Raw genomic sequence first — 45,127 nt, 5'->3', positions numbered from 1 at the left:
GATGCCGTTAGCGCTATGGCGGATCCACCGCGGATTACGCCGTAACTAGCTTGGCACCCGACCCTTCGCCTCCACGGCAGTCCGAACGACGCCAGATGACCCATCTCATGAGGTCGCATACATCAGCGTGGACGCCAGGCTCCCGCCCCTCAACACACGCACGCCAACTGCTACAACATCCAAACGCCCCCGCACGGGACGTAGACCCCCTATGGCCGCTGAAACACTTGACTCGACCTACAGCCAGCTAGTTGGACGCCAGGCTCCCGCCCCTCAACACACGCACGCCAACTGCTACAACATCCAAACGCCCCCGCACGGGACGTAGACCCCCTATGGCCGCTGAAACACTTGACTCGACCTACAGCCAGCTAGTGGACGGGCGCCTCGTCGGGCGTCCATGCCTGCGGCAGCGCCGGGCTGCCCGGGAAGAGGTAGTCGACGAAAGCCTTTGCGGTGGGCTGTGGCTCGTGATTGGCCAGCCCGGGGCGTTCGTTGGCCTCGATGAAGACGTACTCCGGCGCGGTGACGTCGGGCACCAACAGGTCGATGCCCGTCACGGGGATGCCGATGGCTTCGGCGGCGCGGACCGCGACCTCGCACAGGTGCGGGTTCACTGTCGCCGTCACATCGTGGATGGTGCCGCCCTGATGCAGGTTCGCCGTCCGGCGCACCCGCAAGCTCTCGCCTTCGGGGAGCACGTCGTCGAAGGAATACCCGGCCTCGGCGACCGTCGCCTCGGTCACGTCATCGATCGGGATGCGGGACTCGCCGCCGGTGGCGGCCGCCCTGCGCCTGCTCTGCGTTTCGATCAGTTCGCGGATCGTGTGGTGGCCGGTGCCGAGGATCTCGGCCGGCCGGCGGATGGCGGCGGCCACCACCTTGCCGTCGATCACCACGAGGCGCAGGTCGTCGCCGGGAGCACGCTGCTCGATCAGCACCGCGGGGTGCTCTTCACGGGCCCGGCGCAGTGCGGCGTCCAGTTCCTCGGGGCCGTCGACGCCGACGGTGATGCCCTTGCCCTGTTCGCCGCGGGTGGGCTTGACCACGACGTCGCCGACCTCTTCGAGGAAGGCGTGGTCGTGCTCGTCGAAGGTGGCGAGCCGACCCTTCGGCACCTGGATGCCCGCCTCCGCCACCAGCCGCCGCGTCAGCCGCTTGTCATCGCATCGCGCCATGGCCACCGCAGAGGTGTACTCCGACAACGACTCTCGGGTGATGACGCTGCGCCCGCCGTGGGACAGCCGCATCTCGCCTGCCTCGGCGTCGAGGATCTCGACCCAGATCCCTCGGCGCATCGCCTCATCGGCGATGATCCGCGCGTACGGGTTCAGATCGTCGACGGTCTCGGGCGGATGGGTGAACAACGGTTCGTTGATGGCGTTCTTGCGCTTGACGGCCATCACCGGGACCCGCTCGAAGCCCAGCTTCTCGTACAGTCCGATCGCGGCGGAGTTGTCGTGGGCCACCGACAGATCCATGTAGGCCCGGCCGCGTTCGCGGTAGAGGCTCGCGAGCGCACGGGTGAGCGCAGCGCCGACGCCGGGCAGGCTGGTGGTCGGGTCGACGGCCAGCGTCCACAGGCTCGAACCGTTCTCGGGGTCATCGAACAACCGCTTGTGATCGACGCCGGTCACGGTGCCCACCAGCGAGCCGTCATCGTCACGCACGGCCACCAGATAGTCGAGCGCGTCGCGTTGTTCGCTGTTTTCCCACAGCACCTCCACGGGTGCCGGCACCATGCCGCAGCGCATGTAGACCCGGTTGATCTCCTCGGCCTCTTCGGCCCGTTCGAGGGAGCGAACGGTGAATCCGGTGGGGGCCGGGGACGATGCGTCGTCGTCGGAGAACCTCAGCCGGTAGGTGTGGCTGGGGTCGATGAACAACTCGGCGGGCGCCATCGAGACGAGGACGTGCGGCTCGCGGGCGTAGATGCAGATGTCCCGGCGACCGGGCCCTTCGTGGCGCAGGACCTCGGCGAGCTTGGCCGGATCCGCGAAGGTCTGCCCGAATATCAGTCGGCCCCAACCCATTTCGATGACCACGTCGTCGGCCATGGCGTCGACCAGGTGTTGCGGTGACGCGTCGTGCAGACCGAGCGTGATCGCCTCGGTGTGATCGGGTCCCAACGCGGTCACGCCGCCGACCCGTTGATGCCGTGTCGCTGCAGCCACAGCTCGAGCAGCGCGAGCTGCCAGAGCTCATTGCCACGCAGCGGGGTCAGCCGTCCGTTCGGGTCGGCCAATAGCCGGTCGACGGCCTCCGGCCGGAACAGGCCGCGCTCCTTGGCGGCCGGTGCGTACAGCGCGTCGCGGACCATGTCCAGGTAGGGCCCTTCCAGGTGAGTGAGGGCGGGGACGGGGAAGTACCCCTTTGGCCGATCGATGACCGCGGCCGGAATCACCCTCCTGGCAGCCTGTTTGAGCACACCCTTGCCGTCGTGCGCAATCTTCAGCTCGGGCGGGCAGGTGGCCGCCAGCTCGACGAGCTCGTGGTCGAGGAACGGGACGCGGCCCTCAAGGCCCCAGGCCATCGTCATGTTGTCGACGCGCTTGACCGGATCGTCGACCAGCATGACGGTGGTGTCGAGGCGCAGGGCGCGGTCGATGCCGGTCTCGGCGCCTGGGCGCGCGAAGCGCTCGGTGACGAACTCCGCGGACGGATCGCCCTCGGCGAGGTAGTCCGGGGTGACGAACTCGGCGATGCCGTTCTTGTCGCGGTCGAAGAACGCGGTGCGGTATTTGGCCACCGCGTCGTCCAGGGAGGTCGCGTCGGCCATCGGCGGATACCAGTGGTAACCCGCGAACACCTCGTCGGCGCCCTGGCCGGACTGCACCACCTTGACGTGCTTTGCCACTTCCTGGCTGAGCAGATAGAAGGCGACGCAGTCGTGGCTGACCATCGGCTCGCTCATGGCGCCGATTGCGCCGTCGAGGGCGGGCAGCATCCGATCGGTGTCGATCCGGATCTGGTGGTGGTCGGTGCCAAAACGCTCGGCGACGATGTCGGAGTACTTGAACTCGTCGCCCTTGACGTCGCCGACGGATTCGAAGCCGATCGAGAACGTCGACAGCCCGGTCTGGCCCGCCTCCGCGAGCAACCCGACGATGAGGCTGGAGTCGACGCCACCCGAAAGCAGGCAGCCCACCGGCACGTCGGCGACCAGTCGCCGCTTGACGGCCAGGCGCAGCGCCTCGAGAACGGCGTCCTCCCAGTCGCGTTCGGACCAGTCGGCGGTGTCGGGCCGCCGCCGGAAGTCCGGTTCCCAATAGGTCGTGGTGGTTCTGCGACCGTCGGGCTCGATCGCGATGATCGATGCGGGCGGCACCTTCGTCACGCCGCGCAGGATCGTGCGCGGCGGCGGGACGACGGAGTGGAAGGACAGGTAATGGCTCAGCGCGATGGGGTCGATGCGGGTGTCGACGCCACCACCGGCGAGCAGTGCGGGAAGCGAGGACGCGAACCGGATACGCGCGGAGTTCTCGGTGAGATACAGCGGCTTGATGCCCAGCCTGTCGCGGCCGAGCAGCACCCGGCCGCTGTCGCGCTCGACGATCGCGAAGGCGAACATGCCCTGGAGGTGGTCGACGAACCGGTCGCCCCACTGGTGGTAGGCCTTGAGCAGCACCTCGGTGTCGCTGGTCGAGAAGAAGCGGTAACCGCGGTCGACCAGGTCCTGGCGCAGTTCCTTGTAGTTGTAGATGCAGCCGTTCCAGGCGATGGACAGCCCGAGTTCCGAGTCGACCATGGGCTGGGCCCCGGCTTCGGTCAGGTCGATGATCTTGAGGCGACGATGGCCTAGCGCGACCCTGCCCTGTGACCACACACCGGCACCGTCGGGACCTCGGGGGGACATGGCCTCCGCCATCGCCGACACCGCGGTGACATCAGGTTTTTGGTCGTCGAGACGCACCTCTCCGGCGGCTCCGCACACGCCAACGACATTACCCGCGGTGCCCGTGTCGAAACCTGGGGCGGGTGTGACATGGGTCAATTGCGGCCGCCGACCTGCGGCCTAGCGGTTGTTGGGCGCGGCTCCTACTCGGTATGCCCCTTGAGGATTTCGTCCTCGATGGTGCCGCCGAGCCCCTCGGCCGCGGGGTCGTATCCGTGCAGGCCGCCGGTCACCGCGTACTCCTCTTCGGGCGAGAGCACCAGGCGATGCCTGCCGTAGAACCCGAACACCAGCAGGCCGAACACGTAGAAGATCACGATTGCGATGACCGCGGGCCGGTAGTCCGGATTGACGAGCACGCCGATGAACGTGATCGTCGCGATCACGAGTGCCACGATCGCGCCCCAGTTGCCGGTGGGGCTCACCCACGGGCGCTTCGCATTGGGGAACTTGCGGCGCAGCAGCACGAACGAGATCATCTGCAGGCCGTAGGCCAGGACCGCGCCCCAGACGGCGATGTTGAGGACGACTGCGCCCGCACCCTCGTTGTAGTTGACGATGAGGAGTGCGACGTACCCGATCACCGCACCCGCCAGCAGTGCCACGTACGGCGTCTGACGGGACCCGGTCAGCGACAACGTCTTCGGGTAGTAGCCGGCACGGCTGAGCGAGTACATGTTGCGGCCGTAGGCGTACATGATGCCCTGCAGGCTGGCGAGCAGGCCGATCAAAGCGAACGCCGAGAGCACCGCGGCCAGGTTGGCGGGCAGGAATGCCCGGAAGCCGTCGAGCAACGGTTCGTCGGACCCACCCAGCGCCTCTGATCCGGTGACCGCGGGATTCAGGAAGAACACGATCGCGCCGCAGCCGACGAGGGAAACCAGACCCCAGAGACCCGCCCGCGGAATGTCACGCGCGGGATCATGGGCTTCCTCGGCCGCCAGGGGGAGCTCCTCGATGCCGAGGAAGAACCACATGGCGAAGGGCAGCGCGTAAAGGATCGCGACCCAGCCGAACGGAAGGAACGTCGACGAACCCGCCGCCGCCGGATCGGGCGCGATGTCGAACAGCTTGCTGAAGTCGACTGCGCCGTTGGCGATCGCGAGGACACCGAACAGGACCAGGATGCCGATGGAGATGATCGCCACGACCAGCGCGAACTTGAACGAGATCTCCGCACCCCACGAGTTCAGCCCCACGAAAATCGCGTAGAGGATGATCCACCACAACCACATCGGCAGGGACAGGTTGAACAGGTCGGTGGTGACGGCGTTGGCGTAGGCCGCCGAGAAGAAGACGACCACGGCGGTGGTGAACACGTACTCGATCGTCTCGGCGAAGCCGGTGACGAACCCGCCCCACGGCCCCATCGCCGCGCGCGCGAACGAGTACGCGCCGCCCGTGTGCGGCATGGCCGCCGACATCTCGCCGATCGAGAACAACATGCCGAAGTACATGATCACGATGAGGATCGAGGCGATCGCCAAGCCGCCCCAGCCGGCCGCGCCGATGCCGAAGTTCCAGCCGGAGAAGTCGCCGGAGATGACGGCCGCGATGCCGATGCCCCATAGGCCCCAGAAGCCGGCGGTCCGTTTGAGCTGCCGCTTCTCGAAGTAGCCCTCGCCTGCCTGGCTGTAGGTGACGCCGCCCGAGCTCTTCATCTTTTCGTCGGCCATGCGGGGTGCTCCTTCTAGCGGTTGGGGGGCATACGGAGAATAGACTGCCAAAGGTCTGGCGTCCTACCTTTGGGCGCGACAATTATGGAAAAGACCGGGATGATCACCAGGGTGGGGCAAATTCAATGGTTGACTACTCGTCGTCCCCGTCGTTTCGACCACCGAGGGTCTCGAACGCACTTGAACATTGACGAAGGGCAGGGTCGCTGAGAATGAGCGCCGCTCCGGGCCTCTCCAAGGGCTTCTCTAAAGGCATCTTGTCGCAGGCCGACCTCGGAGGGCTGGTGGCCGCGGGCGACATCGACACCGTGATCGTCGCGTTCTGCGATATGCAGGGCCGGCTCACCGGTAAGCGGGTCTCGGCCCGGCTCTTCGTCGAGGATGTCGCCGAGCACGGTGCCGAGTGCTGCAACTACCTGCTGGCCGTCGACGTCGACATGAACACCGTCGACGGCTATGCGATCTCGAGCTGGGAGACCGGCTACGGCGACATGGTGATGACGCCCGACTTCTCGACCCTTCGGCTGCTGCCGTGGCTGCCGGGCACCGCGTTGGTGATGGCCGATCTGTCGTGGACCGACGGAAACCCGGTCACCCAGGCACCGCGCAGCATCCTCAACCGGCAGATCGACCTGCTGGCCGAAAAGGGACTCGTGCCTTACGTGGGCACCGAACTGGAATTCATGGTGTTCGACGACGGTTACCGCGACGCCTGGGCGAAGGGATACCGCGGGCTGACTCCGGCGACGGACTACAACGTCGACTACGCGATGCTGGCCTCGACGCGGATGGAGCCGTTGCTGCGCGACATCCGGCTGGGCATGGCGGGTGCGGGCATGTACTGCGAAGGCGTCAAGGGGGAGTGCAACCTCGGTCAGCAGGAGATCGCCTTCCGCTACGACCATGCGCGGGTCACCTGCGACAACCACACGATCTACAAGAACGGTGCCAAGGAGATCGCCGATCAGCACGGCAAGAGCCTGACGTTCATGGCGAAATTCGATGAGCGCGAAGGCAACAGCTGCCATATCCACATCTCGTTCCGCGGTGAGGACGGCTCCGCCGTGTTCGCCGACGACTCCGATCCGCTGGGTATGTCGCCGATGTTCCGCAGCTTCATCGCCGGCCAGCTCGCGACGCTGAGGGAACTCTCGCTGTTCTACGCGCCGAACATCAACTCCTACAAGCGATTCGTCGACGGCAGTTTCGCGCCGACCGCGATCGCGTGGGGTCTTGATAACCGGACCTGTGCACTGCGGGTGGTCGGGCACGGCCACGGGATGAGGATGGAGAACCGCGCACCTGGCGGAGACGTCAATCAGTACCTCGCGGTGTCGGCCCTGATCGCCGGTGGTCTCTACGGCATCGAACGTGAACTCGAGTTGCCCGACCCGATGGAGGGCAACGCGTATACCAGTGGCGCAGAACGGCTTCCGACGACGCTCTCCGAGGCCGCGGGGCTGTTCGAGAAGTCCGAGGTGGCACGCGCGGCGTTCGGCGACGACGTCGTCGAGCACTACCTCAACAACGCCCGCGTCGAGCTGACCGCGTTCAACGCCGCGGTCACGGATTGGGAAAGGGTGCGGGGCTTTGAGCGGCTCTAGTTCCGCGCCGAGTTGGGCCAAAAAGGGGGACTCCGCGTTCCCCAGCTCACGCGGGGGCCCAGCTCGCGGAAACAAGGTGCGGCCCGTTCTCGGGTTGACCACCTACCTGCAGCAGGCGCAGACCGGCGTGTGGGACGTTCGGGCCAGCTTCCTGCCCGCGATCTACTTCGAGGGTGTCGGCCTCGCCGGGGGCATCTCGGTGCTGTTGCCGCCGCAGCCGGTCGACGCCGACATCGCCGACACGGTGCTCGACGGGCTCGACGGGCTGATCATCACCGGCGGACGGGACGTGGGACCCGCCAGCTACGGCCAGGACCGGCATCCCGCCACCGACGAGCCGGTCGAAGACAACCGCATGCGCGACGCCTTCGAATTCGCGTTGGTACGCGGTGCGATTCAGCGCGGCATGCCGGTACTGGGCATCTGCCGTGGCGCCCAGGTGCTCAACGTCGCGCTCGGCGGCACGTTGCATCAGCACCTGCCCGACGTCCTCGGCCACACCCGCCATCAGCAGGGCAACGCAGTGTTCTCCACATCGTCGGTGCGCACGATCGCCGGCACGCGACTGGCCGCGATCATCGGCGAGTCGTCGGACGCGCAGTGCTACCACCATCAAGCCATCGACACGCTGGGCCACGGGTTGATCGTCAGCGCGCAGGACAGCGACGACGTGATCGAGGCGGTGGAAATGCCTGGCCACAACTTTGTCGTGGCTGTCCAGTGGCATCCCGAAGAACGGCTGGACGACCTCAGGCTGTTCGCGGCGGCCGTCGAGGCCGCAGCGGCCTATGCGAACGAAAGGGTGGGCGCTTGAGCACCTCCGACGTCATCAACCCCGCGACCGAGGACCTGCTGCGCACGGTGGAGCAGACCGATGAGGCGGGCGTCGACGACGCTGTCGCACGCGCCAAATCGGCACAGAGGCAGTGGGCGCGGTTGGCGCCGGCCGAGCGAGCAGCGGCGCTGCGAGCCTTCGCCGCGGCGGTGGACGCCCACGTCGACGAGTTGGCTGAGCTGGAGGTCGCCAACTCCGGGCACCCGATCGGCAACGCCAAGTGGGAGGCCGGGCACGTCCGTGACGTCCTTCAGTTCTATTCGGCGACCCCGGAGCGACTGTCGGGCAAGCAGATTCCCGTCGCGGGTGGGCTGGACGTCACGTTCAACGAACCGCTCGGCGTCGTCGGCGTCATCACGCCGTGGAATTTTCCGATGACCATCGCGTCATGGGGTTTCGCGCCCGCCCTGGCCGCCGGGAACGCCGTGCTGATCAAGCCCGCCGAATGGACCCCGCTGACGACGATCCGGTTGGGCGAACTCGCAATCGACGCGGGGCTGCCCGCTGATCTCTTCCAGGTGCTGCCCGGCAAGGGTTCGGTTGTCGGCGAACGATTCGTCACCCATCCCGATGTGCGCAAGATCGTGTTCACCGGCTCGACCGAGGTCGGCACGCGGGTGATGGCCGGTGCCGCGACCCAGGTCAAGCGCGTCACGCTGGAACTGGGCGGCAAGAGCGCAAACATCGTGTTCGACGACTGCGATCTGGAGCAGGCGGCCGCGACCGCGCCGTACGGGGTGTTCGACAATGCCGGCCAGGACTGCTGCGCGCGTAGTCGAATCCTGGTGCAGCGCAATGTATACGACCGGTTCATGGAGCTGCTGGAGCCGGCGGTCAAGGGTGTCGTCGTCGGCGATCCACGCTCGACGGACACCGAGATGGGTCCGCTGGTGTCGAAGGCCCACTGGAACACCGTCGCCTCCTTCGTGCCCGATGACGCGCCCGTCGCGTTCCGGGGTGACGCGCCTTCGGGACCCGGGTATTGGTTCCCGCCCACCGTGCTGACGCCGCAGCGTGACGACCGCACCGTCCGCGAGGAGATCTTCGGACCGGTCGTGGTGGTGCTGCCGTTCGACGATGAGGCCGATGCCATCGCTCTCGCGAACGACACCCCGTACGGGTTGTCGGGGTCGATCTGGACGGACAATCTCTCCCGGGCGCTGCGGGTGTCACGCGCGGTGGAATCCGGTAACTTGTCGGTCAATTCGCACTCGTCGGTGCGATACAACACCCCGTTCGGCGGATTCAAACAGTCCGGTCTCGGCCGCGAGCTCGGGCCGGACGCGCCGCTGTCCTTCACCGAAACCAAGAACGTATTCTTCGCAGTCCAGGAGGCCCTCTAGATGGATCTGACTCAGCGGTTGGCCGGCAAGGTGGCCGTCATCACCGGCGGTGCGAGCGGAATCGGGCTGGCATCCGCACGACGCATGCAGGCCGAGGGCGCGACCGTCGTCATCGGTGACATCGATCCGATCGCAGGCAAAGAGGTCGCCGATGAACTCGGCGGAACCTTTGTGCCGGTGGATGTCTCGGACGAAGTGGCTGTGGATACGTTGTTCGACACCGCCGCGAAGACGCACGGGTCGGTCGATATCGCGTTCAACAACGCGGGTATCTCGCCGCCCGAGGACGACCTGATCGAGGACACCGGCCTCGACGCGTGGCAGCGGGTGCAGGACGTGAACCTGAAGTCGGTGTTCCTGTGCTGCAAGGCGGCACTGCGGCACATGGTCCCGAACCAGAAGGGGTCGATCATCAACACCGCGTCGTTCGTGGCGGTGATGGGTTCGGCGACATCGCAGATCTCCTACACCGCGTCAAAAGGTGGCGTGTTGGCCATGTCCCGCGAGCTGGGGGTGCAGTACGCACGGCAGGGCATCAGGGTGAACGCGCTGTGCCCGGGGCCAGTGAACACGCCACTGCTGCAGGAACTGTTCGCCAAGGACCCGGAGCGGGCGGCGCGACGGCTGGTGCACGTTCCGGTCGGACGGTTCGCTGAACCGGAGGAACTCGCCGCCGCGGTGGCATTTTTGGCCAGCGACGACGCGTCGTTCATCACTGCCTCGTCGTTCCTCGTCGACGGTGGCATAAGCGGCCACTATGTGACCCCACTCTGATCCGTGCCCTAGACCATGACCGCGGATCCCGACGTACCACTGGCCAGCGAGGCACTGCTGCGCCCGGTGCGGCCGGGCAATGCGTTCGAGGACACCGTGGGGCGTCTGCTGCAGACCATCCGGCTCGGGGTACTGCGGCCCGGGGAGTCGCTGCCGCCTGAGCGGGAACTCGCCGCTCGGCTCGGAGTCAGCCGCGACACCGTACGCGAGGCCATCAAGTCGTTGGCCGACGCGGGATATCTGCTGTCCCGGCGAGGACGCTACGGCGGCACGTTCCTTGCCGACGAACTGCCCCGGCAGACCGGCGGCACCGACGGAGTAACCCGCGCAGAGATCGACGATGCGCTGCGGCTGCGCGAGATCCTGGAGGTCGGTGCCGCGCGGATGGCCGCCAACCGCACACTGACCGCCGCGGAGCGGGAGGAGTTGTGGGCGCGGCTGTCCGACGTCCGCGGTGCAGCACCCGATGACTACCGGAGGCTGGATTCGCGACTGCATCTGGCGATCGCCGAGGCGGCCGGGTCGCCGTCGCTCGTGCCGCTCGTCGCCGAGAACCGGATGCGGCTCAACGGCTTGCTGGACCAGATCCCGTTGCTGCCGCGCAACATCGCGCACTCCGACGAACAGCACGAGGCGATCGTGATGGCGATCCTCGCGGGCGACTGTGAGGGTGCGGCGTCCGCGATGCGGGCGCACGTCGAAGGTTCGGCCACGCTGCTGCACGGATTCCTGGACTGACCGACAGCTCGGTCTGTGACCCCATTAACAGCGAATTGCCGGACGCGTCTGTCGGTCTGGTGAATCCTGTACGGGATGGCAGTGCAATTCCGGTTACTCGGTGATGTCGAAGTTCTGGTCGACGGGACCCGAATCGATGTGGGGCACGCGCGGCAGCGATGCGTGCTCGTCGCTCTGCTGATCGATGTGAATCACGCGGTGTCCGCCGAACGACTCATCGATCGGGTGTGGGCAGACGAGCCTCCGCACCGCGCGCGAAACGCCATCGCGGGCTATCTTTCCCGGCTACGGACCGCGCTCTCGGTGACCGACGAGGTGGAGATCGTTCGGGGACCGGGCGGCTATGTGCTGAAGGCTGACCCCACCACCGTCGACGTTCATCGGTACCGCGGGCTGGTGGCTGAAGCGCGGGCGGCAAGCTCACCGGCCGCGGCGACCGATCTTTTCGAGCATGCGCTCGGGCTTTGGCGCGGTGACCCGTTCGCGACGCTCGACACCCCATGGATCAACGATCACCGGCGTTCCCTTGAGCTGGAACGACTTTCGGTTGTTCTGGACCGCAACGACGCCGCGCTGCAGGCAGGCCGACATAGCGAGCTGCTGGCCGACCTCACCGCCGCGGTGCACGCCAATCCGCTCGACGAACGCCTGGCGGGACAGTTGATGTTGGCCCTCTACCGCAGCGGCCGCCAGGCCGAGGCTCTCGATACCTACCGGCAGATGCGTGACCGGCTCGTCGAGGAACTCGGCGTCGACCCGAGTGCGTCGTTGCGCGCTGTACACGAGCAGCTCCTCGAGGGCGACCAGGTCAGGCCGCCGGAAACGCCTTCTGCGCCGTCGGTGTCCCAGGTGGTGCTGCCCCGGCGCGCGACGAGCTTCATCGGTCGTCAGCAGGAGCTGTCGATGGTGTCCGAAGCGCTGCGCGACGGCCCGTTGGTCACGCTCACCGGAGTCGGCGGTGTCGGCAAGACCAGGCTGGCACTGGAGGCGGCCGCCGGTGAACGGGATCGCTTTCGTGATGGCGTGTGGCTGTGCGAACTGGCGCCGGTCGAGGACGCCGCCGCAGTCGGCTTCGCCCTCGCCGCGGCGTTGCGGTTGCAGCAACGGCAGGGCCTCGATATCGAGTCGACGATCATCGAATACTTGTGCACGCGTGAGCTTTTGTTGGTCGTGGACAACTGCGAACATGTGCTCGATGCCGCGGCGCACGTCGTCGATCGCATCGTGAAGAACTGTCCGAGGGTTTCGGTGCTCGCGACGAGTCGCGAGTCGCTTGGGGTCGAGGGCGAGCGAATCGTCGCGGTGCCCCCGATGGAACTTGCCGATGCGACCGCGTTGTTCGCCGACCGAGCCAAGGCGGGCCGACCCGACTTCGACCTCGACCGCGAGCCCGTGGGTGCGGTCGCCGAGATCTGTCGTCAGGTCGACGGTCTTCCGCTCGCCATCGAACTGGCCGCGGCGCGGATCAGGTCGATGGGCAGCCTCGACCTGGCCCGGCGGTTGGACGGGCTGCGCCTGCTCAGTGGAGGCGCCCGCGGAGCCTCGCCAAGGCAACAGAGCCTGGCCGCCACCATCGACTGGTCCTATCGGCTGCTGTCCGAACGGGAGCAGTCGCTGTTCACCCGACTGTCCGTGTTCGCGGGCGGGTTCGATCTCGAAGCCGCACATGGGGTGTGCGGTGCGGACCGCGATGCCGAGGAAGACACGCTCGAACTGCTCAGCAGTCTCGTCGACAAGTCCATGGTGACCATGCGCGCAGGCGCGACGACCGCACGGTACTGGGTACTGGAGACACTGCGCGCCTACGGCCGCGAGCGCCTCGAGGCGGCCGGTGGCGATGACCGATGCCATGAGCGCCACGCGCAGTACTACACGGCGCTGGCAGAGCGAACCGCCGCGGGAATGCACGGTCCGGACGAGCAGGCGTGGGTCGAGCGGACATTGCCCGACTTCGGCAACCTGCGCGTGGCGTTCGAATATGCCATCACCGACTCCCACGTCGACCTGGCGTATCGGTTGGTCAGCTCATTGTCTGAGTTAGGCCACCTGCGTGTGGGCTACGAGGCGTCAGGCTGGGCGGAGCGTCTCCTGCGGGTCGCCGAACCGGACCACCCGCTGTTCCCAGCCGTCCTCGGATTCGCTGCGCGTGGTGCGTGGAACCAAGGCGATCACGACCGCGTCCGTGCACTCGCCACACTCGCCGACGGCCGCGATCCGGCCCGCGGAAACGGGCGCGTCGCCTACCTGGGGGACGTCCTCGCGGACGTGGCTCTGTACGAGGGGGATCCGCAGACCGCGCTGGCGCATTACGAGACGGAGATGAAAAAGGCGCGGCGCGACGACGACCCGATTCGGCTGGTGTGGACGCTCTTCTACATCGCGATATGCCAATCCGCGTTGCGCACTCCGGAGAAGGGATTGGCCGCCGCAGAAGAGGCGGTATGGGTCTCCGACGAAACCGGCAATCCGACGGCGCGTTCGATGGCGCGGTACGCACTCGGGTTGGTGCTCAAGAAGTCGGAGCCGGATCGGGCGCTGACTGTTTTCGACGAGGCGGCCGAGCTCGCGTCGTCTGTACAGAACTTCTGGTGGGAAGGCATCGCGCTGATGGAGGCGGCTGCGACCCGGGCGGTTCATGGGGAACCTTCCACTGCGGCAAACGATCTCATCGCGGTGCTGGATCATTGGGACAGGGTGGGGGATTGGAGTCAACAGTGGCTCAACCTGCGGTATGCCACTCGGTTTCTCAAGCGGGTGGGTGCCGCTGACGATGCCCTCGCGCTTCATCGCGCGCTGATCAAGGCGGGGAGAGCATCACCATTGGCATCGGAGCAGACGGAGTCTGACTCCGAGCTCGTCGCAGCGCCGAGTGGAGTGGAGGCGGTGCTCCGCGCGCGTGCGGCACTGGGTCGGTACTGCTGATCGCAGGTGTGAAACTGCTGTCGGCCCGGGGACCCGTTGAAGTGAGAGCGCCTCTGTGTCGTCCGCGCTGGAGACAAGCTGAGTCGTTGCTGGAAACAGCCAGTTCAGGCTGTACGTGCGGTCGCCAGGAGTGCAGGATGGAGCCATAACCGACGCCCGTCACCAGCGGATTTCACGATTCGCCAACAATCGTCAAAGCAAGCCCCGGCACCGTTGGATTCATCACCGAACCGCTCGCCGAGCGGTACAAGCCAGAAGGGTCGGGAAATGACAAACCAAGGCATAGCCGTCATCGAGTCGGGCGGAGCCGACCGTGAGCTCAAAGCCAAGCACCGTGCGCTGTGGGCGTCGGGCGATTATCCCGCCGTCGCGGCCGAGCTGATTCCCTCGCTCGGCGCCGAACTTGTTCGCGCGTGCGGCGTACGTGCGGGCCAGCGGGTGCTCGACGTCGCCGCCGGCTCGGGCAATGCGGCGGTTCCGGCCGCCTCGACGGGAGCCGTTGTGACGGCGAGCGATCTGACCCCCGAACTGTTCGATGTCGGGCGGCGCATCGCAGCCGAACGCGATGTCGAGCTGGAATGGATCGAGGCCGACGCCGAGGCGCTACCGTTCGCCGACAACAGCTTTGACGTCGTAATGTCCTGCGTTGGTGCGATGTTCGCACCTCATCACCAGGTGACCGCCGACGAGCTCGTCCGTGTCGTGCGGCCCGGCGGGACCATCGGGATGATCAACTGGACGCCACAGGGGTTCATCGGCAACTTGTTCGCCACGATGAAGCCGTATGCACCGCCGCCTCCGCCGGGAGCCAAGCCGCCGCCGTTGTGGGGCGATGAGAGCCACGTCCGCGAGTTGTTCGGGGACCGGGTCAGCGACCTCACGTTCCGGCGACAGACCGTGCGGATGGACCACTGCTCGAATCCGCTCGAGTTTCGCGAGTACTGGAAGCGCAACTACGGTCCGACCATCGCCGCCTACCGGTTCAACGCCGACCAACCGGACCGGGTCGACGAGCTGGACCGGGATTTCCTGCATTTCGTGGCCACTTGGGACCAGGGAGTCGCAGGCCGCTCGCACTGGGACGCCGAGTACGTGGTGATCACCGCGACAAAGCGATAGGCCGTTGCTGGGCGGTTTCGGCCGTCCGAGGGATTAGATTTGATTGGTGGCGCAAACCGGCGAGCAAGCAGAGGCCCAAGCGGTCGTGCGGCGCGCTACGTCGGCCCTTGCCGACGTCGACACGTCGGGCTGGGCGCAGCGCTTCGACCTGTTGTCCGATCCGAACCGGCTTGAAATCTTGCTGGCGCTGCACCGGGCGCCCGGGATCTGCGTCGGCGATCTCGCGACGGCCTTGGGGCGCAACGAGAACGCGGTGTCACAGGCGCTTCGGGTGCTCCGCCAACAGGGCTGGGTGTCGTCGACACGCGTAGGTCGATCGGTCAGCTACCGCCTCGAAGATGAGACCGTGCACGATCTGTTGCACTGGATCGGCGCTCGGCACCGCTGATGCGCTAGCCGACCGGCGAATCCGCATCCGCCGGTCGGTCGGGTGTTTCATTCGCCCCGATTGCGGTGGGCGTAATACAACGCCAGCCCCATGATCAGGATGTAGCCGACGCATCCATAGGTCACGATGTCCATCACATCTCTCCTCAGTTCGTAGGCCCGGTTGGCCATCCGGAGAAACGGTGCCGGGCGAACATTCGGCGATCGTGATGCATTTGTGAAATCGCGGGCGACGCGACCGGGCCATCACCGATGTGGGTGACAGCCCCCGTGCCCGCGAGCACATCGCGGCGGACGGATCCGGGATTTCGACCTCGCTAAAAGCGTCTTCACCTGCATATTTCACGATCGCAACAGCACTTCCGAAACCTCGCTTCCGACACTGCTTTCGTCAACCAAACGACCAGGCCGCTCCGTGTCTGGTTCTCAACAGAAAGAGAAAGTCATGAAACATCCACTGTTCAAACGCGCGGCGGTCATCGCCGCGCTGTCGGCCTCGCTCGCGATGCCCGCAGTCGCCGGGATCGCCGCGCCTAGCGCGTTCGGTAAGCCGATCAACGAGAACACCATCAAGACCGAGTGCAAGGCGGCCGGCGGCACCTACCAAACCGCCGTCGCAGTCGACCTGAGGAGCTCGGCGTGCACCTATCGCGCCAGCGACGGCACCACCTACACCGACCACTACAACAACGGCAACTACGTGGGGACGACCGGTCCCGGTGGGCGGCCGGCCTGAGGCCGAGCGCTCGGCGACGGTGGGGTATCACATGGCTAGTACGGACCTGCCCCAGCAGGGCATCGTGCTCGGGTGATCACCCCGCCGTCGCTTCCGATCTCACATCTCGCACGTCGGTCCACGGCTGGCGCGGGCGCGGGGTGCGCTCCGGCCATGGATCGTCTGCGAGATTGAGGCTCGAATGAACATGTGTTCAGCTAGACAGATAACGCACAGCCGCCTAGGGTCGGCATCATGGCCGTCGTCGAGCAGCTGCAGGCATCCCCGTCCACTCGACTCGACAGAAAAGATTGGACGACGATCGCCGCGATGGGCGGTATTGTCCTGGCGCTTCACGTCTTCGGCTGGGGAGTGCTGGTTTTCGGCGTCGCCCCTCAGCACATCACGCTCGGCTCGGCCGGTGTCTTCGGCGTCGGCCTGGGCGTGACGGCCTACCTGTTAGGAGTTCGACACGCGTTCGACGCTGACCACATCGCCGTCATCGACAACACCACCCGCAAGCTGGTCGGGGAGGGCACCCGCTCCCTGACTGCCGGGTTCTGGTTCTCGCTCGGTCATTCCAGCGTCGTGTTCGGTCTGGCGTTCCTGCTGGCTATCGGCGTTCGCGCGGTGGTCGGCCCCGTGCAGGATGAGGGCTCGCCGATGCTGCAGACTCTCGGCCTGATCGGTTCGCTCGTCGCCGGCACATTCTTGATCCTGATCGGACTGTCGAATCTGTTCGCCGCGGTGGGCATCGCCAAGGTCTTCCGCCAAATGCGGACCGGTGACTTCGATGAGGCCGAACTCGAGCGGCAGCTTCAGCAGCGCGGCTTCCTCGCCAGGCTCCTCGGCAGGGTCATGCGCCGCGTGAGCAAGCCATGGCATCTCTACCCGGTCGGGCTTCTGATGGGGCTGGGATTCGATACCGCCACGCAGGTGGCACTTCTTGTGCTGGCCGCGGGTACGGCGGCATTCACATTGCCCTGGTACGCCATCCTCGTCTTGCCAGTGTTGTTCGCGGCCGGGATGAGCCTGTTCGACGCGCTCGATGGCATCTTCATGGCGAGGGCCTACGGCTGGGCGTTCCTCAAACCGATCCGCAAGGTCTACTACAACCTGACCGTGACGGTGCTCTCGGTGATCGTTGCCCTGGTCATCGGCGTCATCGTGCTGACCGGCCTGCTGGTCGAGCGCCTGGGAGTCGAATCCGGCCCGATCGCCGCGATCGGATCTGCGAACCTCGAGTCCGTCGGGTTCATGATCGTCGGCTTGTTCGTCACAGCCTGGTTGATCGCCCTCGCCGTCTGGCGCTTCGGTCAGGTCGAGAAACGCTGGGTGCCCGCCGACTGAGTCAGTGCCGCTTCGAAGGGGGCCAGGGCGGTTCGCCGCAGATCGCCAGCAGCGCATTCTCGATCACCTCGGGCAACGCCGGATGAATCCAGTACTGGCCGCGGGCCATGTCCTGGGCGGGCAGGCCGAAGTTCATCGCCTGGATCACCGGCTGAATCAGTGATGACGCCTGGTGCCCCATGATGTGTGCGCCGAGGATCAGGCCGCTGTCGTCGTCGACGATGATCTTCGCGATCCCCGTCGTGTCCTCCATCGCCCAGCCGTACGCGACGTCGCCGAAGTCCTGAATCTTCACCTTGATTCTGAAACCCTTTGCCCGAGCTTCATTTTCCGTTAGGCCGACGCTGGCGATCTGCGGGTCGGTGAACACCGCGGACGGCACGTTGCGATGGTCTGACGGCATCAGCGCGTCGGTGTCGTCCCAGTCCTGCAACAGATTGTGTTTCACCCTTCGGGCCTCGTGGTTGGCCACATGCTTGAGTTGATAGTCCGACGACACGTCGCCGAGTGCGAACACCCCGCGCGCGGTGGTGCGCTGGTACTGGTCGACCACGACCTGGCCGTTGGCGTTGACCTTCACCCCGGCAAGTTCGGCGTCGAGCCGATCACCGTTGGGTATGCGCCCCGTGGCGACCAGCAGGGCGTCGCCGCGCACCTTCGTGCCGTCCGTGCACGTGATCTCCACGCCGTCGCCGACGTTGTGTGCGTCGGCCAGCTCGTGGTGGTTGCGGATCTCCCATTTCCTCGACGCGATGTCGGTGAAGCGCATGGCGATGTCGTCGTCGTGGCCGCGCAGCAGGGTGCCGCCGCGGATCAGCAGCGTCACATGGCTGCCGAGAGCCGAAAAGATATGGGCGAACTCGCATGCGATGAAACCGCCGCCGATGATGACCAGGTGCTCGGGCACGTCCGCGATGCGCATGATGGTGTCGCTGGTGTGGTAGTTCACCCCGCACGCCGTGACGGCCTCCGGCACGACGGCCCGCGAGCCCGCCGCGATGACCACCTGGTCGGAGGTGAACTCATCGCCGTCCTCGGTGCGAAACGCGTAGCGGCCGTCGGGTTTTGTCGGCGTGAAACGGGTGTGGCTGGCGAAGACCCTCACGTTCGGCGATGACCGACGGTAGTTCTCCCCGCCGGCGGCGATCGGATCGATGCGGCCGAACACTCGCGAGACGATGTCGGCCCAGCGAATCTCGTCGATGTGAGCATCGATGCCGTATTGCGACGACTCCCTTATCTGTTGAGCGACACCGGCGGAGTACACGAACATCTTCGTGGGGATGCAGCCGACGTTGAGGCAGGTCCCGCCGAACACCCCCTGCTCGCAGATCGCCACCCGCTTGTCCTCGTACCGTTCATCGAGGATGGAGTTGCCCGAACCGGTGCCGATGATCGCGATGTCGAAATGGTCCATGATCTCACCCTTTGTTCGGGTTGTGTTGGCGCGCAGGAGGTTCGGAATTCTTCGCGCTCTCGGAAAAATTGGTGTCGAGCCAGCGATCGAGTTCGTCGTAGGCGGCCTGTCGCGCCTCGGGCACGGATAGGAACACGTCGTGCTTGGCGTCGACTATCGGTACGACGGTGGTCCGGTTGCCGATGCATCCGGCCCAGCGGGCGATCTGTTTGACGTCCAACACGGCGTCGCCGCGTTGGATCGCGTCGGGATCCTTCACCTCGCGCACGCTGCGATCGGAGCGCAGGATCAGGTTGGGCACACCGACGTCGAGCCCGCGGTGCAGCCTGGCGTGTCCCCGCCGGATCGCGTGGATCCAGCCGAACGTGACCGGAAACCCGCCGATCGGCTTCCATCTGAGGTCGTATTCGAATTCGCCGTAGTAGTCGCGGTGCAGCGTCGTGCCGTAACCGCCAGGGGTGGGCGAACGCACGACGGACAGCTTGCGCATCCGTGACAGCGCGGCGATCGCGGCGCCGGTGGGTTTGGCGCGAAGCACCGAGGGGCCCTGAAGATCCAGCCAGGGACTGTTGAGCACCAGTCCGCTGACGCGTTTGCGCTGCGTCAGGCCGCGGCGGTGCAGCCGGTCCAGGTACAGCGACACGATGAGCCCGCCCGCCGAGTGACCGTAGACGAGCACGTCGGCGCCGGTCTCGGCGTTGATGATGTCCAGTGCACGCGTCAGCTCGTTGTCGTAACGGGCCAGGTCGGTGGTGAAGTGCGGCGTCTGGCCCTCGCGCCACGATCGACCGCATTTATGCAGGTCTAGTGCGTAAAAGGCAAACCCGCGATCGGCGAAGTGATCGGCCAGCTGGGTATGGAAGAAGTAGTCGGTGAAACCGTGCACCACCAGAACGGCGTGGCTGGCCGTGGGACGCGCCTCGCCGCGGCGCACCAGGGTGGCGACGAGGTTTCCCTCGCCGTCGGGATCAGGCCCCAGGTCGAACGTCTGCTGCCGGTAACCGGCCAGCACGTCTGGCTCCCACTCGGTCACGAGAGCCACCTTAGTCGTGGGCCGCAGCCGACCTGGGCCAACGTCGGGGGATGCCAGCGGGATAACCTGAAACCCGCCAAGCCGATACATAACCGACCACGGAGGGTGATCGAACGGGTGTCTGACCCGCAGGTAGCCATGGACCGGGGTGTCGCGGACCGCGTTCGGCCGGTGAGCGCCGGATGACGGTTGCGCTGCGCCGAAGCTGGGCCAAGGACCTGGACGCCGAGACGCTCTACGAACTGCTCAAGCTGCGCGTCGAGGTGTTCGTCGTCGAGCAGGCCACCCCGTACCCCGAACTGGACGGACGCGACCTGCTCACCGAAACTCGGCACTTCTGGCTCGAGGGGCCCGACGGAGAGGTCATTTCCACCTTGCGGCTCATGGAAGAGCATCCCGGCGGTCAAAAGGGCTTTCGCATCGGTCGGGTCTGCACCAAACGCGACCAGCGCGGCCAGGGGCACACCACCCGGCTGATGCAGGCCGCGCTCGCCGAGGTCGGCGACTACCCGTGCCGCATCAATGCGCAGACCTATCTCGAGGAGATGTACGCGCGGCACGGATTCGTGCGCGACGGAGCGGAATTCCTGGACGACGGCATCCCGCACGTCCCGATGGTCAAGTCATGACGACCTATCCGTTCAGCGCGATCGTCGGCCATGACCGGCTGCGTCTGGCGCTGCTGCTGTGCGCGGTGCGCCCTGAGATCGGCGGCGTACTGATCCGGGGGGAGAAGGGCACGGCGAAGTCGACCGCCGTGCGTGGTCTCGCCAAGGTGCTGGAGGCGGTGGACGGTGCGGCGCTGGTCGAGTTGCCGATCGGTGCGACCGAGGACCGCGTGGTCGGCTCGCTGGACCTGCAAAAGGTGCTGCGCGACGGTGAGCATGCGTTCTCGCCCGGCCTTTTGGCCCGCGCCCACGGCGGCGTGCTGTATGTCGACGAGGTCAACCTGCTGCACGACCACCTGGTCGACGTGCTTCTCGACGCCGCCGCGATGGGCCGGGTGCATGTCGAGCGCGACGGCGTCTCGCACAGCCACGAAGCGCGCTTCGTGCTCGTCGGAACCATGAATCCCGAAGAGGGCGAACTGCGTCCGCAGTTGCTCGACCGGTTCGGACTGACCGTCGACGTGCACGCCTCCCGCGATGTCGACGTCCGGGTCGAGGTCGTACGGCAGCGGATGGCGTTCGAGGCCGACCCGGCCGGCTTCGCCGAACGCTACGCGGCCGCCGACGCCGAACTGGCCAACCGCGTCGCCGCGGCCCGCGACAGGATCGGCTCGGTTGAGTTGCCGGACAGCGAATTACGACGAATCGCCGCCCTGTGCGCGGCGTTCGACGTCGACGGTATGCGGGCCGATCTGGTGGTGGCCCGCACGGCGGTCGCGCACGCCGCCTGGCGTGGGGCGGACACCGTCGCGGAGGAGGACATCCGGGTGGCGGCCGAACTCGCGCTGCCGCACCGGCGTCGCCGCGACCCTTTCGACGACCCCGGCCTGAATCCAGAACAACTCGACGAGGCGATGCAGCAGGCGGGGGAGTCCGCCGACCAGGAGCCCGACCCCGACCCGCCCGGCGGTGGCCAGCCGTCCAATGGCGATATGTCCGACCACCCTGTGCCGCAGGGGAATTCGAGTTCAGCCGCCCGTCCCAGCGCGCCACCGTCCGCAGTGTTCCGGACCCGGGCGCTCGTCGTCCCCGGCGTGGGAGAGGGAGCACCGGGACGCAGGTCGCGAGCGCGCAACCGCACCGGCACCGTCGTGTCGTCGACGACGAATGTCGCTGACGGTCACGGGCTGCACGTGTTCGGGACGCTGCTGGCCGCGGCGGGGCATCAGCGTGCGCCCGGGCGCCCCCGGCCGATGGTCGATGACGTGCGCCACGCCGTTCGTGAAGGCCGCGAAGGCAATCTGGTGATCTTCGTGGTCGACGCCTCGGGCTCGATGGCGGCCCGCGACCGGATGGCGGCGGTCAGCGGGGCCGCGTTGTCACTGCTGCGCGACGCCTACCAGCGGCGCGACAAGGTCGCCGTGATCACGTTCCGCCAAGACGACGCGCGACTGCTGTTGCCGCCGACCTCGTCGGTGCACATCGCAGGCCGGCGACTGGCCCGCTTCGACACCGGAGGCAAAACACCACTGGCGCAGGGCCTACTGGCCGCGCGCGACGTCGTGGTCAGGGAGAAGGCGCGTGACCGTGCCCGCCGCAGCCTGGTGGTCGTGCTCACCGACGGACGCGCCACCGGCGGCCCGGATCCGTTGGGCCGCACGAGAGAGGCGGCTGCCCGGCTGGTCGCCGAGGGGGCGGCCGCGGTCGTCGTGGACTGCGAAACCTCCTATGTCCGACTGGGTTTGGCGGAGCAGCTGGCGGACCATCTCCGCGCGCCCGCGGTTCGGCTGGCGCAGCTGCGCGCGGACAACCTCACCGACGTCGTACGTACCGCCGCCTGAGTCGGGGAGTCAGAGATGCCTCAGGGTCAACCGGCCAGCGTCCCCGACGACGGGCTGACCACACGCGCACGCCGCAACGCCCCACTGCTGGCGGTCCACACCGGAGCAGGCAAGGGCAAGTCGACGGCGGCGTTCGGCATGGCGCTGCGGGCGTGGAATCAGGGTTTCTCGGTCGCGGTGTTCCAGTTCGTCAAGAGCGCCAAATGGAAGGTCGGCGAGGAGGCCGCCTTCGCCCAGTTGGGCCGCCTGCACGACGAGCACGGGATCGGCGGCCCCGTCGAATGGCACAAGATGGGCGCGGGCTGGTCATGGTCGCGCAAGCACGGCAGCGAGGACGATCATGCGGCGGCCGCGGCCGACGGCTGGGCGGAGATCACCCGCCGACTGGCCGAGGAGCGCCACGACTTCTACGTGCTCGACGAGTTCACCTATCCGCTGAAGTGGGGCTGGGTCGACGTCGATGACGTGATCGCGGTGCTGACGTCGCGGCCCGGCACCCAGCACGTCGTCATCACCGGCCGCGACGCGCCGCAGCCACTGCTCGACGCCGCCGACCTCGTCACCGAGATGACCAAGGTGAAGCACCCGATGGATGCCGGCCGCAAGGGCCAGAAGGGCATCGAGTGGTGAGTACGCCGGCCGTCGTCATCGCCGCACCGGCTTCGGGCAGCGGAAAAACCACCGTGGCAACGGGTTTGATGGGAGCGCTGCGCCGCGCGGGCCGCGCCGTCGCACCGTTCAAGGTGGGTCCCGACTTCATCGACCCCGGATACCACGAGCTAGCGGCGGATCGGCCGGGCCGCAACCTCGACCCGGTATTGGTCGGCGACGAGCTGATCGGCCCGCTGTTCCGGCATGGCAGCGCCGGCGCCGACATCGCGGTCGTCGAGGGGGTGATGGGCCTGTTCGACGGCCGGATCGCGGACGGCTTCACCGGCGCCGCCGAGGGGTCGACCGCGCACGTCGCCGCGCTACTCGGCGCCCCGGTTGTCCTCGTGGTGGACAGCCGCGGTCAGAGTCACAGCGTCGCGGCGCTGCTGCACGGCTTCTCGACATTCGACCCGAAGATCCGGATCGCAGGCGTCATCCTCAACCGCGTCGGCTCACCGCGTCACGAGGAGGTCCTGCGGCAGGCGTGTGAGCATGCCGGAGTCCCGGTCTTCGGCGTCATTCCGCGCGTCGACGAATTGTCGGTGCCATCACGGCATCTCGGCCTCATCACCGCCGTCGAGCACGGCAGGCAGGCGCGTGCTGCCGTGGACGCGATGGTCGGCCAGGTCGGCCGTCACGTCGACCTCGAGGCGATCGCAGGCATCGCGACCAGCCGGGTCGTCGACGAACTCTGGGATCCGGGCGTGACGCCGATCGCGGGCGAGCCCGTGACCGTCGCACTCGCGGCGGGGAAGGCGTTCACCTTCGGCTATGCCGAACACCGGGAACTGCTGCACGCGGCCGGCGCAGAGGTTGTGGAGTTCGACCCGCTGATCGACCCGCTACCGCTGCAGACCGCCGCGCTGGTGCTGCCTGGCGGGTTCCCGGAACAGTTCAGCACGGAGCTGTCGGACAACGACATTGCGCGCCAGCAGATCAGGAGTCTCGCCGCGTCGGGGGCGCCCGTGCACGCAGAATGCGCGGGGCTGACCTATCTGGTCGACGACCTCGACGGCTACCCGATGTGCGGAGTGCTTTCCGGTTCGGCGCGTTTCACCGATCGCCTCACGTTGGGGTATCGCAATGCCGTCGCCGTGACCGAGTCACCGCTGCATGCCGTCGGTGACCGTGCCGTCGGCCACGAGTTCCACCGCACCGCAGTCACATTCGCCGACAGCTATCAACCGGCATGGGTGTACTCCGGCCGTGATGTCGACGCCGTCAGGGACGGTGCAGTGACCGGCGGTGTGCACGCCAGCTACCTCCACACCCATCCGGCCGCACACCCACACGCCATGGCCCGCTTCGTCGCCGCGGCCACAACCTCTAAGCTCGCCGGGTGAGTGAGAACGCCTACCTCGTCGGCCTGCGCCTGTCGGGCAGGAAGGTCGTCGTCGTCGGTGGCGGCACCGTGGCGCAGCGTCGGCTCCCGCTGCTGGTGGCCAACGGGGCCGACGTGCACGTCATCGCCCGAAGTGCCACCCCGGCCGTCGAGGCGATGGCTGGAATCACCTTGGAGCTCAGAGAGTTTCGTGACGGCGACCTGGAAGGCGCCTGGTATGTGATTGCGGCCACCGACGATCCCGCCGTCAACGCCGCGGTGGTCGCCGAGGCCGAGGCGCGACGGATCTTCTGTGTGCGCGCCGACGTGGCGCGCGAGGGCACCGCCGTCACGCCCGCGTCGTTCGAGTACGAGGGGCTTTCGGTCGGTGTGCTCGCAGGCGGGGAGCACCGCCGGTCCGCGGCGATGCGCTCGGCGATCCACGAGGCGCTCCAGCAGGGGCTCATCGCGGCGGAGACGCCCGGCGTACAGCCCGGTGGGGTGGCGCTCGTCGGCGGAGGGCCCGGCGACCCCGAACTGATCACTGTGCGCGGACGGCGACTGCTGGCCCACGCCGATGTCGTCGTGGCCGACCGGCTGGCGCCGCCGGAACTACTCGCCGAGCTGCCACCGCACGTCGAGGTCATCGACGCCGCGAAGATCCCGTACGGGCGTGCGATGGCCCAGGACGCGATCAACGAGATCCTCATCGACCGGGCAAGGGCCGGCAAATTCGTCGTGCGGCTCAAAGGCGGCGACCCGTTCGTGTTCGCGCGCGGATACGAAGAGGTGATCGCGTGCGCAGATGCGGGGATTCCGGTCACCGTCGTGCCGGGTGTGACGAGTGCCATAGCAGTTCCTGCGCTGGCGGGCGTTCCGGTCACACATCGGGCCGTCACGCACGAGTTCGTGGTGGTCAGCGGCCATGTTGCGCCCGACCATCCGGAATCGTTAGTGAATTGGGATGCTTTGGCCGCGATGTCCGGCACGATCGTTTTGCTGATGGCGGTCGAACGCGTCGAACAATTCGCCAAGGTGCTGTTGGACGGTGGCCGACCTGCGGATACTCCGGTACTAGTCGTGCAGCACGGCAGCACGGCGGCGCAGCGAACGTTGCGGGCGACCCTCGCCGACGCCCCGGTGCGCATCCGCGAAGAGGGCATTCGGCCCCCCGCGATCATCGTGATCGGGCCCGTGGCGGCCTTCGGCGGTTAAAGGATTCTTAAGATTACTGTAAGGTAACTCGCTATGACGGCTCTCAATGACGCAGAGCGGGCAGCGATGTTCCGCGACGCCGAAGGCGGGGCAAAACGGTCGTTTCCCGCGCAGGTGGGCGACCCGGTGAGGGAGCGAAGCAGCAGCTACCCGGCTTGGCTGCCGTCGCGAAGGTTCATCGCGGCAGTCATTGCCATCGGCGGTATGCAGTTGCTCGCCACCATGGACAGCACCGTCGCCATCGTCGCGCTTCCTAAGATTCAGGACGAGCTGAGCCTCTCCGACGCTGGTCGCAGCTGGGTCATCACCGCCTACGTTCTGACGTTCGGCGGGCTGATGCTGTTGGGCGGTCGCCTCGGCGACGTCATCGGCCGCAAGCGCACCTTCATCGTCGGCGTCGCACTCTTCACCATCGCCTCGGTGCTGTGCGGTCTCGCCTGGAACGAGGCGACCCTGGTGACGGCACGGCTGCTGCAGGGTGTCGGCGCGGCGATCGCGTCCCCGACCGCATTGGCGTTGATCGCCACGACCTTCCCGAAGGGGCCCGCGCGCAACGCCGCGACGGCGATCTTCGCAGCGATGACGGGTATCGGATCGGTCATGGGTCTGATCGTCGGTGGCGCGCTCACCGAGGTGTCCTGGCGCTGGGCGTTCCTGATCAACGTCCCGATCGGGCTGCTGATGATCCACCTCGCCCGCAGGACCCTGCGCGAAACCCATCGCGAGCGGCTGAAGTTGGACGCTGCGGGCGCCATCCTCGCCACGCTGGGCTGCACCGCCGCGGTGTTCGCCTTCTCGATGGGACCCGAACAGGGCTGGATCTCGCCGGTGACGATCGGTTCGGGCCTGGCCGCCGGCGCGTTCCTGCTGGCGTTCATCTACGTCCAACGCACAGCCGAGAACCCCGTGATGCCGCTGGACCTGTTCAAGGACCGCAACCGGGTCGCGACGTTCGCCGCGGTATTCCTCGCCGGTGGCGTCATGTTCACGCTGACCGTGCTGATCGGGCTCTACGTGCAGGACATCATGGGCTACAGCGCATTACGCGCGGGCATCGGCTTCATCCCGTTCGTGATCGCGCTCGGCATCGGACTCGGGGTGTCGTCGGCACTGGTGTCGCTGTTCCCGCCGCGCGTGCTCGTGATCGCCGGCGGTGTGCTGGTGCTCGGCGCGATGATCTACGGCTCCACGCTGGACGCCAACATCCCGTACTTCCCGAACCTGGTCCTCCCGATCACCGTCGGCGGCTTCGGCATCGGCATGATCGTGGTCCCGTTGACCGTGTCGGCGATCGCCGGCGTGGGTTTCGATCAGATCGGCCCGGTGTCTGCGATCGCGTTGATGCTGCAGAACCTCGGCGGGCCGGTCGTGCTGGCCGTGATCCAGGCGGTCATCACGTCGCGCACGCTGTACCTGGGCGGCACCAACGGACCCGTCAAGGACATGAACGCCGCGCAGTTGCACGCCCTGGATCAGGGCTACACCTACGGGTTGCTGTGGGTGGCCGCGGTCGCCGTGATCGTCGGCCTCGCCGCACTGTTCATCGGCTACACGGCCGCGCAGGTGGCGCACGCGCAGGAAGTCAAGGACGCGTTCGAACAGGGCGAGCTCTAACCGTCTAACCCCTGCGATTTCGGCGTGCTGAGTCACGCTCAGGGTGACTGCGCACGCCGAAATCACCACGCTCGGTAGGCTGGCAAGCCATGTCTGCGGTGGGCGGTTCCTCAGGGTCGGACCGGGCCACCACACCGTTGTCGTCGTCGGTGCTCGGCATCGCGATCGTCGCGATCACCGGCATGCAGCTCATGTCGACGCTCGACGGCACCATCGTGATCGTCGCGCTGCCGCGGATGCAGGCCGATCTGGATCTGTCCGACGTCGCCAAGAGCTGGGTGATCACCGCCTACGTGCTGGCGTTCGGCGGGCTGTTGCTGCTCGGCGGGCGCATCGGCGATGCCATCGGCCACAAGCGAGCGTTCCTGTCCGGTGTCGGCGTGTTCACGATCGCGTCGCTGGTGTGCGGGCTCGCCACGGACGGCATCACTTTGATCGTCGCGAGGGCCGTGCAGGGCACCGGTGCCGCGGTGGCCGCGCCGACCGGCCTGGCTTTGATTGCGACGACGTACGCGGTCGGGCAGGCCCGTAACCGCGCGTTGGCGGTGTCGGCGGCCATGCAGGGCGTCGGTTCGGTGCTGGGCCTGGTCCTCGGCGGCGCGCTCACCGTCATCTCGTGGCGTCTTGCGTTTCTGATCAATGTGCCGATCGGCATCGCGATCATCACGATCGCGGTGCTCCGGCTGGCCGAGACGCACCACGAACGGCTCAAGCTCGACGTGACCGGCGCCCTGCTGGCCACGCTGGGCTGTTCGTCGGCGGTGTTCGTGTTCACCCAGGGCCCGCCGCGCGCATGGGTCGATCCGTGGGTGATCGGCGCGGGCATCGCGTCGGCGATTTTCTTCATCGCGTTCCTGGTGGTGGAACGCTCCGCAGAGCACCCGATCGTGCCGTTCTCGGTGTTCGACAACCGCAACCGGGTGATGACTTTCGTCGCGCTGTTCCTCGCGGGCGGCGTGATGCTGACGCTGACGGTGATGATCGGGCTGCTGGTGCAGGACGTGCTCGGCTACTCGGCGTTGAAGGCGGGCATCTGCTTCATCCCGTTCGCGCTCGCGTTCGGCGTCGGCAGCGTGGTGGCGGCCAAACTCGCACCGCATATCGCGCCGCGCTGGCTCATCATCGGCGGCGGGGCGTTCGTGCTCGCGGCCATGCTGTACGGCTCGACGCTCACTCGCAGCATTCCGTACTTCCCCAACCTGTTCGCGCCGATCGTCGTCGGCGGCTTCGGGATCGGGGTGATCGCGGTGATCCTGCCGCTGTGCGCCGTCGCCGAGGTCGGCCCCCGAGAGATCGGTCCGGTGTCGTCGATCACGCTCATGGTGCAGAACCTCGGCGGCCCGCTGGTGCTGGTCGTCATCCAGGCCGTGCAGACCTCGCGCACGCTGTACCTCGGCGGCACGACCGGCCCGGTCAAGGACATGACGCCCGCCCAACTCGACGCGCTGGGCTACGGCTACACGTACTCGCTGCTGTGGGTCGCGGGCGTCGCGGTCATCGTCGGCATCGCCGCGTTCTGGATCGGCTTCTCCGCTCGCCAGATCGCCACGGCCCAGCACACCCGCGAGGCGGTGGAGGCCGGCGAGCTGTAGCCCCCGCCGACTGCACGCTTGTTGTACGTAAATCGCGAGAAGCCCCGCAAACAACCGTGCGCTCGGCGACCCAGTGCCGGTCAGTAAGGTTGTCGGCTGTGATCACCCGCATGTCCGAGCTGTTCCTGCGCACTCTGCGCGACGATCCGGCTGACGCCGAAGTTCCCAGCCACAAGCTGCTGATCCGGGCCGGCTACATCCGTCCGATCGGGCCCGGGCTGTACAGCTGGCTGCCGTTGGGTCTGCGGGTGCTGCGCAAGATCGAGGCTGTGGTCCGCCGCGAGATGAACGCCATTGGCGGACAGGAGATCCTGTTCCCGGCGCTGCTGCCCAGGGGGCCCTACGAGACCACCAACCGCTGGACCGAGTACGGCGACGGCGTCTTCCGGCTTCAGGACCGTCGCCGCAACGACTACATGCTCGGGCCCACCCATGAGGAGTTCTTCGCCTTGACGGTGAAGGGCGAGTACAGCAGCTACAAGGATTTCCCGTTGCTGCTGTTCCAGATCCAGACCAAGTACCGCGACGAAGCGCGGCCGCGCGCAGGCATCCTGCGGGGCCGCGAGTTCGTCATGAAGGACTCGTATTCGTTCGACGTCGACGACGCCGGGCTGGAAACCGTCTACCAGGCGCATCGGATCGCATATCAGCAGATCTTCGACACGCTGGGCGTCAGGTACGTGATCGTGTCGGCGGTGTCCGGAGCGATGGGCGGCAGCGCATCCGAGGAGTTTCTGGCCGAAAGCGAGATCGGCGAGGACACCTTCGTGCGCTGCCTGGGATCGGGATACGCCGCCAACGTCGAGGCCGTCGTCACCGCGGTGCCGGAGGCCCTGCCGATCGAGGGGCAGCCCGAGGCCAAGGTGTACGACACACCTGACACCCCGACGATCGCCACGCTGGTCGAGTGGGCCAACGCCGCGCTCGACCGTGAGGTGACCGCCGCCGACACGCTGAAGAACGTCGTGCTCAAGACCCGCGTGCCCGGCGGCGACTGGGAACTGCTCGCCGTCGGCGTGCCCGGCGACCGCGAAGTCGACGACAAGCGCCTGGGCGCAGCCGTCGATCCCGCCGAGTATGCCCTGCTCGACGAAGACGACTTCAAGAAGTACCCGTTTCTGGTCAAGGGCTATATCGGCCCGAAAGCGTTGCTGGCCAACGGCGTTCGCTATCTCGTCGACCCGAGGGTGGTCGACGGCACCTCCTGGATCACCGGGGCTGACGAACCAGGTAGGCACGTCGTCGGCCTGGTCGCCGGGCGTGACTTCGTCGCCGACGGCACCATCGAAGCCGCCGAGGTGCGCGACGGGGATCCGTCACCCGACGGGGCAGGGCCGCTGGTGTCGGCCAGGGGCATCGAGATCGGGCACATCTTCCAGCTGGGCCGTAAGTACACCGACGCGTTCGAAGTCGACGTGCTCGGCGAGAACGGCAAGCCGGTCCGGTTGACGATGGGCTCGTACGGCATCGGGGTGTCGCGACTGGTCGCCGTCATCGCCGAACAGCATCACGACGACCTGGGCCTACGCTGGCCGTCGTCGGTGTCTCCGTTCGACGTGCACGTCGTGATCGCCAACAAGGACGCCGCCGCCCGCGCCGGCGCCGAGGAGTTGGCCGCCGAACTCGACCGTCGCGGGCTCGAACTGCTGCTCGACGACCGGCAGGCGTCGCCCGGCGTCAAGTTCAAGGACGCCGAGCTGCTCGGAGTGCCGTGGATCGTCGTGGTCGGCCGCGGTTGGGCCGACGGCGTCGTGGAGCTGCGCAACCGCTTCACCGGCGAAACGCGGGAAGTGCCCGTGGGCGATGCGGCCGCCGAGATTGCGACGGCCCTGACTTCCTGACCGCGAGCAGACGCGAAAACCCCCAAAGTTGGGCGATTTAGGGGGAGTTGGCGTCTGCTCGTGAGGGGATTATTCGCTGCCGCCCGGGAACGCGACCGTGATCGGCTTCGTGCCCAGCACCCGGCTCCACTCCGCCGCCGTGACCGCGCACTCCGTCAGCGCGCTGACGCCGAACGCGCGCTCCTGTTCGTCGGTGGCCTGCTCGATGACGGCGCGCCACGCGACGGCGGCGTCCTCTTCCATGCGCACCGCGAGATTCGCCGCGTCGGTGGGGTTGTCGACCTCGATCGGCAACTGATAGCCGGCCGCGGGCAGCGGCGCCTCCACCGACCGCGCCTCCAGCATCGCCAGTGCTTCCTCGCGCCGCTTGCGGTGCTGCGCCATGGACGACGACACCAGGTAGTTCATGTCGGGCGACGAATGCGCCGACACGATCCCGTAGCCGTAGATCGCGGCCTGCGCGGTGGCGATCGCGTCGAACAGTGCGCCGTCGGCGGGATTCTGCGGTCGCGTCGGGCTGGTGGGTTCGGCGGCGCGCGACGACGTCGTTGTGGTCGGGGAGGTGGTCGGGGAGGTGGTCGTTGGTGACGTCGTAGTAGTTGTTGGCGACGGCTGGGGCGAGGTCACTGCGGCTCCTCCGGAGGCGTCAGCGCGACGGTGTAGGCGGCGGTGCAGGCCGCGGCGATCGAGCCGAGCAGCCCGGCGCGATACCCCGACATCTTGGCGGCCAGGCTGGCCGCGCTATCGGCCGAGGTGCGCAGCGCGTCGATGACGTCCTGAACGGTCGGCGCCTTGGCGGGCTCGGCAGTCGTCTCGGTGGATGGGGGTGTGGTGCTCGTGGGCGCATCGGCCCCGCGCATCCTGACCAGCTCGTCGGACAGGGCCTCCGCATGTGCCGACCGCTCTGATGCCACCGTGGTCAACGCCTCGACGGTCGCCCCTTTCGCGGCGGCTGCCGCGTCGGTCGCGAGTTGGCTGTCGGCTCGGGCCCGGTCCAGTTGGGCCGCCAGCTCGGCGATTTCCGGCGGCGGTTCCGACGATCCACACGCCGACACCGAGGCTCCCAGCAGTGTCAATGCCGCTGCTCCGACCAGGAGTTGACGCCTGCTGAGGGTCAGCGGGGGGCTCGGCACGTGCAACATCTTGCCATTGTGGGGGGTGCCCATCGCCACCGCGCTTTTTGCCGTTTAGCACCCCGGCGCTGGCGTATCGTTGATACGCAGGTCCAGTGTCTGTTCCGGTTTCGCGCCGAAGACACACCGAACCAGTGGTCGGAGACAACTCAAGATGAGGAGCTCGCCGTGACGGAGCGCTCAGCGGGATTGCCGTCGCAGAAACAGGTGGTCGAGCTACTTGACGGTGAGTTCGCGCGCGCAGGCTACGAGATCGAGAACGTGGTCATCGACGCCGCCGCGCGCCCCCCTCGCATCACCGTGGTGGCCGACGGCGATCAGGGCCTGGACCTGGACGCGGCCGCCGCGTTGTCCCGGTCGGCATCCGAACTGCTGGATCGTGTCGACCGCAGCGCAACCCCCTACGTCCTCGAGGTCACCTCGCCGGGCGTGGACCGGCCGCTGACCACTGAGAAGCATTTCCGTCGGGCCCGCGGCCGCAAGGTCGACCTGACGCTGTCCGACGGCGCCGAACTGACCGGCCGATTGGGGGAAACCCGCGACGGCACTGTGCGATTGGTCGTGCGCGATCCGCGCAGCGCCGCACTCTCGGTCCGCGAGATATCGATGAGCAGCATCGCCAAAGCGGTTGTACAGGTTGAGTTCTCACCTCCGAATCAGCGCGAACTGGAGCTGGCCGGTCTATCTGAGAAGGAGGCTCCGCGGTGAACATTGACATGGCGGCGTTGCATGCCATCGAGGCCGACAAGGGCATTTCGGTCGACGTCGTCGTCGAAACCATCAAGTCGGCGTTGCTGACGGCCTATCGGCATACCGAGGGCCACCAGGCCGACGCCCGCATCGAGATCGATCGCAAGACCGGCGTGGTCCAGGTGCTGGCACGCGAAACCGACGAAGACGGCAACGTCATCTCTGAATGGGACGACACACCAGAAGGTTTCGGCCGCATCGCGGCGACCACCGCGCGTCAGGTGATCCTGCAGCGGCTGCGCGACGCCGAGAACGAGAAGAACTACGGCGAGTTCTCCGCCCGCGAGGGTGACATCGTCGGCGGCGTCATCCAGCGCGATGCCCGCGCCAACGCCCGCGGCCTGGTCGTCGTCCGGATGGGCAGCGAAACCAAGGGATCCGAGGGCGTCATCCCCGCCGCCGAGCAGGTCCCGGGGGAGCGCTACGAACACGGCGATCGTCTGCGCTGTTACGTCGTCGGCGTGACGCGCGGGGCCCGCGAACCGTTGATCACGCTGTCGCGCACGCATCCCAACCTGGTGCGCAAGCTTTTCTCGCTGGAGGTGCCCGAGATCGCCGAGGGGTCGGTCGAGATCGTCGCGGTCGCGCGCGAGGCCGGCCACCGTTCGAAGATCGCGGTGACGTCGCGCGTCCCCGGACTCAACGCCAAGGGCGCCTGCATCGGACCCATGGGCCAGCGGGTGCGCAACGTGATGAGCGAGCTGTCGGGAGAGAAGATCGACATCATCGACTTCGATCCCGATCCGGCGAAGTTCGTGGCCAACGCGCTGTCGCCGGCCAAGGTCGTGTCGGTGAGCGTCATCGACGAGACTGCGCGGGCCGCCCGTGTCGTGGTGCCGGATTTCCAGTTGTCGCTGGCGATCGGCAAAGAAGGGCAGAACGCCCGCCTGGCGGCGCGCCTGACCGGCTGGCGCATCGATATCCGCAGTGATGCGGAGGCAGTACCGGCTGGGTGAGGCCACCAGCGACGGATCAGCGGCGGTTCGAGTCCCTGGTATTTCGGTGTGACGACCAGGTGTGGCTAGACTGAACCGTGATCCAGCGCGAGACTTCGGCTGCTCCGCACAGAAGACCAGAAGGACCGGTCCGGACGTGCATCGGCTGTCGGAGGCGAGAGCTGGCCGTCGAACTGCTTCGTGTGGTCGCGGTGGATGAGGGGAACGGCAAGTGCGCCGTGACCGTTGACACTGCGAGAAAGCTGCCGGGGCGGGGTGCCTGGTTGCACCTCGATCCGCAGTGTCTAGACGCAGCAATCCGGCGGCAAGCATTCGTCCGAGCGCTGCGCATCAGCGGTAAACCAGATACCACCGCGGTAATGGAGCACGTCAGAGCGGCTCCGACACCCGGCAACAGAACAGGTTGCGAAGAACATGAGCACACCGTGAAGTCCCGATGACCATGTGTCATAGCTAACCCGAGGCGCGGCGCCCACCACCGCTGCGGCCTCCTAGACAGGAGTTGTAGTGGCAGGTAAGGCCCGTGTACACGAGTTGGCCAAGGAACTCGGTGTCACAAGTAAGGAAGTACTCGCCCGCCTGAGCGATCAGGGCGAATTCGTCAAATCCGCGTCCTCCACTGTGGAGGCCCCCGTCGCCCGCCGGTTGCGTGAGTCGTTCGGCGGTGGCAAGCCGGCCGCGGAGAAGGCGGCCAAGACAGACGGAAACGGCGCTGCCGCCGCCGCGCCGGCCAAACCGGCCGCGAAGCCGGCCGCACCCAAGCCCGCGCCGCCAGCGGAACCGGCGGCACCCGCGCCGCCTCCGGCAGCCGCCGCGGCACCAACCGCGCCTCCGGCTGCACCCCCGGCGCAGCCAGGTCCGACACCAGGGCCCCGGCCCGGCCCGGCACCCGGTGCGCCCGGTGCGCCCAAGCCCGCCGCGCGTGCCCCGCGCGTCGGCAACAATCCTTTCTCGTCGCAGCAGCCGGTTGACCGGCCGATTCCGCGTCCGCAGGCGCCCCGTCCCGGCGCGCCGCGGCCAGGAGCTCCGCGGCCCGGCATGTCGCCGGGCAACATGCCTCCGCGTCCGGCCGGGCCCCGTCCGGGCGTCCCTGCCGGCGGTCGGCCCGGTGGACCGCGTCCGGGTCCCGGTGGCCGTGGACCCGGCGGCGGCGGTGGTGGTCGTGCGGGCGGTCCCGGCGGCGGTGGCGGTAACTACCGCGGCGGTGGCGCCGGCGGTGGTGGCGGCGCGCCCGCCGGTGGCGGCGGCTATCGCGGTCGTCCCGGAGGTGGCGGTCGTCCCGGCCAGCGCGGGGGCGCGGCGGGTGCCTTCGGTCGTCCCGGTGGCGCGCCCAAGCGTGGCCGTAAGTCGAAGAGGGCGAAACGCGCCGAATACGAGAACATGCAGGCGCCGGTCGTCGGTGGTGTCCGGCTCCCGCACGGCAACGGTGAGACCATTCGCCTGGCCCGCGGTGCCTCGCTGAGCGACTTCGCCGAGAAGATCGACGCCAACCCGGCTTCGTTGGTGCAGGCGCTGTTCAACCTCGGCGAGATGGTCACGGCGACGCAGTCCGTCGGCGACGAGACGCTCGAACTGCTCGGCAGCGAGATGAACTACGTCGTGCAGGTCGTCTCGCCCGAGGACGAGGACCGCGAGCTGCTCGAGTCCTTCGACCTCACCTACGGCGAGGACGAGGGCGGCGAGGAGGACCTCGAGGTTCGTCCGCCGGTGGTCACCGTCATGGGTCATGTCGACCACGGCAAGACCCGACTGCTGGACACGATCCGCAACGCCACCGTCCGCGAGGGCGAGGCAGGCGGCATCACCCAGCACATCGGCGCCTACCAGGTCGAGGTCGACCTCGACGGCACGCCGCGGCCGATCACCTTCATCGACACCCCGGGCCACGAAGCGTTCACCGCGATGCGTGCCCGTGGCGCGAAGGCCACCGACATCGCGATCCTGGTGGTCGCCGCCGACGACGGCGTCATGCCGCAGACGGTGGAGGCCATCAACCACGCGCAGGCCGCCGATGTGCCGATCGTGGTCGCGGTCAACAAGATCGACAAGGAAGGCGCTGACCCTGCCAAGATCCGTGGCCAGTTGACCGAATACGGTTTGGTGCCAGAGGAATTCGGCGGCGACACGATGTTCGTCGACATCTCGGCGAAGCAGGGCACGAACATCCAGGCGCTGCTCGAGGCTGTCGTGCTGACCGCCGACGCCGCGCTCGACCTGCGGGCCAACCCCGACATGGAGGCCCAGGGCGTCGCGATCGAGGCGCACCTGGACCGCGGTCGCGGTCCCGTGGCCACCGTGCTCATCCAGCGCGGCACGCTGCGGGTCGGCGACTCGGTGGTGGCGGGCGACGCCTACGGGCGTGTGCGCCGCATGGTCGACGAGCACGGCGACGACGTCGAGGAGGCGTTGCCGTCGCGGCCCGTGCAGGTCATCGGTTTCACGTCGGTGCCGGGCGCCGGTGACAACTTCCTGGTTGTCGACGAGGACCGCATCGCCCGCCAGATCGCCGACCGGCGCAGTGCGCGCAAGCGCAACGCCATGGCCGCGCGGACTCGCAAGCGGATCAGCCTCGAGGACCTGGATTCGGCGCTGAAGGAAACCAGCCAGCTGAACCTGATCCTCAAGGGCGACAACGCTGGCACGGTCGAAGCGCTCGAGGAGGCCCTGCTGGGCATCCAGATCGACGACGAGGTCGAGTTGCGGGTCATCGACCGCGGCGTCGGCGGCGTCACCGAGACCAACGTCAACCTGGCGTCGGCCTCGGACGCGATCATCATCGGGTTCAACGTCCGCGCCGAGGGCAAGGCCACCGAGCTGGCCAACCGCGAGGGTGTGGAGATCCGGTACTACTCGGTGATCTACCAGGCGATCGACGAGATCGAGAGCGCGCTGAAGGGCATGCTCAAGCCGGTCTACGAGGAGAAGGAGCTCGGCCGCGCCGAGATCCGCGCCATCTTCCGGTCGTCGAAGGTCGGCAACATCGCCGGCTGCCTCGTCACCTCCGGTGTCATCCGGCGTAACTCGAAGGCGCGTCTGCTTCGTGACAGCGTCGTCGTCGCGGAGAACCTGACTGTGTCGTCGCTGCGTCGCGAGAAGGACGACGTCACCGAGGTGCGCGACGGGTACGAATGCGGTCTGACGCTGACGTACTCCGACATCAAGGAAGGCGACGTCATCGAGACGTACGAACTCGTCGAGAAGCAGAGAACCTAGGAGGTTCGCACATGCCCGATCCGGCACGAGCTCGCCGGCTGGCCAAGCGGATTTCCACCATCGTCGCTTCGGCGATCGAGTACGAGATCAAGGACCCGCGGCTGACCGGCGTCACCATCACCGATGCGAAGGTCACCAACGACCTGCACGATGCGACGCTGTTCTACACCGTGCTCGGCAGTTCGCTGGCCGATGAGCCCGACTACGCGGGCGCCGCGGCGGCCTTGGACAAGGCCAAGGGTGTGCTGCGGTCCAAGGTCGGCGCGAGCCTCGGGGTTCGGTTCACTCCGACGCTGGCGTTCGAGCGCGACACCGTGCCCGATACCGCCGTCCGGATGGAGGAGCTGCTGGCTCGTGCACGCGCCGCGGATGAGGATTTGGCAAGAGTTCGCGAAGGTGCCCGGCACGCCGGCGATGCGGACCCGTACCGTATAGACGGGGTGCGGGATATCGGTGGGGACCGAGACGAGATCGACGCTATCGACGCTGAGGACACCGGTGACCGCGATCGACAAGGCGACTGACGCCCCTCCCACGGGCGACCGCGTCGACGCCCGTGCCGCCGCCGCCCTGCTGGCGGGGGCACACACCGTGAGTGTGGTCTGCCACGTCTATCCCGACGCCGACACCCTCGGCGCGGGCCTGGCGCTGGCGCTGGTGCTCGACAATGCGGGCAAAAGCGTCCAGGTGAGCTTCGGGGCACCGGCTGACCTGCCCGAATCGCTGCAGTCGCTCCCCGGCACGCATCTGCTCGTCGCGCCGGACGCGATGCGACGCGACGCCGATCTGGTGGTCACCGTCGACATCCCGAGCGTCAACCGGCTGGGCGCACTGCGTGAGTTGGCCGACCGCGACCGCGAGGTGTTGGTCATCGACCACCACGCCTCGAACATGCTGTTCGGCACCGCTAATTTCGTCGACCCGTCGGCCGACTCGACCACGATGCTGGTGGCCGACCTCCTCGACGCCTGGGGCAAACCGATCGATCTGGGTGTCGCGCACTGTCTGTACGCCGGGCTGACCACCGACACCGGGTCGTTCCGCTGGGCCAGCGCACGGGCGCACCGGTTGGCCGCCCGCCTGGTCGACCTCGGCGTGGACAACGCGTCGATCAGCCGCACCCTTCTGGACACCCACCCGTTCGCGTGGCTGCCCATGCTGTCGCGGGTGCTGGCGTCGGCGCAGCTCCTGCCCGACGCCGCGGGCGGTCGCGGCCTGGTGTATGTCATTGTGGGACACCAGGAATGGAAGAATGCGCGGCCCGAGGAAGTCGAGAGCATCGTCGATATCGTGCGCACCACCCAACAGGCCGAAGTGGCGGCGGTCTTCAAGGAGATCGAACCGGGGCACTGGTCGGTGTCGATGCGCGCGAAGTCCTATGACCTGGCCACCCTCGCGAGTGCATTCGGCGGGGGCGGGCACCGGCTGGCGGCCGGCTACTCGGCGACCGGGTCTGCCGACGATGTCGTGCAGGCACTTCGCGAGGCCCTCCGCTGACGTCGTCGACGCGCGCCTTCGCTGACCCTGTCGGCAGGCGCCTTGGCTGATCCGTCCCACGAATCCGCGGCGCCGACGGCAACCGGTCGCCGCATCGCGGGCCTGGCTCTACCCGCGCTCGGGGTGCTCGCCGCGGAGCCGATCTACCTGCTGTTCGACATCGCCATCGTCGGGCGTCTGGGCGCGCTGGCTCTGGCCGGCCTGGCGATCGGCGGGCTGATCCTGGCGACGCTGAGTTCGCAGATGACGTTTCTGTCGTACGGCACCACCGCCCGCTCGGCGCGGTTCTTCGGTGCCGGTGACCGGCGGGCGGCGGTCGGCGAGGGTCTGCAGGCCACCTGGATGGCCGTTGGTCTTGGCTGGCTGATCGTCCTGGTCGTTCAGGTGGCGGCCGTGCCGCTGGTGTCGGCACTCGCTGGGTCTTCCGGGGGCGGCGAGATCGCCGACGCCGCGCTGCCATGGGTCCGGATCGCGACGTTCGGCGTTCCGGCCATCCTGGTCTCGGCGGCGGGCAACGGCTGGATGCGCGGTGTGCAGGACACGGTGCGCCCACTGCGCTACGTCGTGACGGGCTTCGCGCTGTCGGCGGTGCTGTGCCCGTTGCTCGTGTACGGGTGGCTTGGCCTTCCGAGGCTCGAGCTGGCGGGCTCGGCCGTGGCGAACCTGGTCGGGCAGTGGTTCGCCGCCCTGCTGTTCCTGCGCGCGCTCTACGTGGAGCGGGTGCCGTTGCGGATCGACCCCACGGTGCTGCGATCCCAGGTCGTGCTGGGGCGAGATCTCCTGTTGCGCACCTTGGCGTTTCAGGCCTGCTTCGTCTCCGCGGGAGCCGTCGCCGCCAGGTTCGGCGCTGCCGCGGTCGCGGCGCATCAGGTGGTGCTGCAACTGTGGAACACCCTTGCCCTGGTGTTGGACTCGCTCGCCATCGCCGCGCAGTCGTTGGTGGGTGCCGCGCTCGGAGCGGGGCAGCTGGCGCATGCGAAGTCGGTGGCCTGGCGGGTCACCATCTTCTCGACGCTCGCCTCCGCGGTGCTGGCCGGTGTGTTCGCGGTCGGCGCCTCGGTGTTTCCGACTGTGTTCACCGACGACCGTTCGGTGCTCGACGCCATCGGCGTCCCGTGGTGGTTCATGGTGGCTCAATTGCCAATCGCCGGAATCGTTTTCGCGCTGGACGGTGTGCTGCTGGGTGCCGGCGACGCCAAGTTCATGCGCAATGCCACGTTGATCAGCGCAGTGGTCGGGTTCCTGCCGTTGATCTGGCTGTCGCTGGCGTTCGGCTGGGGACTGCTCGGCATCTGGGCCGGGTTGTCGACGTTCATGGTGCTGCGGCTGGTGTTCGTCGGCTGGCGAGCCTTTTCCGGTCGCTGGCTGGTACCGGGCACCGGTTAGGCTCGCGTCAGTGTCAGGGTGAGGGCACCGCTTCTTGCGGTGGTTGGATCCTGATCATCTGGTGTCTGGCTCATAGGCTCCGCCTTCGGGTTGGCGTGCATGCGTTTTGTCGGCATCAGGTGTGAAGGACCGGCCGGCGTGACTTGATAGGAGCGTGGCACCGCCCCCACTGAGGTATGTCCGCCGACCGGCCCAACCGTCACCTTCGGGCAACCGTCAACTCAACGCCGCGCTGCACCGCATCGCGGTCACCCAAATCCGCCTCGACGGTCTCGGCCAGACCTACTACCGGCATCGCCTCGTGCAAGGCGACTCCACCCCCGAAGCACTGCGCGGCCTCAAACGCCGCCTCGCCCGCGTCGTCTTCAACCACCTGCTCACCGACCACAACAACCGTCAAACCACTTGCCAAATGGCAGCGGCTTGACATAGGAGAAACCCATGAAACGGCTCGGATACGCACTTGCCGTCGTCACATCGGCAAGCCTGGTCGCGGCGCCGCAGTCGGCGGCAGAGCCGACCGTGCCCACCGCCGTCTATGTGCTGATCCACCAGCCGTTCACCCAGGTCGACGACGCCGACCAATGTGTCGGTGCCGCAGCACTCGGCCCTGTTCGTCGAGGTTCGTCGGTGATTCTCTCCGAGGGTGGAACGGCCACCGACACCCCCAAAGTCGCCTACGGCCAGTTCTTCCGGTCGCGGCTGCAGGACGGCATCTGCGAGGCGCTCTACATCACCAGCGCCCCGGCCATGCCGTCGTTCAACGTCCAGTTCGCCGGACCCGGAGGGGAGCTGAGTCCGACGTTCGGCCCGACGCCGTCCGAACCGGTCACCTATCAGCCGGGAATCGAGCAACTGGTCCGCGTCGACATCAACATCCCGCCCAGCCCCTGAGTCAGCCGGGTATGCGCGCGATCATCGTCCAGCCGTAGTCGTTGGTCCTGACGTGTACGTCGCCGAATCCGGCGGCGGCCAACCGAGACGGCAGTGAATCCGGGTCGACGGGGTTGTAGTTGTCGCCTTCATGCGCGACGGCCAGTTCGTCGCTACCAAGGCTGTCGCTGGCCACCAGCGCCGCACCGGGCTTCAGGACCCGCGCGATCTCCGCAAACAGCTTGTCCTGCAGCTCCACGGTCGGCACATGGTGCAGCATCGTGAAACAGGCTGCGCCCGTGAACCTTCCGTCGGCGAAGTCGAGTGCCGTGGCGTCGCCGTTGACGATCTCGACCGAGGGATTGTCGGCGAAGCGCTCACGGAGCAACGCGGCGAGCTTGTCGTCGATCTCGACCGATGTCAGTCGTGCGGTCGACGCGCCGAGCACGTCGGTGGTGGCGCCGTATCCTGGCCCGACCTCGAGAACGTCGTCGCCGAGATCGGTTTCGCCCAGCGCCCACGGCAGGATGACTTCGCGAATCATCTGACGCCACTCGTCGCTGCCGCAGTATTCGTGTGCTTCGTTCACGCTCGACAGCGTACGAGGCCACGCGAACTCGCGGAATCGTATGGCACGCGCGGTTACCGGACCTGCGCGCGACCCCGCTCGAACACCGCGGCGCGGTTGGCGGCGATGTCGTCGCCGGTGGCCGTGCGCATCCACTCGAGGGCCGACTCGGCCTCGATCGCCAGCGCCTCGGAGGTGCCGGCCTCGTCGATGCGGTGATACGACGCGAGCAGGGCGCGTACGGCTTTCTGGTTGTTGCCGACGATGGAGGCCGCCACCCGCCGCGCGGCCGGCAGGAGCTCGTCGTGCGGCACCACCTCGGTGACCAGTCCGGCCCGCAGTGCCTCGGCGGCCGAGAGATAGTCGCCCGTCATGCTCATCCGGCGGGCCAGTCCGACGCCGACCTTCTGCGGTAGCCGGACCGACAGCCCCCAGGTGGGCATCAACCCGACCCGGGCGTGGGTGTCTGCGAACTTGGCGTTCTCCGAGGCGATCAGGATGTCGCAGTACAGCGCCAGCTCCAGCCCGCCGGTCACCGCGGCGCCGTTGATCGCGCCGATCACCGGCTTGGTCATCGACGGCCACTTCGGCGAGATGTCGGGCAGTTCGGTGGAATCGCCGAGTTCCTTGAGGTCCAGCCCCGCACAGAACACCGGATCGGCACCGGTGAAGATGACGACGTCGACGTCATCCGAAGCCTCCGCGTCCCGCAGCGCCTGGAAGAACTTCGTCCGAAGCTCCGACGACAACGCGTTGCGGGACCGCGGGCGGTTCAGTGTCAGCGTGCGCACCCGATCCTGGGTGTCGATCAGCAGGACGTCGGTGTTGTTGGGGTTGGTCATGGGTCGAACCTATCGTGGAGCCATGTGCCGAAACATCACGGAGCTACGCGGCCTGGAACCGGCGGCCACTCCCGAGGAGATCGAGGCCGCCGCGCGTCAGTACGTCCGCAAGGTCAGCGGCATCACACGGCCGTCCGGCGCCAACGCCGAGGCCTTCGAGGAAGCGGTCGCCGAGGTCACCGCGACCACCACCCGGCTCTTGGGTGGGCTGCAGCCGCGCCGTCAACCGCCCAAGACCGTTCCGCCGCTGCGGCGCCCCGAGGTGCGGGCGCGGATGGCCGCCGGGGCCGGCTAGCCGCGATGGCGGAGACGGGCACACTCACCCAGCCCGCGCTCAAGGAGTGGGGCGCGGCCGTGCACGGGCTGCTGGACGGCAGACAAACCGTGCTGCTGCGCAAGGGCGGCATTCACGAGAAACGGTTCGCGCTCAGCGCCTCGCGCTTCCTGTTCTTCCCGACGGTGGCGCACAGCCACGCCGAGCGAGTCAGGCCCGAACACCGCGATCTGCTCGATGCCGCCGCTGCCGACAGCACCGCCGACGAGGTCGTCCTGCGAGCTGGCGCGAAAGTCGTTGCCGCCGTTGAGGTCAGCAGGCCCGAGAATCTCGACGAGATCGAATCCCTGCACATCTGGACGGCCGACTCGGTGCGGGCCGACCGGCTGGACTTCCGGCCCAAACACCGTCTCACCGTGCTCGTGGTGCAGGCCAGCCCGCTGCGCGCGCCGATACGACTGCAACGCACGCCCGACTATGCGGGGTGCAAGAGCTGGGTTCCGCTACCCCTCGAGCCCGACTGGGCGCCGCCGGTGCACGACGATGCCGCACTCCAAGAGATCGCCGCACAGGTCCGCCGCACCGTCGCCTGACGCAGGTTGCCAGAAATAGCGGATATTTGAATTTCATTTGAGGTAGGAGCCGCCCGCAATATCTCTCCCTAGATTGAATCTTGTATGACACAGACAGCGACAAATTCGTCGATTGTCTGACACGACAAGAAATGGATCTAGGAGAAATTCGTATGAACACCAAGCCGCACACTCTCGCACTGTTGATCGGCGCCGGGGCCGTCGCCGCCGCCATCGCGTCGGCACCAGGCGCCGCCGCCTCCAGCGTCACGACCACGCATGAATCGGCGGGAACCACCACGACTCAGCGGCCGGGGCACGTCTCGATCTACACCGAGCCTCCGGTGATCTCACCCCCGCAGGTGTGGGGACCCTTCTCGTCGCCCGCCTTCATCCTGGGTGACTGAGCGCAAGAAAGGTGGCAGGTGAATGGGTCTCGGACCCGTTTCCCCTGCCACCTTTTTATCGTTCGAATATGCGTTTTCTATGAAAAGCTTGCCATTCGGGAATTGTCCCATTAAGGCGAGCAATTCATTTGCTCAGCGGGCGGAGGGCGGCTCCGGCCCCGCGGGTAGTACGAGCCGCGATACGCCGCCGTCCCCGAGATGCACCGTGTGCGTCGACACCATCAGCTCACGGCCGCGGGCCATCGGCTCGGCGGTGCCGAGGTTGCGCACGAACCGTGGATGCGAGCCCCCGGCGACCAGCACCCGGATCCGCGAGCCGGCGCGGAACCGGTGCGCGGTCGGATCGAGTTCGATGCGAACGGTGTCAGCACCCGTCGAAGCCGTTGGGCTGCGGCGGTATCCGTCGCTGACGTTCCGGGACACACCCTTGGCGTCCACTTCGCTGATGCGTACGAACAGGTCGTGATAGGGGTTGTCGCAGGAATGGGACAGCTCGATGACCGGGGTGCCGACGACGTAGAGGTCGGTCGGCAACCGGTCGCCGGTGAAGCACAGCACGTCGGGTCGTTCGGCGAGCTTGTCGTCCTTGCGATAGCCGCCCTCGGGGGCGAGCAATCGGCCGCCGATGGTCGGTGTCGGGTCCACGGGGTTGTAGGTGAATCGGCTCGGCGGCGCCGTGTCCGGCGGAGCCGCGTCGCCCAGCCTGCCGGTCGGCTGCAGGTAGAGCACGCGTTCCGGCATGGCCGGCGGCCACTCTGGCAGGTCGATCCAGCCTTTCCCCTTGATCTCGACTCGCACCGGGCTTCGCGACGTGCCCTGCCCGCCGAGGTGGGCGCCGAGCCAGTCGAGCGATTCGCGGATCACGGTAGGGGCGCCCTTGTACATGACGTGCGTATGCGTCCACGCTCCGACGGTCATCGCGACGTCGACCCCGCGACTCTTGAGCGCGTCGTACTGCGCCAGCGTCTGCTCCAGGAACAGGTCCTGCCACCCGCCGACCAACAACACCGGGATGTCGGTGCGCTTCAGTGCATCCCGGAGATGCCGGGGCGCCCAATACTGGTCGTCGGGTTCGGGATGGTCGAGCCACTCCTCCCACCACAGCGCGCGGTCGCCCAGCAGGGCGCGTCCGGCCTCTCCGATCGGTAGCCCCTTGGTGGCGCGCGCCAGCGCACGGCGTGCGCGTACCTGCGCGATCAACGCGCGCAGCCGGGGATCCTCCTGGTGCGCAACGAGGTTGCTCCAGCCGAGGAAGTCGTTGAGCCCGAAGGAGCCGGTACCCCAGCGGGGGCCGCTGACATCGTGCGGACCCACGGTGATGACGGCGGCCTTCATCTCCGGCGGCGGATCGTTGAGCAGTGCCCATTGGGTGAAGCCCAGGTACGACAGGCCGATGGTCGCGAAGGAACCGGTGAACCATGGCTGGTTGCGCAACCACTCGACGGTGTCCGCACCGTCGGCGACCTCGTTGGCCATCGGCTCGAACTCGCCGCCGGAGCCGAATGTGCCGCGCACGCTTTGGAATACGACGTGATAACCGCGGGTGGCGTACACACCGGCGAACAACGTGGAGAAGGGGAACCCCCGGCCGTACGGACAGCGCACCAGCAGCGTGCCCGCGGGAGTGGCCGTCGTCGGCGCGTAGTGGTCGGCGACCAGTTCGACACCGTCGCGCATCGGCACCCGCACAGGGTGCACGGTGAAGTCGCACGTTCGGGGTGGGAGGTGCAGGACTCTGCTCAACGTCCGGCCGGTGAACGTCTTGAACTTTCCCGCGGCCGGCGATGCAGTCGTGGAATCGGATACGGCGGTCACGTCACACAGGCTACGCAGGTGGTGGGTCGTCGTCGGTGATTGCCGTCACGACCTGTGTCATCAGCCAGCCGATCGCCCGGGTTGCGGTGGCACCGTCGACGCCCCACACCCCGACCAGTCGTTCGTAGGAGGGCACATTCCAGAGCACGTCGAGCAGGCCCGCGGCGACCCGCTGTTCGGCGATCGACCAGCCGGGGGCCGCCGCCGACACTGCGCGCATCAGCGCATCGCGCCGGCGCGCGTCGACGCCGACGAACGTCGGGTCCTGCGGCGTCTCGACGGACGGGTGCACCGAGAACCGTTGCAGTGCGGCGAATACGCGGGCGGTGACCTCGCCGATGTTGGTCAGG

Annotated in this window: 40 protein-coding genes and 1 pseudogene (1 of these 41 running past the window's edge); 30 read left to right on the top strand and 11 right to left on the bottom strand. The window is 67.5% G+C overall.

What is annotated here, in order from left to right:
- Window positions 1–371: 371 nt before the first annotated feature.
- The 3 genes from ngg to H7J93_RS11615 all read right to left on the bottom strand — a co-directional run bounded on the left by ngg (window position 372) and on the right by H7J93_RS11615 (window position 5,571).
- Window positions 372–2,138, bottom strand: coding sequence for an N-acetylglutaminylglutamine synthetase (gene ngg, locus H7J93_RS11625; protein WP_267306436.1), 1,767 nt, complete (start codon window positions 2,136–2,138; stop codon window positions 372–374).
- On the bottom strand, window positions 2,135–3,934 hold the full coding sequence (locus H7J93_RS11620) for an N-acetylglutaminylglutamine amidotransferase (RefSeq protein ID WP_267306435.1): 1,800 nt from the start codon (window positions 3,932–3,934) through the stop codon (window positions 2,135–2,137). Before H7J93_RS11620 ends, ngg begins: the two co-directional genes overlap by 4 nt.
- Before the next feature lie 104 nt (window positions 3,935–4,038).
- Window positions 4,039–5,571 (bottom strand): amino acid permease, encoded by a 1,533-nt coding sequence (locus H7J93_RS11615; RefSeq protein WP_267306434.1) that lies wholly within the window; start codon window positions 5,569–5,571, stop codon window positions 4,039–4,041.
- Window positions 5,572–5,783: 212 nt separating this feature from the next.
- Here H7J93_RS11615 and H7J93_RS11610 point away from each other — a divergent pair, with 212 nt between their 5' ends.
- From H7J93_RS11610 to nicT, 10 genes are all read left to right on the top strand, one after another.
- Window positions 5,784–7,175 (top strand): glutamine synthetase family protein, encoded by a 1,392-nt coding sequence (locus H7J93_RS11610; protein WP_267306433.1) that lies wholly within the window; start codon window positions 5,784–5,786, stop codon window positions 7,173–7,175.
- A 76-nt stretch (window positions 7,176–7,251) separates the two neighbouring features.
- Window positions 7,252–7,989: a gamma-glutamyl-gamma-aminobutyrate hydrolase family protein gene (locus tag H7J93_RS11605; protein ID WP_267306432.1), complete on the top strand. Its 738-nt coding sequence runs from the start codon at window positions 7,252–7,254 to the stop codon at window positions 7,987–7,989.
- Window positions 7,986–9,353, top strand: coding sequence for an aldehyde dehydrogenase family protein (locus tag H7J93_RS11600; RefSeq protein WP_267306431.1), 1,368 nt, complete (start codon window positions 7,986–7,988; stop codon window positions 9,351–9,353). Before H7J93_RS11605 ends, H7J93_RS11600 begins: the two co-directional genes overlap by 4 nt.
- Complete coding sequence (locus H7J93_RS11595) at window positions 9,354–10,127, top strand: 3-oxoacyl-ACP reductase (protein WP_267306430.1); 774 nt, start codon at window positions 9,354–9,356, stop codon at window positions 10,125–10,127. It begins immediately after the preceding gene.
- Between the two features lie 15 nt (window positions 10,128–10,142).
- Window positions 10,143–10,865 carry a FadR/GntR family transcriptional regulator gene (locus H7J93_RS11590; protein WP_267306429.1) on the top strand — a complete coding sequence of 241 codons (723 nt, stop codon included), beginning with the start codon at window positions 10,143–10,145 and terminating at the stop codon, window positions 10,863–10,865.
- Between the two features lie 75 nt (window positions 10,866–10,940).
- Window positions 10,941–13,787 (top strand): AfsR/SARP family transcriptional regulator, encoded by a 2,847-nt coding sequence (locus tag H7J93_RS11585; RefSeq protein WP_267306428.1) that lies wholly within the window; start codon window positions 10,941–10,943, stop codon window positions 13,785–13,787.
- A gap of 267 nt (window positions 13,788–14,054) precedes the next feature.
- Window positions 14,055–14,906, top strand: coding sequence for a class I SAM-dependent methyltransferase (locus tag H7J93_RS11580; RefSeq protein WP_267306427.1), 852 nt, complete (start codon window positions 14,055–14,057; stop codon window positions 14,904–14,906).
- A gap of 46 nt (window positions 14,907–14,952) precedes the next feature.
- Window positions 14,953–15,294 (top strand): ArsR/SmtB family transcription factor, encoded by a 342-nt coding sequence (locus H7J93_RS11575; RefSeq protein WP_267306426.1) that lies wholly within the window; start codon window positions 14,953–14,955, stop codon window positions 15,292–15,294.
- 444 nt (window positions 15,295–15,738) lie between these two features.
- Entirely contained in the window at window positions 15,739–16,029 is a 291-nt protein-coding gene (locus tag H7J93_RS11570) for a hypothetical protein (protein ID WP_267306425.1), read from the top strand.
- Window positions 16,030–16,263: 234 nt separating this feature from the next.
- Window positions 16,264–17,358, top strand: coding sequence for a Nickel transporter NicT (nicT, locus tag H7J93_RS11565; RefSeq protein WP_267306424.1), 1,095 nt, complete (start codon window positions 16,264–16,266; stop codon window positions 17,356–17,358).
- A 1-nt stretch (window position 17,359) separates the two neighbouring features.
- Here nicT and mtr read toward each other — a convergent pair whose 3' ends face one another.
- Together mtr and H7J93_RS11555 are read right to left on the bottom strand one after the other, a co-directional pair.
- The gene (mtr, locus tag H7J93_RS11560; RefSeq protein ID WP_267306423.1) at window positions 17,360–18,775 is read right to left on the bottom strand and encodes a mycothione reductase; all 1,416 of its coding nucleotides are present in this window, start codon (window positions 18,773–18,775) and stop codon (window positions 17,360–17,362) included.
- Window positions 18,776–18,779: 4 nt separating this feature from the next.
- The gene (locus H7J93_RS11555) at window positions 18,780–19,808 is read right to left on the bottom strand and encodes an alpha/beta hydrolase (RefSeq protein ID WP_267306422.1); all 1,029 of its coding nucleotides are present in this window, start codon (window positions 19,806–19,808) and stop codon (window positions 18,780–18,782) included.
- Window positions 19,809–19,990: 182 nt separating this feature from the next.
- Here H7J93_RS11555 and H7J93_RS11550 point away from each other — a divergent pair, with 182 nt between their 5' ends.
- From H7J93_RS11550 to H7J93_RS11515, 8 genes are all read left to right on the top strand, one after another.
- A complete protein-coding gene (locus H7J93_RS11550; RefSeq protein WP_267306421.1) occupies window positions 19,991–20,437 on the top strand; it encodes a GNAT family N-acetyltransferase in 447 nt (148 codons plus the stop codon).
- Window positions 20,434–22,257, top strand: a complete 1,824-nt coding sequence (locus tag H7J93_RS11545) for a magnesium chelatase subunit D family protein (protein ID WP_267306420.1) — start codon at window positions 20,434–20,436, stop codon at window positions 22,255–22,257. Before H7J93_RS11550 ends, H7J93_RS11545 begins: the two co-directional genes overlap by 4 nt.
- Window positions 22,258–22,272: 15 nt before the next feature.
- Entirely contained in the window at window positions 22,273–22,887 is a 615-nt protein-coding gene (gene cobO, locus H7J93_RS11540) for a cob(I)yrinic acid a,c-diamide adenosyltransferase (RefSeq protein ID WP_267306419.1), read from the top strand.
- A complete protein-coding gene (locus H7J93_RS11535) occupies window positions 22,884–24,251 on the top strand; it encodes a cobyrinic acid a,c-diamide synthase CobB (protein ID WP_267306418.1) in 1,368 nt (455 codons plus the stop codon). The genes cobO and H7J93_RS11535 overlap by 4 nt, the downstream gene beginning before the upstream one ends.
- Window positions 24,248–25,444: a uroporphyrinogen-III C-methyltransferase gene (cobA, locus tag H7J93_RS11530; RefSeq protein WP_267306417.1), complete on the top strand. Its 1,197-nt coding sequence runs from the start codon at window positions 24,248–24,250 to the stop codon at window positions 25,442–25,444. The genes H7J93_RS11535 and cobA overlap by 4 nt, the downstream gene beginning before the upstream one ends.
- 33 nt (window positions 25,445–25,477) lie before the next feature.
- Entirely contained in the window at window positions 25,478–27,058 is a 1,581-nt protein-coding gene (locus H7J93_RS11525) for an MFS transporter (RefSeq protein WP_267306416.1), read from the top strand.
- Window positions 27,059–27,147: 89 nt separating this feature from the next.
- Window positions 27,148–28,650: an MFS transporter gene (locus H7J93_RS11520; RefSeq protein WP_267306415.1), complete on the top strand. Its 1,503-nt coding sequence runs from the start codon at window positions 27,148–27,150 to the stop codon at window positions 28,648–28,650.
- Between the two features lie 98 nt (window positions 28,651–28,748).
- Window positions 28,749–30,491 (top strand): proline--tRNA ligase, encoded by a 1,743-nt coding sequence (locus H7J93_RS11515; protein ID WP_267306414.1) that lies wholly within the window; start codon window positions 28,749–28,751, stop codon window positions 30,489–30,491.
- Between the two features lie 69 nt (window positions 30,492–30,560).
- Here the strand turns inward: H7J93_RS11515 and H7J93_RS11510 are convergent, their stop codons facing one another.
- Window positions 30,561–31,118, bottom strand: a complete 558-nt coding sequence (locus tag H7J93_RS11510; protein ID WP_372507856.1) for a ferritin-like domain-containing protein — start codon at window positions 31,116–31,118, stop codon at window positions 30,561–30,563.
- Complete coding sequence (locus H7J93_RS11505) at window positions 31,115–31,633, bottom strand: hypothetical protein (RefSeq protein WP_267306413.1); 519 nt, start codon at window positions 31,631–31,633, stop codon at window positions 31,115–31,117. The genes H7J93_RS11510 and H7J93_RS11505 overlap by 4 nt, the downstream gene beginning before the upstream one ends.
- A 159-nt stretch (window positions 31,634–31,792) precedes the next feature.
- Here H7J93_RS11505 and rimP point away from each other — a divergent pair, with 159 nt between their 5' ends.
- From rimP to H7J93_RS11460, 9 genes and pseudogenes are all read left to right on the top strand, one after another.
- Window positions 31,793–32,332, top strand: a complete 540-nt coding sequence (rimP, locus tag H7J93_RS11500; RefSeq protein ID WP_267306412.1) for a ribosome maturation factor RimP — start codon at window positions 31,793–31,795, stop codon at window positions 32,330–32,332.
- On the top strand, window positions 32,329–33,330 hold the full coding sequence (gene nusA / locus H7J93_RS11495) for a transcription termination factor NusA (RefSeq protein WP_267306411.1): 1,002 nt from the start codon (window positions 32,329–32,331) through the stop codon (window positions 33,328–33,330). The genes rimP and nusA overlap by 4 nt, the downstream gene beginning before the upstream one ends.
- 77 nt (window positions 33,331–33,407) lie before the next feature.
- Window positions 33,408–33,770: a YlxR family protein gene (locus tag H7J93_RS11490; protein ID WP_267306410.1), complete on the top strand. Its 363-nt coding sequence runs from the start codon at window positions 33,408–33,410 to the stop codon at window positions 33,768–33,770.
- A gap of 67 nt (window positions 33,771–33,837) precedes the next feature.
- Window positions 33,838–36,543 carry a translation initiation factor IF-2 gene (gene infB, locus H7J93_RS11485; RefSeq protein ID WP_267306409.1) on the top strand — a complete coding sequence of 902 codons (2,706 nt, stop codon included), beginning with the start codon at window positions 33,838–33,840 and terminating at the stop codon, window positions 36,541–36,543.
- A gap of 11 nt (window positions 36,544–36,554) precedes the next feature.
- Window positions 36,555–37,067 (top strand): 30S ribosome-binding factor RbfA, encoded by a 513-nt coding sequence (rbfA, locus tag H7J93_RS11480; protein WP_267306408.1) that lies wholly within the window; start codon window positions 36,555–36,557, stop codon window positions 37,065–37,067.
- Entirely contained in the window at window positions 37,042–38,040 is a 999-nt protein-coding gene (locus H7J93_RS11475) for a DHH family phosphoesterase (RefSeq protein WP_267306407.1), read from the top strand. The genes rbfA and H7J93_RS11475 overlap by 26 nt, the downstream gene beginning before the upstream one ends.
- Window positions 38,041–38,082: 42 nt before the next feature.
- A complete protein-coding gene (locus H7J93_RS11470) occupies window positions 38,083–39,426 on the top strand; it encodes an MATE family efflux transporter (RefSeq protein ID WP_267306406.1) in 1,344 nt (447 codons plus the stop codon).
- A 205-nt stretch (window positions 39,427–39,631) separates the two neighbouring features.
- Window positions 39,632–39,853 (top strand): annotated as a pseudogene (locus tag H7J93_RS11465) (IS110 family transposase); the annotation flags it as partial.
- Window positions 39,854–39,867: 14 nt separating this feature from the next.
- Complete coding sequence (locus H7J93_RS11460; RefSeq protein WP_267306405.1) at window positions 39,868–40,320, top strand: hypothetical protein; 453 nt, start codon at window positions 39,868–39,870, stop codon at window positions 40,318–40,320.
- Window position 40,321: 1 nt separating this feature from the next.
- On the opposite strand, the gene H7J93_RS11455 is transcribed toward H7J93_RS11460, so the two are convergent.
- Both H7J93_RS11455 and H7J93_RS11450 read right to left on the bottom strand, forming a co-directional pair.
- Complete coding sequence (locus H7J93_RS11455; protein ID WP_267306404.1) at window positions 40,322–40,888, bottom strand: class I SAM-dependent methyltransferase; 567 nt, start codon at window positions 40,886–40,888, stop codon at window positions 40,322–40,324.
- A 53-nt stretch (window positions 40,889–40,941) separates the two neighbouring features.
- Window positions 40,942–41,709, bottom strand: coding sequence for an enoyl-CoA hydratase (locus H7J93_RS11450; protein WP_267306403.1), 768 nt, complete (start codon window positions 41,707–41,709; stop codon window positions 40,942–40,944).
- Between the two features lie 22 nt (window positions 41,710–41,731).
- Here H7J93_RS11450 and H7J93_RS11445 point away from each other — a divergent pair, with 22 nt between their 5' ends.
- The 3 genes from H7J93_RS11445 (at window position 41,732) to H7J93_RS11435 (ending at window position 42,962) form a co-directional block, all read left to right on the top strand.
- Window positions 41,732–42,004: a DUF2277 domain-containing protein gene (locus tag H7J93_RS11445; protein WP_267306402.1), complete on the top strand. Its 273-nt coding sequence runs from the start codon at window positions 41,732–41,734 to the stop codon at window positions 42,002–42,004.
- Window positions 42,005–42,009: 5 nt separating this feature from the next.
- Window positions 42,010–42,576, top strand: a complete 567-nt coding sequence (locus tag H7J93_RS11440; protein ID WP_267306401.1) for a DUF1802 family protein — start codon at window positions 42,010–42,012, stop codon at window positions 42,574–42,576.
- A gap of 152 nt (window positions 42,577–42,728) precedes the next feature.
- Window positions 42,729–42,962 (top strand): hypothetical protein, encoded by a 234-nt coding sequence (locus tag H7J93_RS11435; protein WP_267306400.1) that lies wholly within the window; start codon window positions 42,729–42,731, stop codon window positions 42,960–42,962.
- 132 nt (window positions 42,963–43,094) lie between these two features.
- Here H7J93_RS11435 and H7J93_RS11430 read toward each other — a convergent pair whose 3' ends face one another.
- Together H7J93_RS11430 and H7J93_RS11425 are read right to left on the bottom strand one after the other, a co-directional pair.
- Window positions 43,095–44,777 carry a CocE/NonD family hydrolase gene (locus tag H7J93_RS11430; protein ID WP_267306399.1) on the bottom strand — a complete coding sequence of 561 codons (1,683 nt, stop codon included), beginning with the start codon at window positions 44,775–44,777 and terminating at the stop codon, window positions 43,095–43,097.
- 10 nt (window positions 44,778–44,787) lie between these two features.
- Window positions 44,788–45,127: the 3' portion of a TetR/AcrR family transcriptional regulator gene (locus H7J93_RS11425; RefSeq protein ID WP_267306398.1), read on the bottom strand. Its footprint extends 278 nt past the window's final position; the window shows 340 of its 618 coding nt (coding positions 279–618); the start codon falls outside the window, past its right edge; the stop codon is at window positions 44,788–44,790.

The sequence above is a fragment of the Mycobacterium barrassiae genome (genome assembly GCF_025822765.1).
Lineage (GTDB): Bacteria > Actinomycetota > Actinomycetes > Mycobacteriales > Mycobacteriaceae > Mycobacterium > Mycobacterium barrassiae.
Note: the sequence above shows the minus strand (reverse complement) of the source record. Positions and strands in the feature narration are given on the sequence as shown.

What these genes read in the sequence shown, in the direction of transcription:
- H7J93_RS11435 (WP_267306400.1), top strand. Translation starts at nt 42,729, where the DNA reads ATGAACACCAAGCCGCACACTCTCGCACTGTTGATCGGCGCCGGGGCC.
- H7J93_RS11590 (WP_267306429.1), top strand. Translation starts at nt 10,143, where the DNA reads ATGACCGCGGATCCCGACGTACCACTGGCCAGCGAGGCACTGCTGCGC.
- rbfA (WP_267306408.1), top strand. Translation starts at nt 36,555, where the DNA reads ATGCCCGATCCGGCACGAGCTCGCCGGCTGGCCAAGCGGATTTCCACC.
- cobO (WP_267306419.1), top strand. Translation starts at nt 22,273, where the DNA reads ATGCCTCAGGGTCAACCGGCCAGCGTCCCCGACGACGGGCTGACCACA.
- H7J93_RS11570 (WP_267306425.1), top strand. Translation starts at nt 15,739, where the DNA reads ATGAAACATCCACTGTTCAAACGCGCGGCGGTCATCGCCGCGCTGTCG.
- H7J93_RS11520 (WP_267306415.1), top strand. Translation starts at nt 27,148, where the DNA reads ATGTCTGCGGTGGGCGGTTCCTCAGGGTCGGACCGGGCCACCACACCG.
- H7J93_RS11585 (WP_267306428.1), top strand. Translation starts at nt 10,941, where the DNA reads ATGGCAGTGCAATTCCGGTTACTCGGTGATGTCGAAGTTCTGGTCGAC.
- H7J93_RS11440 (WP_267306401.1), top strand. Translation starts at nt 42,010, where the DNA reads ATGGCGGAGACGGGCACACTCACCCAGCCCGCGCTCAAGGAGTGGGGC.
- H7J93_RS11450 (WP_267306403.1), bottom strand. Translation starts at nt 41,709, where the DNA reads ATGACCAACCCCAACAACACCGACGTCCTGCTGATCGACACCCAGGAT.
- H7J93_RS11610 (WP_267306433.1), top strand. Translation starts at nt 5,784, where the DNA reads ATGAGCGCCGCTCCGGGCCTCTCCAAGGGCTTCTCTAAAGGCATCTTG.
- H7J93_RS11525 (WP_267306416.1), top strand. Translation starts at nt 25,478, where the DNA reads ATGACGGCTCTCAATGACGCAGAGCGGGCAGCGATGTTCCGCGACGCC.
- H7J93_RS11615 (WP_267306434.1), bottom strand. Translation starts at nt 5,571, where the DNA reads ATGGCCGACGAAAAGATGAAGAGCTCGGGCGGCGTCACCTACAGCCAG.
- nicT (WP_267306424.1), top strand. Translation starts at nt 16,264, where the DNA reads ATGGCCGTCGTCGAGCAGCTGCAGGCATCCCCGTCCACTCGACTCGAC.
- H7J93_RS11580 (WP_267306427.1), top strand. Translation starts at nt 14,055, where the DNA reads ATGACAAACCAAGGCATAGCCGTCATCGAGTCGGGCGGAGCCGACCGT.
- H7J93_RS11545 (WP_267306420.1), top strand. Translation starts at nt 20,434, where the DNA reads ATGACGACCTATCCGTTCAGCGCGATCGTCGGCCATGACCGGCTGCGT.
- H7J93_RS11445 (WP_267306402.1), top strand. Translation starts at nt 41,732, where the DNA reads ATGTGCCGAAACATCACGGAGCTACGCGGCCTGGAACCGGCGGCCACT.
- H7J93_RS11595 (WP_267306430.1), top strand. Translation starts at nt 9,354, where the DNA reads ATGGATCTGACTCAGCGGTTGGCCGGCAAGGTGGCCGTCATCACCGGC.
- H7J93_RS11460 (WP_267306405.1), top strand. Translation starts at nt 39,868, where the DNA reads ATGAAACGGCTCGGATACGCACTTGCCGTCGTCACATCGGCAAGCCTG.
- mtr (WP_267306423.1), bottom strand. Translation starts at nt 18,775, where the DNA reads ATGGACCATTTCGACATCGCGATCATCGGCACCGGTTCGGGCAACTCC.
- H7J93_RS11505 (WP_267306413.1), bottom strand. Translation starts at nt 31,633, where the DNA reads ATGTTGCACGTGCCGAGCCCCCCGCTGACCCTCAGCAGGCGTCAACTC.
- H7J93_RS11550 (WP_267306421.1), top strand. Translation starts at nt 19,991, where the DNA reads ATGACGGTTGCGCTGCGCCGAAGCTGGGCCAAGGACCTGGACGCCGAG.